Source organism: Sphingobium sp. (assembly GCF_032153725.1).
Taxonomy (GTDB): Bacteria; Pseudomonadota; Alphaproteobacteria; order Sphingomonadales; family Sphingomonadaceae; genus Sphingobium.
Genome location: NZ_JALDYQ010000036.1, coordinates 1 through 46,948 on the forward strand (window position 1 = coordinate 1; position 46,948 = coordinate 46,948).

At 61.4% G+C, this 46,948-nt stretch carries 35 protein-coding genes; 12 read left to right on the forward strand and 23 right to left on the reverse strand.

From position 1 onward, the window contains the following. Positions 1-1,033, forward strand: a 1,033-nt coding sequence (locus tag RUH75_RS12920) for a hypothetical protein (protein ID WP_313806527.1), incomplete at its 5' end; no start/stop codon positions are given. Between the two features lie 553 nt (positions 1,034-1,586). Here RUH75_RS12920 and RUH75_RS12925 read toward each other — a convergent pair. From RUH75_RS12925 to RUH75_RS12935, 3 genes are all read right to left on the reverse strand, one after another. Then, positions 1,587-2,285 (reverse strand): TetR/AcrR family transcriptional regulator, encoded by a 699-nt coding sequence (locus tag RUH75_RS12925; protein WP_313806529.1) that lies wholly within the window; start codon positions 2,283-2,285, stop codon positions 1,587-1,589. A gap of 70 nt (positions 2,286-2,355) precedes the next feature. After that, positions 2,356-3,798 (reverse strand): MFS transporter, encoded by a 1,443-nt coding sequence (locus RUH75_RS12930; protein WP_313806591.1) that lies wholly within the window; start codon positions 3,796-3,798, stop codon positions 2,356-2,358. A gap of 23 nt (positions 3,799-3,821) precedes the next feature. Further along, positions 3,822-6,107, reverse strand: a complete 2,286-nt coding sequence (locus RUH75_RS12935; RefSeq protein ID WP_313806531.1) for a TonB-dependent receptor — start codon at positions 6,105-6,107, stop codon at positions 3,822-3,824. A 189-nt stretch (positions 6,108-6,296) separates the two neighbouring features. Here RUH75_RS12935 and RUH75_RS12940 point away from each other — a divergent pair, with 189 nt between their 5' ends. Genes RUH75_RS12940 through RUH75_RS12960 form a run of 5 tightly spaced genes read left to right on the forward strand, consistent with a single transcriptional unit; the run spans position 6,297 to position 11,985 of the window. Continuing rightward, complete coding sequence (locus RUH75_RS12940; protein ID WP_313806533.1) at positions 6,297-7,841, forward strand: N,N-dimethylformamidase beta subunit family domain-containing protein; 1,545 nt, start codon at positions 6,297-6,299, stop codon at positions 7,839-7,841. A 1-nt stretch (position 7,842) separates the two neighbouring features. Beyond that, complete coding sequence (locus RUH75_RS12945; RefSeq protein ID WP_313806535.1) at positions 7,843-9,111, forward strand: aminotransferase class III-fold pyridoxal phosphate-dependent enzyme; 1,269 nt, start codon at positions 7,843-7,845, stop codon at positions 9,109-9,111. Between the two features lie 56 nt (positions 9,112-9,167). Further along, a complete protein-coding gene (locus tag RUH75_RS12950; protein ID WP_313806537.1) occupies positions 9,168-9,998 on the forward strand; it encodes a transketolase in 831 nt (276 codons plus the stop codon). Next, positions 9,995-10,993, forward strand: a complete 999-nt coding sequence (locus RUH75_RS12955) for a transketolase C-terminal domain-containing protein (RefSeq protein ID WP_313806539.1) — start codon at positions 9,995-9,997, stop codon at positions 10,991-10,993. The genes RUH75_RS12950 and RUH75_RS12955 overlap by 4 nt, the downstream gene beginning before the upstream one ends. Positions 10,994-11,025: 32 nt before the next feature. Next, positions 11,026-11,985, forward strand: a complete 960-nt coding sequence (locus tag RUH75_RS12960; RefSeq protein WP_313806541.1) for an alpha/beta hydrolase — start codon at positions 11,026-11,028, stop codon at positions 11,983-11,985. Between the two features lie 115 nt (positions 11,986-12,100). On the opposite strand, the gene RUH75_RS12965 is transcribed toward RUH75_RS12960, so the two are convergent. The 14 genes from RUH75_RS12965 to RUH75_RS13030 form a co-directional block, all read right to left on the reverse strand. Next, entirely contained in the window at positions 12,101-13,528 is a 1,428-nt protein-coding gene (locus RUH75_RS12965; protein WP_313806543.1) for an aldehyde dehydrogenase family protein, read from the reverse strand. 161 nt (positions 13,529-13,689) lie between these two features. Next, the gene (locus tag RUH75_RS12970) at positions 13,690-14,694 is read right to left on the reverse strand and encodes an NADPH:quinone oxidoreductase family protein (protein ID WP_313806545.1); all 1,005 of its coding nucleotides are present in this window, start codon (positions 14,692-14,694) and stop codon (positions 13,690-13,692) included. After that, a complete protein-coding gene (locus RUH75_RS12975) occupies positions 14,694-15,866 on the reverse strand; it encodes an acetyl-CoA C-acyltransferase (RefSeq protein ID WP_313806547.1) in 1,173 nt (390 codons plus the stop codon). Before RUH75_RS12975 ends, RUH75_RS12970 begins: the two co-directional genes overlap by 1 nt. A 23-nt stretch (positions 15,867-15,889) precedes the next feature. Beyond that, positions 15,890-16,342, reverse strand: a complete 453-nt coding sequence (locus RUH75_RS12980) for a MaoC family dehydratase (RefSeq protein WP_313806549.1) — start codon at positions 16,340-16,342, stop codon at positions 15,890-15,892. Continuing rightward, entirely contained in the window at positions 16,339-18,075 is a 1,737-nt protein-coding gene (locus tag RUH75_RS12985; protein WP_313806551.1) for an acyl-CoA dehydrogenase, read from the reverse strand. Before RUH75_RS12985 ends, RUH75_RS12980 begins: the two co-directional genes overlap by 4 nt. Beyond that, positions 18,075-19,187, reverse strand: coding sequence for an acyl-CoA dehydrogenase (locus RUH75_RS12990; RefSeq protein WP_313806553.1), 1,113 nt, complete (start codon positions 19,185-19,187; stop codon positions 18,075-18,077). The genes RUH75_RS12985 and RUH75_RS12990 overlap by 1 nt, the downstream gene beginning before the upstream one ends. Before the next feature lie 3 nt (positions 19,188-19,190). Next, the gene (locus RUH75_RS12995) at positions 19,191-20,387 is read right to left on the reverse strand and encodes an acyl-CoA dehydrogenase family protein (RefSeq protein ID WP_313806555.1); all 1,197 of its coding nucleotides are present in this window, start codon (positions 20,385-20,387) and stop codon (positions 19,191-19,193) included. Positions 20,388-20,486: 99 nt separating this feature from the next. Continuing rightward, complete coding sequence (locus RUH75_RS13000; RefSeq protein WP_313806557.1) at positions 20,487-22,172, reverse strand: long-chain-fatty-acid--CoA ligase; 1,686 nt, start codon at positions 22,170-22,172, stop codon at positions 20,487-20,489. A gap of 52 nt (positions 22,173-22,224) precedes the next feature. Continuing rightward, entirely contained in the window at positions 22,225-24,255 is a 2,031-nt protein-coding gene (locus RUH75_RS13005) for a 3-hydroxyacyl-CoA dehydrogenase NAD-binding domain-containing protein (RefSeq protein ID WP_313806559.1), read from the reverse strand. Positions 24,256-24,266: 11 nt separating this feature from the next. Beyond that, complete coding sequence (locus RUH75_RS13010; protein WP_313806561.1) at positions 24,267-25,067, reverse strand: SDR family NAD(P)-dependent oxidoreductase; 801 nt, start codon at positions 25,065-25,067, stop codon at positions 24,267-24,269. Then, a complete protein-coding gene (locus RUH75_RS13015) occupies positions 25,064-25,840 on the reverse strand; it encodes an SDR family oxidoreductase (protein WP_313806563.1) in 777 nt (258 codons plus the stop codon). The genes RUH75_RS13010 and RUH75_RS13015 overlap by 4 nt, the downstream gene beginning before the upstream one ends. A gap of 10 nt (positions 25,841-25,850) precedes the next feature. Beyond that, positions 25,851-26,873, reverse strand: coding sequence for a phosphotransferase family protein (locus RUH75_RS13020; RefSeq protein WP_313806565.1), 1,023 nt, complete (start codon positions 26,871-26,873; stop codon positions 25,851-25,853). Further along, positions 26,870-28,117: an acyl-CoA dehydrogenase family protein gene (locus RUH75_RS13025; RefSeq protein ID WP_313806567.1), complete on the reverse strand. Its 1,248-nt coding sequence runs from the start codon at positions 28,115-28,117 to the stop codon at positions 26,870-26,872. Before RUH75_RS13025 ends, RUH75_RS13020 begins: the two co-directional genes overlap by 4 nt. A gap of 112 nt (positions 28,118-28,229) precedes the next feature. Beyond that, the gene (locus tag RUH75_RS13030) at positions 28,230-28,469 is read right to left on the reverse strand and encodes a hypothetical protein (protein WP_313806569.1); all 240 of its coding nucleotides are present in this window, start codon (positions 28,467-28,469) and stop codon (positions 28,230-28,232) included. Here RUH75_RS13030 and RUH75_RS23675 point away from each other — a divergent pair. Then, positions 28,434-28,724: an FAD-dependent oxidoreductase gene (locus RUH75_RS23675; RefSeq protein ID WP_409592353.1), complete on the forward strand. Its 291-nt coding sequence runs from the start codon at positions 28,434-28,436 to the stop codon at positions 28,722-28,724. The genes RUH75_RS13030 and RUH75_RS23675 overlap by 36 nt on opposite strands. On the opposite strand, the gene RUH75_RS13035 is transcribed toward RUH75_RS23675, so the two are convergent. From RUH75_RS13035 to RUH75_RS13045, 3 genes are all read right to left on the reverse strand, one after another. Further along, the gene (locus RUH75_RS13035) at positions 28,688-29,923 is read right to left on the reverse strand and encodes a TetR/AcrR family transcriptional regulator (RefSeq protein ID WP_313806571.1); all 1,236 of its coding nucleotides are present in this window, start codon (positions 29,921-29,923) and stop codon (positions 28,688-28,690) included. The genes RUH75_RS23675 and RUH75_RS13035 overlap by 37 nt on opposite strands. A 174-nt stretch (positions 29,924-30,097) precedes the next feature. Further along, the gene (locus RUH75_RS13040) at positions 30,098-31,270 is read right to left on the reverse strand and encodes a glycoside hydrolase family 88 protein (RefSeq protein ID WP_313806573.1); all 1,173 of its coding nucleotides are present in this window, start codon (positions 31,268-31,270) and stop codon (positions 30,098-30,100) included. Further along, complete coding sequence (locus RUH75_RS13045) at positions 31,267-32,634, reverse strand: oligosaccharide MFS transporter (RefSeq protein ID WP_313806575.1); 1,368 nt, start codon at positions 32,632-32,634, stop codon at positions 31,267-31,269. The genes RUH75_RS13040 and RUH75_RS13045 overlap by 4 nt, the downstream gene beginning before the upstream one ends. 76 nt (positions 32,635-32,710) lie before the next feature. On the opposite strand from RUH75_RS13045, the gene RUH75_RS13050 reads away from it, so the two are divergent. The 3 genes from RUH75_RS13050 (at position 32,711) to RUH75_RS13060 (ending at position 36,971) form a co-directional block, all read left to right on the forward strand. Continuing rightward, positions 32,711-33,775 (forward strand): LacI family DNA-binding transcriptional regulator, encoded by a 1,065-nt coding sequence (locus tag RUH75_RS13050; protein ID WP_313806577.1) that lies wholly within the window; start codon positions 32,711-32,713, stop codon positions 33,773-33,775. 92 nt (positions 33,776-33,867) lie between these two features. After that, the gene (locus RUH75_RS13055) at positions 33,868-35,583 is read left to right on the forward strand and encodes a glycoside hydrolase 43 family protein (RefSeq protein ID WP_313806579.1); all 1,716 of its coding nucleotides are present in this window, start codon (positions 33,868-33,870) and stop codon (positions 35,581-35,583) included. Next, positions 35,580-36,971, forward strand: coding sequence for a glycosyl hydrolase family 28 protein (locus RUH75_RS13060; RefSeq protein ID WP_313806581.1), 1,392 nt, complete (start codon positions 35,580-35,582; stop codon positions 36,969-36,971). Before RUH75_RS13055 ends, RUH75_RS13060 begins: the two co-directional genes overlap by 4 nt. Positions 36,972-37,016: 45 nt before the next feature. On the opposite strand, the gene RUH75_RS13065 is transcribed toward RUH75_RS13060, so the two are convergent. The 3 genes from RUH75_RS13065 to RUH75_RS13075 form a co-directional block, all read right to left on the reverse strand. Then, on the reverse strand, positions 37,017-38,981 hold the full coding sequence (locus RUH75_RS13065) for a glycoside hydrolase family 97 protein (protein ID WP_313806582.1): 1,965 nt from the start codon (positions 38,979-38,981) through the stop codon (positions 37,017-37,019). Between the two features lie 117 nt (positions 38,982-39,098). Beyond that, the gene (locus RUH75_RS13070; protein WP_313806583.1) at positions 39,099-41,990 is read right to left on the reverse strand and encodes a TonB-dependent receptor; all 2,892 of its coding nucleotides are present in this window, start codon (positions 41,988-41,990) and stop codon (positions 39,099-39,101) included. A 189-nt stretch (positions 41,991-42,179) separates the two neighbouring features. Further along, positions 42,180-45,434 carry a glycoside hydrolase family 2 TIM barrel-domain containing protein gene (locus RUH75_RS13075; RefSeq protein WP_313806585.1) on the reverse strand — a complete coding sequence of 1,085 codons (3,255 nt, stop codon included), beginning with the start codon at positions 45,432-45,434 and terminating at the stop codon, positions 42,180-42,182. A 574-nt stretch (positions 45,435-46,008) separates the two neighbouring features. Between RUH75_RS13075 and RUH75_RS13080 the strand changes: the two genes are divergently transcribed. Both RUH75_RS13080 and RUH75_RS13085 read left to right on the forward strand, forming a co-directional pair. Then, complete coding sequence (locus tag RUH75_RS13080; RefSeq protein ID WP_313806587.1) at positions 46,009-46,665, forward strand: DUF6766 family protein; 657 nt, start codon at positions 46,009-46,011, stop codon at positions 46,663-46,665. Positions 46,666-46,747: 82 nt separating this feature from the next. Beyond that, positions 46,748-46,897: a lmo0937 family membrane protein gene (locus RUH75_RS13085; RefSeq protein WP_313806589.1), complete on the forward strand. Its 150-nt coding sequence runs from the start codon at positions 46,748-46,750 to the stop codon at positions 46,895-46,897. The last annotated feature ends 51 nt before the right edge of the window (positions 46,898-46,948 follow it).

Below are 46,948 nucleotides of genomic sequence, written 5' to 3' on the forward strand. Positions count from 1 at the left end.
GGCAGGAGGGGCCGCCTCGATCCTGTCGTTGGTGGTGTTTGGCGGTTTCGTCTCTGCACTCTGTTTCTTCATAGCTGGCGGAATGGCTTGGTCTCGATCCTTTCGGGAGCGGAGAGCGCAGGGCAAACCCACTGTGGGCAACAAGGCACGTTTGCTGCTTGGCGGCCTTATGACTGCTTTGGCCGTCATTATGCTCCCCAAGGGTGCGGATACGGCTTCCGAAAGTAAGGCGCGCGCCAGTGCGGAAGCCGCTGCCGCCATGCAATGCGATTTTGGATCGCATAAGACAGAGGCGGATTTTGCAGCAAATAGTGACGTTGAGTTGCGTTCGGCTCCCAAGGCGAACGCGGCGACCGTGCCGTGGAAGGTTGGTGATGAAACTGTTCCCTTCCCCATGGAGGAGGGGCACACCGTCCGCGAACATTGCCGGGTTGGAGACTGGTCGAAAATCCATACTCCCACGAGCAGCGATGTTCCGCGCCTTTATGGATGGGTTCCCTCGTCATCCCTGCGTAAGGTCAAAACGGCCGCCGATGGACGGCGCGTTTACACCGAGGCGGATTTCGACTGGCCGGAAGGCAGCGCGGGGCTGCGAGCGGCGGCTGTGAAAGTCATGAACCGGATCATGGAACAGCGCCGCGAATGTGAGGCTCTGGATCACCAATCCCTTGTTCTCAATAAGACCACCAAGGGGAAGGTTTTCTCCGTTCCCTGCTTTACCGCTGGAGAGATGCTGTCCTTCGATTTCGTAGCTGCTGATGCGACGAACGGACGTAGCTTTGCCAAGGTTGCTCCCATGGAAGAAACCGATGCCGTTGTAGCCTGTCGGAGCGCAGTCCTGAGCAATGCCACCCATCCGTCCACGGTGGATTTCCCACTGGGATATGACTTCCGCGCGGGAGGAGAGGGACGGACGCAGGTGTTGATGTCGGCGACCGCGAAGAACGCCTTCAACTTGGAATTGAAGTTCAAGGTTCACTGCGATTTCAACGGAACCGAACTGACCGATTTCGGGATGTCCGAAGCCCAGTGAAGAGAGTGTAGATCGTAAGGATAAATGCAGGGGTGGAACGACCAAGCCACTGATTTAATTGAAAACGTGGCTGCGCTTCCACCCTAATCCCTACACCCTTCACGCCAAAAAATTTTGCTCCTTGTTATGTAACACAGGGCTGATACACAGAGAGACGTAGCAAAGCTAAAAAATGGCGGATTTCCGTGGGTATTGGCTCGTTTATGCCTTCCCCCCTCGGCTCCACCAAGAAACCCCGCGATTCCGCGGGGTTTTTTTTGGGTTCGATTCCCCTGCGGACGTCTGCGGACGGATTTGAACAATGCCGAAATTAGGCTCATGGTTAGGGTCGATTTTTCAAAACCGGCTCACACTTCTTTAGGGCTGAGCTTATCACCCTGTCCAAATTTCCGGCACCACCTCACAAGCGCCCCTCACGCCGCCTCAACGTTCACCGCCACACCGAGAACCGCAAAATATTCCGACGCCCCGGGTCATACGGCCGATCGAGACACCATGCTTCGCAGCCCGATCGCGCAAAGTCGAGCTGATAATATCCAGCCAACAGGGTGCGTTAATCGGCAGTTCCCGCGCCGTCCTGCGGGACACCGCCGGCGGGCGAGGAAATCGAGGCCGGCCGATGATCATAGGTGCGGTGAATATCGTCGATATAGAGCGTCACGGCCCTGCATGTCGCTTCGACCAGGCGGTTCGCTTCTTCCTTCGGTTCCTCCAGCGCCATCTCGATCGCCATGTACGACATTTCAATGCTCATCTTGCTGCATATCTGAAGCTCATCGAACGGAATATTGGGATAGATGCGTGCAAGAGCGATCGCCTGATGCTGGGCGACGTTGTTCCTCGATGAGATGCGGACGTCCTTCAGCATCGGTATGGCGCGCAGCGCCCGGGTGATGGCGATGTTCCCGGGAAAGCTCCGCGTTATCTCGATGATGCGGTTCACGACCTCGACCGATTGCCTGACGCGGTCGTCAACAGTGCTTCCCGGGGCTCCACCCGCATCCATCGACGCGATCGCCGCTTCGTCCTGCGCCTTCATCAGGCGGTCGCCAAGCTCCCTCAGGATCGCATGCTTGTTGGGGAAGTAGCGATAGAGGGCAGGTGGGGAAAGTCCCGCCTCCTTGCAAACCAGATTGGTCGTCAGTTGCTCGAAGCCGATCGATTCAAGCAAACGTCCGGCCGTCTGGACGATCAGTTCGAACGTATCATAGCCCCGGTTCTGACTCGGGCGGGTTTTGGTGGACAGTTCCATATTCTTCATCGGGCCACCTTATCATGTGGAGGCAATGGCGCCGCAAGCTCGAAGGCGCGTTGGAGGATATTCATCTGGGCTTTGACACCTGTTCCGTGGTCCCGCCCCTGACGAGGAACAATCCCGCCCATCCGATCAGCAGCAGAATGGCGACCGGCACCAGTCCTGCCCGTTGCGAAGAATAGGCCGCTGTGAAGAAGCCCACGAGCATGGGGCCGATCCAGCCTGTCGTCGCTGCCGTAAACGCCGACAGGCCGAAGAACGCACCCACCTTGTCGGGCGGCGCCAGCCGGACAAGCAGCGTCCGCGCCGACGACCATGCGGCGATCTGGAAGAGGAACCCGACGAATGCGATCGTCAGATAGACGATTTCCGGGGCGGTGGCGAAGATAGGGCTGTCCCAAAGCGCCGGCACGTCGCCTTCGGAAAATCGCCAGAGGTAGAGTATCTGTGTCGCGGAGGTTCCGAGCATGCCGAGCAAGGTGATCAGCGTGCCCGCGATCTCGATCTGGAGCGCGCGTTTGGGACCCAGCGCCTTGTCCAGCCAACTGGCAAGTGCCCCGGCGCCCATCCCGGCGACGGTTCCGAACAGGCCATAGACCAGCATCTCGATCGTGCCCCACCGCATGACCCCTGCGGTGTAGACGCCGCCAATCGTGAGCAGCACCGTACCGGCATCCTGCGACACAGTGCGCACCACCATATAGGTCATGACATCGCGATGGCGGCGGGCCTCCCGGAACAGCCCGGCCAGGTTCGCCACCGCATCGCGAATGGTAGCCGCTCCGCGCGCCGTTGCCCGAGGCGTGTCGCGGGCGAACAGGAACAAGGGGATCGCGCCGATCGCGAAGGATAAAGCGACGATCGGCGCGACAATGCGCGATGGTTCGTGCGCCAGCGGATCGAGGCCGAGCAACGGGGCATCGGGAATGCCGAAGCCATGGACGCTGCCCGGCAAGGCAAAGGCCCACAACACCAGCGCGGTCAACAGGAAGGACGTTCCATTGCCGAGCGAAAGCGCCAGTCCCGATGCGGCCGATCGCTGGCTCGGCTGAACCGCTGCCGGCAGCATCGAGGCGAAGACCACTTCGGACATGGTATAGAGTACGCCGACGGCGACCAATATGGCCATGACGACCGATATCGGCAGCCCGGCATTGCCTGGTGCGGCAAACCATAAGCAGGCGATCAACGGCACGACCAACATCGTCAGCGCGGCCAGCAAGGGCTTTCGGGGTCCGATCATGTCCACCATCGCGCCCAGGATCGGCGCGATGACCGCGATCGCCAGTCCGCTGATCTTGCCGATCGTGGCCACGGCTGCCTGTCCGGCAACCGCATCGGACACGAGGACGGTCGCGAAATAGGGCATGAAGATGAAGCCGCCGACCAGGCCCAGATATGGGTCGCGGAAGCCCTGGTAAAGCGCCCAGCTCAATGCGCTTCTGGTCAGTTGGCCGGTCGCTCCGGCCCGATCGGCCGGAGCATAAGGTGGCACGGAGCGGACGCTCATTTCTTCCACGGTCGCTCCTCTGGTCAGAAATGGAAGCGGAGGAACGCGCCATAGGTTCGCGGCGGAGCGTAGCTCAGCAGATCGATCCCGAGACTGTCTATGGGACCAAGGCCGGCGAAATAGACCTTGTTGGTCAGGTTCTTCCCCCACGCGCCCAGTTCGACATTGCCGCCCGGCAGCGCATAGGCGATTTCTCCGTCGAGCAGGAACATGTTGCCGTCGCTGAGCCGTTCGCGCTGGGTGCTGTCGAAATAGACCTTGGTGCGGTACGACATGTCGAGCCGCGGAGTGATGGCGCTATCCCTGCCCAGATCGATCCGGTATCGAATGCCTCCGGTGATCGAAAGACGCGGGGCATGCGGCATGCGATTGCCGGTATAATCGTCCGACCCGATCGATATATATGTGCCGTAATTGGCGTGGATATAGGCAATACTACCGTTCAGGCTGAGGTTCCTGACCGGCGTGGCCGTGATTTCGAGTTCGCCGCCATATATTTTGGAGTCGGCCGCATTGTCGAGCACCTGGACCGTCAGGCCATTGCGCTCCACCAGCGAAAAGGCCTGGATGTTCCTGTAGTCGTAATAGAAGGCGGAGGCGTTGATCCGGAGATGCCGGTCGAACAGGTCCATTTTCGACCCGATCTCATAAGCGTTGACGGTTTCATTCTTGTACGGGGCGAGTTGCGACGGATCGTCGGCCGATCCTCCGAAGAAGCCGCCGCTCTTGTAGCCCCGGTTGAAGCTCGCATAGACGTTCAGATTATCGTCGAACTGGTACCGCAGTCCCAAACGGCCGGAAAAATCACCAAAGGTCTTGGCGTCGTCGACGATGAACTGGACGATCCCTTCCGCCTTGCGGACATAATGGAATTGCTTGGCATCGGCGGAATATCGCAACCCGGCGGTGGCGACGAGCTTGTCGGTCAGCTGGTAATCGACTTGCCCGAATGCCGCATAGCTGTCGGTCGTCTGGCGGGTCGGATTGGTGAAGACCGCAACGAAATTCGGGATGCTGGCGCCGGAAGGATTGGCAGGCGAGACGAAATATGGGCGATATATCCTGAGCAGGTCGGTCACATTATCGGTCGTGACAATCTCATGTTCGTAAAAGCCACCGAGCACCCAGGTCGCCCGGCCGCTGGTGCCCTGCAGGCGAAGCTCTTGCGAGAATTGCTTCTGGGCGCTGATGTAGTTGATCTCAACCATCTGCAACGGGCTGGCATCGGTGTTCTCAAGGTTGTTGCGCTTGACCTTGGAATAGGCCGTGACCGAGACAAGCTCGACATTGCCCAGCTTGCGATTGACAGTCCCCGACACGCCCCAGAGATCGATCCTGTCCTTGCCCTCGATGTTCGAATTGATGCTGAACGGGTTGGGATCGGTTTCCGCATAGCCGACCGCATCGGTGCACTGGCCGCTATAGTAATAGGCTGGCGCGCACAGGCCATCGGGTCCGGTCGCCGCCGCGCTCTGCGGGAACAGGGGACGCGATTTGGGCTGGCGCGCGCCGCCCCTGTTCCAGAACCGGTTCGCGCTCAGCGTGATGTCGGTTTCCGAATCCGGCGTGATCAGAAGTGTCAGGCGTCCGGCATAGCGGTTGGCATTGTTCACCCGGTCGCCGCCATCGCGATTGACCGTATATCCATCGTCGCGCGTCACCGTGCCAGCGACGCGGTAAGCGACGAGGCCGTCGATCAACGGTCCGCCGATACCCGCAGTCGCGGAAAGCTGATTGAAGCGGCCATAGTCGAACGAGAAGTCGGCCGTCCGATCGAATGTGGGCTGTTTGGAGGTGATGTTGATCGCGCCGCCCGTGGTGTTGCGGCCGAACAGGGTGCCCTGCGGGCCGCGAAGCACCTCGATCTGCTGGAGATCATAGAATCCGGACATCTGCGCCAGCAGCGAACCGATATAGACTCCGTCGACATACATTCCGACGCCGCTCGACGAGGTTGCGTTGAAGTCGCTCAGTCCGACTCCGCGGATGAATATCTTGGGGTTGGCCGCCGCGTCCGCATTGGTGATGCGCAGGCTGGGCGCGAGATTGTTGAGATCGGCGATGTTGCCGATGCGCCGCTGCTCGATGTCCTTGCTGGCAAAGGCCGTGAGCGCGATTGGCACATTCTGACTCTTTTCCTTGCGACGCTGGGCGGTCACCACGATGTCGCCCAGTCCGCCGGACGTTTCGCTCGCCGTGGGACTCGCCTCCAGGGCGGAATTGGCATCCGGCGGCGGTGCGGCCTGCGCGTGCGCTTGAGAGGAAACGGCGGTGAGGGCGATCGCTGCCCCGGTCAGAAATTTCGTCATATCATTCCCCTAATCTGTCAGTTGTTCAAACTCCCGGAACCGTTCCGTTTTTGTGGCTTTATATCGATAGCTAAAACTACTGATTGACGACGGATATCACTACTGTTAGGGCATGACAACCCAGATTATATGGGATTTATCTGTCATTCTGTTTAATAGTTATAAATACTGAATTTGCGGAGGGCACCGATGACCGCTTTCTATGCCGACCGTCTCAGCGCTCGGCCAGGCGATACGATCACCCTGTTCGGCTCGACATCGTCGGGACCGTGCCGATTGACCGTCGAGCGGGTCGGCCAGGCCCGTCACGCGGTCCTGGTGCTCCCGGATATCCGGATCGGCGATCATGCCACGCCCGACGAAGCGGACACCGCCGGCTGCGGATGGCCAGTGGCGGCCGGCTTCGATGTCGGCCGGGACTGGCCATCGGGCTATTATGATCTGGTCCTGACCGACGCGGCGGGCGCGGAATGGCATCATCCTCTCTGCGTGCGGCCGCCGGCCGGGAAACGTACCGCGAGGGCGCTGCTGGTGCTCGCGACCAACACCTATCACGCCTATAATTATTGGGGCGGCCGGTCGGCCTATTGCGACGTCGCCGGCCTGATGAGCGGCCGGAAGCCCATCGCCGAGGCGATGGCGGGCGCGATCGGCGTCCTGTCGACGCAACGTCCCTTCTCGCAACCGATCGTCGCCGGACCCGCGGATATGCCTCGCCTGGTCAATCTGCGCGCCCGCGGGTTCGAAGAGCAGCCCTGGGCCGGTGATCCGAGCTGGCGGCTATATGCGAGTTCGACGCCCTATGACGGGTCGGCGGGCTATCTCAACAAATGGGAGCACGCCTTCGTTGCCTGGGCCGAAGCCGAAGGGATCGCGCTCGACTACGCCACCGACCGGGATCTCGACATCGACCCCAATGCCCTCGACGGCTACTCCGCCGTGCTGCTTGTCGGGCACAGCGAATATTGGACCGGCGCTGAACGCGACGCGCTGGATGCCTTTGTCGATGCGGGCGGCAATCTCGCGATCTTTTCGGGCAATACCGGTTTCTGGAAAGTTCGGTTCGAGGACGACGGCAATAGGTTCGTCTGCCACAAATGGCGTGGTTTTGAAGCCGATCCGGCAGCGATCGCCGATCCGGCGCTTGGCACGCATCTCTGGTCGCACAAGGCGTTCGGCCGGCCCGAAGCTGCGCTCACCGGCCTGAGCTTCATCTTCGGCGGCTATCACCGCCTCGGCATGTGCGTATCGCGCGGGCAGGGCGGCTATACGATCTACGATGACCGGCATTGGGCACTGGCCGGAACCGATCTGTTCTACGGCGACATCATGACGGGTGACCTCCCGCTGCTCGGCTACGAAAATGACGGATGCCGGTTCATATTCGGCAGCGACGGGCTGCCGAAACCGGTGGCGGCGCTGGGCGTGCCGGAGACTCTCGAAATCATCGGGATCGCGCCCTGCGCGTTCGGGGAGTCGCCTGACAGCCCCTATCGGCCGATCATTCCCCCGGAGAAGCTGGATGTCATTGCCCGCGATGTCTTCGATGGCCGGGTACGGCCGGACGATCCGGGATTGCTCCGCGGACATGCCGTGATGGCATCGTTCAAACGCGGGCAGGGCGAAGTGTTCAATGGTGGCACCACGGAATGGGCGCATGCGCTGGCTGCCCGCGATCCGCATGTGACGCGGATAACCCAAAACGTGTTGCGCCGTTTCGGTGTGGAGGAATAAGATGACGACCAATTTGCCAAGCAACGACAGGGCGCTGCGCGAGCGTGCCGCAGCCGTGATCCCCGGGGGCATGTACGGCCACCTTTCGACAGTCCTCCTTCCCGATGATTATCCGCAATTCTTCGACCGCGGCGAAGGCGCCTACATATGGGATGCCGACGGCACCCGTTATCTCGACCTGATGTGTGCCTACGGGCCCAATCTCTTCGGCTATGCCGTCGAGAGCGTCGACGCCGCCGCGATTGCCGGAATCCGCCGGGGCGACCCACTGACCGGGCCGTCCGAATTGATGGTCGAACTCGCTGAGCAGATGGTCGGCATGGTTTCGCACGCCGATTGGGCGATGTTCTGCAAGAACGGGACCGACGCGACCACCATGGCGCTGATGACGGCGCGGGCGCAGACCAAGCGCAAGACCGTCGTGCTGGCAAAGGGAGCCTATCACGGCGCGGCGCCGTGGTGCACGCCCCGGCCAATGGGCACGACGGCGGAGGATCGCGCCAACCAGATATTCTGCACGTACAACGACATCGCCAGCCTTGAGGAGGCGGTGGCCAAAGCGGGCGACGATCTCGCTGCGATCTTCGCCGCGCCATTCAAGCACGACAGCTTCGTCGATCAGAGCCTGCCCGATCCCGCTTATGCGCGACGGGCGCGCGAGCTTTGCGATGAGGCTGGCGCGATGCTCGTGGTCGACGATGTTCGCGCCGGCCTTCGCATCGCGCGCGATTGCTCGTGGTCGGTCGTCGGCGTGAAGCCCGACCTGTCGACTTGGGGCAAGGCGATCGCCAACGGGCATCCGATCTCGGCGTTGCTTGGCGCAGACACCGCGCGGGAAGGAGCGCAATCGATCTATGTGACGGGGTCGTTCTGGTACGCCATGGCTCCGATGGCGGCCGCGCTGGAGACTCTCCGGCTGGTCCGCGAAACCAACTACCTCGAGAAGACCGAAAGGCTCGGGCAGCAACTCCGTGATGGCCTTCACGACAGCGCGGGCGCCCACGGGTTCAGCCTGCGCCAGACAGGTCCGGCGCAGATGCCGCTCATCATGTTCGACGAGGACCCCGACCTGCGTCTTGGCTTCGCCTGGGCAAGCGAGATGCTGAAGCGGGGAATCTACATGCACCCCTGGCACAATATGTTCCTGTGCGACGCGATGGATGAGGACGACATTTCCGCTGCGATCAACGCTGCTGACGGGGCATTCGCTGCCCTGAAACGTCAGCGTCCGACGCTGGGGCCGGTCACCAAGCTCGCAGCGTTCGCATAAGCAATAGCAACAATGAGGAACGACGATCCCATGCTGATTGTCGAGGGAGGATTCGAATGACCCGCAACGTCCCGAGCGTGCCGGAGTTGGAACAACGTGCGCAAAACCTTCGGCGGCACGTGGTGCGCATGATCCAGAAGGTGAAGGTTGGCTATCTGCTGCAAGGCCTTGGTGCGGCAGATTTGTTCGCGGCGCTCTATCTCGGCGAATTGCGGCTCGACGCGGACCAGCCGAATTGGTTCGATCGCGATCGCCTGCTTCTCTCCACCGCGCACAACACCGCGATCTTCTACGCGGCCTTCGTCGAGGCGGGCCTGATCCCGCCAGAGGCACTCGGCACCTATACCGACGACGGATCTCCGCTGGAGGTGAACGCATCTGAACGGCTCGGCACAATGGTGGAGGCGACTTGCGGATCGCTGGGGCAGGGCCTGTCCGTAGCGATCGGGATGGCCCTGACTCTGCGTCGTAGAGGATCGAACAGCCGGGTCTATGTGGTGCTCGGCGACGGCGAACTGCAGGAGGGGCAAGTCTGGGAGGCGGCATTGTCCGCCGGCGGCTTCGGTCTCGACAATCTCTGCATGATCATCGACCGGAACTATCTCCAGGTCGAAGGCCATACCGACCAGGTCGTGGCGATGGATCCGATCGGCGCGAAATTCGAAGCCTTTGGCTGGAACGCGATCGATATCGACGGGAATAATATGGCCGACATCGTGCAAGCCCTCGATTCGGCCCGTGCGACGAAGGGCGCTCCGACGGTGATCGTCGCGGAAATAGTCCCGGGCGCCGGCATCCCGTTCCTTGAAGGGCAGATGGCCCACGTGGCTTTCCTCTCGCCCGAAGATGGCGAGCGGGCATTGGCTATTCTGGAGGAAGCGGCATGAGCGAAGTACAAACCCTGTCTCACGGCCTTGGCGGCTTCGCCGACCTCCGCCACTGGCACGAAACCTTGAACGCGCGCTCTTATGGTCACGCGCTGCTGGCGGCCGCCAGGGCGGACGAGCGGATCGTCTGCCTGGGCGCGGATCTCAGCCAGCCGACCCAAACCCATCTGTTCCGCGACGCGCTGCCCGATCGCTTCTTCATGCTCGGCATCCAGGAAGCGAACATGGTCGGCGTCGCGGGCGGCATGGCGCGCACCGGCGATATTCCTTTCGCGCACAGCTTCTGCGTGTTCATCACCCGGCGTGTCTTCGATCAGATTGCGATGCAGGCCGCCTATCCGAAGCTGCCCGTCAAGCTGGTGGGCTTCATGCCGGGTCTTACGACCGAACTCGGCGTCTCCCATCAGGCGATTGACGATATCGCTCTGATGCGCAGCCTGCCGAACATGGCGGTGATCGAACCTGCCGGCCCGGCGCAGATCGGCGCGGCGGTCGCGGCTGCTCTCGACTATGACGGGCCGGTCTATCTGCGGTTGGAGACGAGTTGGGCCGAGCCGGACGAGAGCGAGCCGCTGATGCCGTTGACCCTCGGAAAAGGCCAGGTGCTGCGCGAAGGCGAGGATGTCGCGATCCTGGCGAGCGGCCTGATGGTTGCGCAGGCCCTCCAGGCAGCGAATATGCTAGCCGAAGGCGGTGTAAGCGCCAGCGTGGTGAACATGGCGTCGATCAAGCCGCTTGATCGCGATCTGGTCATCCGGCTGGCGCGCAGTCATAAGGCGATGCTGACGGCGGAGAACCATTCCATAGTCGGGGGCCTTGGCGCTGCGGTTGCCGAAACCCTGGCGATCGGCGGAATCGGGCTCAGCTTCGCGATGATCGGCATCCAGGACGTGTTTGCCGAAGGCGCGAGCCTCGACTATCTGCTCGACAAGCACAAAATGAATGCCTCGCACATTGCATCGAAGGCGCGCCAACTGCTGTGCGGGATGGGCTGACGGCGGATAGCCGACGGAGGGAGAGAGCGACGATGACGACACGCCACCTGGTCGATCCCGAAATCGCGCCGCTGATCGACCTGCTCCCGTGCCTCGACCTGGAATCCGCGTCGATTGCCCATATTCGCGCCGCGGCGGCGGAGAGCTATGCCTTCCTGCCACCGCCCGCGATCGCGCCCGAAGAGGTGCATATCCCGTCTATCCACGGCGGACCCGAGATATTGGTGCTGCTCTATCGACCAAAGATCGTGCGCCCCGACGCGGGCGCGATCCTGCATATTCACGGCGGCGGCATGGTGATGGGATCGGTGCGGGAGTTCCAGTCGGCGCCCGCCACGCTCGCGCAGGCCGCGGGGGTGCCGGTCGCGTCGGTCGACTATCGCCTTGCGCCTGAACATCCCTTTCCGGCGCCGCAGGAGGATTGCCATTCCGCGCTGACATGGCTTGCGGATCAGGCCGATGCGCTTGGTTTCGACGCGACGCGGATCGTGGTTGCGGGCGAGAGTGCGGGCGGGGGGCTTGCCGCGGCGCTCGCGATCATGGCGCGCGATCTTGGCGGCCCGGCGATCGCGGGACAGCTCCTGACCTATCCCATGCTCGACCATCGCACCGGCGGCGACGCCTGTCCCCATCGGAACCCGGCAACCGGCGAGTTCATCTGGACGCGCGCGAACAATCGCTTTGGCTGGCGATCGCTGCAAGGCGGTTACGCAATCGACGATGCGCGGCGCGGGTGGTTTTCGCCTAGCCTCGCCGAAGACCTGTCGGGCCTGCCGCCCGCCTATATCGCCACCGGCAGCCTCGACCTCTTCTTCGATGAGAATCTCGATTATGCGCGGCGGCTGAGCGCCGCAGGGGTTCCGGTTGATCTGCACAGCTATGCCGGGGCGATCCACGCCTTCAACGCCGTCCTCACCGCCGGGCTGTCGCAGCGTTTCAACGCCGGGTTGCTCGCCGCGGCGGCAGCGATGACGGCTCCGGCGAGCGGCTGAGGGCGATTAGACGTTGTGCGCAAAACCGGTTTCCACTTTTGCGCACGATGCCCTATTCCTTTGTTTTTCCGCGATTTCTTAACCGTTGGATGATGCCATCTGACTGGAAATCGCTCTAGGCGTCTCCGGTCAATTCGGCGATGATCTTGCGCGCGATGTCACCGTAGGGCGGCAGAATGCTGAGAGCGGGTGATTGTTCGTCGAAGTCGAGGACTGCGCGAGGATTGGAAAATTCTCTGAATCCTTCAATGCCGTGATGGCGGCCATAGCCACTCATGCCGCTGCCCCCAAAGCCCATATTCGCTTGAGCGCCGTGCAACAGCACGCAGTTGAAGCTCACGCCGCCGGATATGGTTTCGCGCAGGATTCTTTGCTTGAGCGCTTCATCGTCCGAGAACAGGTAGACGCCCAAAGGACGGTCCCGCGAGGCGATGAATGCGATGGCATCATCGATTGTGTCATAGGGCACAATCGGCAGGATGGGTCCGAAAATCTCTTCCTGCATGATTTGGCTGTCCAGCGGTGGATCAATCACCAGCGAAAGCGGCATGCGCCGGTCTTCGCCCCGCTCGCCGCCCAGAGTGATGACCTCCAGGCCCTGCGCGCAGGCATTCTCCACCATGGCATTGAGCCGTGCGACATGACGATGGTTGATGATGCCGGTGACGTTGCCGCTGCGGACGAAGTCGGCCGCTTCGCTGGCGAACCATGCCCTGGCGTGATCGACGAACGAACCGACTTCATTACGAGGAACAAGCACATAGTCCGTGTTGATGCAGATTTGTCCTCCCTTTGCGAGCTTCACCCGCAAGGTCGCTGCGACCGAGCCTGCGTTGATCGATCGGGGGGCGTAAATCGTGGGATTTTTGCCGCCGAGTTCAAGCGTCAGCGGGACCAGGTTTTTCGCAGCTTCTCCAGCGACTTCGCGACCGATAGCGGCATTGCCCGTGTACATGAGATGATCCCAGGGCAGTCTTGAAAAGGCACGGGATGTTTCCAGATCATAAGGAGAGACAGCAACAATGTCCTCGTCGATGGCCTCGCGCAGGATGTCCTTCATCAACTCTGCGCTTGCCGGGCTTTGATCAGACGGCTTGATGATCGCGCTGTTCCCGGCAGCGATGATCTCAGCAAGCGGACCCAGGCCGATTTCGAAGGGAAAATTCCATGCGATCATGTTGCCGATCACGCCTTTTGGCTGAGGCAGAACATAGGCCTTCGATTGCCCGTAAAGGAAGCTATTGAGCGGCCGGGCGTCGGCCATCGACCATTCCGCAAGCATGGATTTCGCATATTGCATGCGAGAAACGACGCTCATGATTTCGGTGAAATCGGCAAGCTCGGTCGGATGCGCGCTGAAATCGGCACGGAGAGCTTCGTGAATGCGCTTCCTGTTGCGCAAGATGGCGCCGCCTATCGCGTCCAGCCGCTCAGCACGTTGGTCGAGACTAGGCGTGGGATTCTTTGCGAAGGCACGCTTCTGATCATCGAACAGGTTTCGGAGGGTATCGATCGGACCATCAGCATATTGGTCAATGCTCATCGGTTTTGTCCCTTGGTGATCGGTGCAGGTTTATGTACTCGAAGATTTTTCCCGGGTACAAAGCATGTGGCAGGACTGTATAGATCAACGAAGCTTACAGTCGCTGCGATAGGATAATGGGCGCACTTTTGAAAAGAGCGCCTCTCGGTATTGAGATCGCTTCAAAATTCAGTGATCTGAACAACCACCTTGCCAATTGCCTCACGGCTGGCGAGCCGCGCAATTGCCGCGCCTCCGTCTGCCAGAGGATAGCGCCGGTCGATGCGTGGCCGGATCATTCCTTCCCTCCACCATGTCAGCAGTTGTTCGATATGATGACGATTACGCTCTGGCTCTCGTGCCATGAAGCCGCCCCAGAATACGCCGCGCACGTCGCAGGATTTGAGCAGGGCCAGGTTGAGCGGCAGGTGGGGAATGCCCGCCGGGAAGCCGACGACCAGATAGCGTCCTTCCCAGGCGATGCTGCGCAGGGCAGGTTCGGTATAATCGCCCCCGACGGGATCATATATGACATGGGCACCCTCTTTCCCCACGGCTTCCTTGAAGGCTTGCGCCAAGGCTTTTGCCCCATCCTTGTCGAACGGCCCGCTTCCGTAAAGCAAAGTTCGGTCGGCCCCAACCGCGCGGGCGGCCGCTGCCTTCTCTTCACTGGAAACGGCTGCGACGACCGTGGCGCCCATCGCCTTGCCGACCTCGATGGCCGAAAGGCCGATGCCGCCAGCCGCGCCCAGCACCAGTAAAGTTTCACCGGCCTGGAGCGCGGCCCGGTCGGCCAGTGCGTGGATTGTCGTGCCATAGGTGAAGACCAACGCCGCGCCCTCCACCGGGTCCAGCCCAGGCGGAAGGCGGAATGCCTGCCCGGCCTCTACGATCAATTGCTCGGCCAAGCCGCCATGGCTGCATATTGCGATCAGGCGGTCGCCAATATTCCACCCGTCCACGCCCGGGCCGATAGCTTCGACCTCCCCGGAGATCTCCGCGCCGGGGGCGAAGGGGCGGGGTGGCTTGAACTGATATTTGTCCTCGATGACGAGCACGTCGGGATAGTTGATCGCGCAGGCAAGCACCCGTACGCGCAGTTCGCCCGGTCCCGGCCCGGGCGTAGGGACTTCGGTCAGTTCCAGCGTTTCGGGGCCACCCGGCCGGATGGAGAGAAGCGCCTTCATCACAGGACCTCGAACAGTCCGGCCGCGCCCATGCCACCGCCGACGCACATCGTCACGACAACATGGCGGGCGCCGCGCCGCTTGCCCTCGATCAGCGCGTGGCCGACCATGCGGGCACCCGACATGCCATAAGGATGGCCGATGGAGATCGCGCCGCCGCTCACGTTGAGCCTGTCGTCCGGTATGCCGAGCCGATCCTGACAATAGAGGAGCTGTACGGCAAAAGCCTCGTTCAATTCCCAAAGACCGATATCGTCCATGCCGAGGCCGAAGCGCTTCAGCAGCCGCGGCACGGCAAAGACCGGGCCGATGCCCATTTCATCGGGTTCAGTGCCCGCCATGGCCATGCCGACATAACGGCCGAGCGGCGTCAGCCCGCGCCGCGCCGCGAGTTCCGCCTCCATCACGACACAGGCCGACGCGCCATCGGAAAGCTGCGAGGCGTTGCCGGCGGTGATGACGCCGCCCTCAACCACGGGCTTGAGGGAAGCAAGGCCCTCAGCGGTCGTTTCCGGCCGGTTGCCCTCATCCTTGGAGAGCGTCACCTTCCTGTGCGAGACTTCGCCCGTTGCCTTGTCGGCAACGGCCATCATGGAAGTGACGGGAACGATCTCCCGATCGAAAGCACCGGCCTCCTGCGCCGCTGCGGTGCGCTGCTGAGAGCGCAGCCCATAGGCATCCTGCCGCTCGCGCGAGATGCCATAGCGGGTTGCCACCACCTCGGCGGTTTGCAGCATCGGCATGTAAATATCAGGCACCATGGCGAGCAGATCGGCGTCCGGCTCCGTCCGTAGTTGAGAAGTCTGCACCAGCGAAATGGATTCGACCCCGCCTGCAACTACCACGTCCATGCGATCCACGATCACCTGCTTGGCGGCGGTGGCGATGGCCATGAGGCCCGAGGAGCATTGGCGGTCAATGGTCATCCCGGCAACCGTCACCGGCAGGCCGGCGCGCAGTGCAGCAGTCCGCCCGACAGTGTGCTGCACGCCCTGAGGCAGTGCCGCGCCGACGATGCAATCATCGATTTCGGCCGGATCGACGCCGGCGCGCTCGACAGCCGCGCGGATGGCGTGCGCAGCCAGCGTAGGGGCGGGCGTGGCATTGAATGCGCCGCGATAGGCGCGCCCAATGGGTGTGCGGGCGGTGGAAACGATGACGGCGTCACGCATGAGGATATCCTTTCGAAAGAATGTCAGATGATGAAGCGGGTGATCCAGGTCGCGATCAGCGCCGGCTTGGGCTGATCCTCGATTTCCACGACGATGTCCTGGATCTGCTGAAACTGGTCGGGTTCCTTCTCCTCGATGGCGACGAGGATGACGGCAGCGCGGGCCCGGCGGCCGGCCCGCACGGGATGGACGAAGCGGACCCTGTCGAACCCATAATTCACGCCCATGCGCACCGCTGGCATCACTGGCTGCGCTACAGAGGTCATGAGATGCGGCAGCAGCGAAAGCGTCAGAAAGCCGTGCGCGACGGTCCCGCCGAATGGCGTGGCGGCTGCGCGTACGGGGTCCACGTGAATAAACTGATGATCATATGTCGCGTCGGCGAAGCGGTCGATCATGGTTTGATCGACGGTCAGCCAATCCGAATAGCGGACCATGCCGATTTCCGAGCGCAATTCGTCTAGCAGACCGGTCATGCAAAGGCCCTTTCCGGGGTATTGCGAACCAGATCGCTGTGAGCCGCCACGATGGAAAGCCAGCCCAACGCCTGGGGCAGTTCCGTCTCGAAGAAGAAGCGGCATGCATAGACGGTGCCAATGCGCGGCTGCGGATCAGCCAGCGCCAAAGCGCTCATCGCTTGGTCCAGCCATAGCCAGGCTACGACGCCATGGCCAAAGGCACGCAGGAACAGCGTGGCGTCGTCGAACGCTTCGGCGCCACCCCTTGTGCGCAATGCGGCTATGACCGCCTCGATCCGGTCCCAAAAGGTCAGCAGAATGGTACCAAGACCATCCCACTCCGCGAAGGCCGAGGCACGAGCGGTGGTGGCAGCGATACGCTCACGCAGCAATGCAAGCGACCCACCGTCGGAGAACAGCAGCTTCCGGCCGAGCAGGTCGATAGCCTGGATGCCTGTGGTGCCTTCGTGGATCGGGTTCAGCCGGTTGTCGCGCCAGAGCTGTTCGACGGCAAAATCCCGCGTATAGCCATAGCCGCCGTGAACCTGAATCGCGATATCATTGGCCATGACACCGAACTCCGATGGCCAACTCTTGGCGATCGGGGTGAGGAGCGCAAGTAGCGCTTCAGCCTCCTCGTCGGCGCGGTCCACCAGATGTCCGCAATAAATGCATAGGGCCAGCGCTCCTTCCGCATAGGCTTTTTGCTGGAGCACCATGCGGCGGACATCGGGATGGGTCAGGATGGGCAGGGGTTCTCCGCCCCGGACGCCGATAGCGCGGCCTTGCGAGCGTTCCTGCGCATAGCGCAACGACAGGCGATAGCCGCGATAGGCGAGAGCCGCGGCACCCATGCCGACGTCGATCCTTGCTTCGTTCATCATCATGAACATCTGGACAAGGCCGTCGCGCTCCGCGCCCACGCGCCAGCCGATGGCACCGTCACTTTCCCCGAAGTTCAAGAGGCAGTTCGAAGTCCCCCGGAAGCCCATCTTGTGGTTGATGCCCGCCACCGCAATATCGTTCCGGGATCCATCCGGCAGGATTTTAGGGACGATGAAGAGCGAAATGCCTTTCGATCCCTCAGGCAGGCTGCCGTCGGATCGGGCGACCTTCGCCAGGACCAGATGGACGATATTATCGCTGGCATCCTGATCGCCGCCCGAAATCCACATCTTGTTACCCGTCAGCCGATAACGGGCGCCCAGCGCATCCTCGCCATCGAGAATGGCGCGCGTGCGCACATCCGCCAGACTGGAGCCTGCCTGAGGCTCCGAAAGGCACATGGTGCCGAACCAGCGTCCTTCAATTTCCGGCTGCGCGAACTGCTCGATCTGTGCTGGCGTGCCGAATGCCAAAATAAGACGGGCATTGGCTGCCGTCAGCTTGGGATAGGCGGATGTCGACACATTGGCGGCTGCAAAATTGCTCTGCATCGCGAGCGAAACCGCAAAAGGCAGGCCAAGTCCGCCTTGTTCTTCTGAGAAGTTCGCTCCGAACAGGCCCATTTCGCGATAAAGGTTGAGCGCGGTCTGGATCGCTGGAAGGATGTGGACCCCATCCGTTTCGAGGCGCGGTTCCGTGATATCGGCTTCCCGATAGTGAGGAAGGAACGCATCCGCAGCGAGGCGCTGTGCCATATCGATCATGGCAAGCCATGTTTCGCGCTCGTCCTGATGACCGATATCCAGCCAGTCGAAGAGCAGAAATGCAAGGAGGCCTGAATCGGGCAAGGCATAGATATCGGACATCAGCTGGCCTTCCCCAGCATGGTGAAACGGGTCAGATGATGATCCTCATCACCCAGTTGGTGGCCGATCATGGTCAGGCGCTTGGCATAGTGGGAAAGCGGCAGTTCCCAGGTCATGCCGATACCACCATGGAGCTGGATGGCTTCTTCGGTGACGAGGGTACCGACCCGGCCGACCGTATATTTTGCGGCAGAGGCAGCGCGCTCCCGGCGGATGCGGTCGGAATCGAGCGCATCTGCCACATTGATAGCGGCGGAGCGGGTTTGCTCGATTTCCAGTGCCATCGTCGCCATACGGTGCTGAAGTGCCTGAAATTTGCCGATCGGCATTCCGAATTGCTTGCGGGTGCGCAGGTAATCGAGCGTCGAGTCCTTGAGGACGTCCATCACGCCCACGGCTTCCCAGGCGAGCGCGACAATGCCGGAGGCGACCGCCTCCTCGATCAAGGGAAATCCATTTTCTGCGATCAACGTCGCTGGCGTGTTGCGCAATGCGAGTTCGCCGCCGCGGCCGCCGTCGATCATGGGATAGCCGCGCAATTCAAGGCCAGCGGCCGATCTTTCGACAAGGAATAGACCGATGCCCGCCTCATCCCCCGGCTCCCCCGCGATGCGCGCGGAAAGAAGAATGCGATCGGCCGCTTCGACCTGTGGCACCACCGCTTTGTTGCCGGAGAGAGTCCAGCTTGCCCCTGCGAGGACGGCATGGGTCGCCACGTCCGCAAGATCGTAGCGGCTCTGTGGTTCTTCATGGGCGAAGGCGAGAATTGCGCTGCCCGCAATAACTTCGGCCAGCAGCGCCTCTTGCCCGCCCGCTTTGGCAAGCACGCGGCCCGCCATCAGGACGCCCAGAAAAGGTTCGATGGCGAGTGCGCGGCCCAGCTGCTCGAACACCACCGCGATATCCCATCCGGTTCCGCCGAAACCGCCCGCGGCTTCGCCGAACAAAGCGCCGACAATGCCGAGTTCGGCCAAAGCCGACCACTGGTCGGGGGACCAGCCGGTTTGCGATCCGCTGATCTGGTGGCGTGTTTCGATCGGGTAGCGTTGTTGCAGATAACGGCCGAGCGTGTCGGCCAGCATCTGCCGGTCCTCATGATGATGAAAGTCCATGGCTTACAGCTCCAGGATCGCTTTGGTGATGATCTCGCGCTGCACTTCGTTGGAGCCGCCGAAGATCGAAAGCTTGCGGTTGTTGAGATATTCGACCGTTACTGCGGCGGCATAATCCGGCCCGATGGGCCGCCCATTGAAGCCTTCGTCCAATGCCTCTGTCACAAAGGGCTGGGCATAGGGACCGAGCGCGCGACGAGCGAGGCTGTCGATCTCCTGCCGGATTTCCGTGCCGCGTATTTTGAGCATGGCGCTCATGGCCAGCGGAGCCGCGCCGCCACCCGATGCGGTGAGTACGCGCAAATTGGTCGTTTTCATATTCTCAAGATCGATTTCCAGCCGGGCGAGCCGGGCGGCGAACAGCGGGTCCTCCGCAAGAGGTCTGCCCCCCTTGCGCTGGCTGTTTGCGATGCGCTGCAAATGGTCGAACGCCGCCATGGAGGTTCCCACGCCCGCGATATTCGTGCGCTCATAGGCCAGCAGATATTTGGCGTAGGTCCAGCCCTTATTCTCCTCACCGACCAAATTTTCCACCGGTACGCGGACATCGGTGAAAAAGACTTCGTTCACCTCATGCTCGCCATCAAGCAGAATGATCGGGCGGACCTCGACACCCGGTGACTTCATGTCGATCAGCAGGAAGGAGATGCCTTCCTGCTTCTTGCCTTCATTCGACGTGCGGACAAGGCAGAAGATCATGTCGGCATGTTGGCCGAGTGTCGTCCATGTCTTCTGACCATTGACGACATAATGGTCGCCGTCTCGTACCGCACTGGTCTTCAGGCTGGCGAGGTCCGACCCGGCGCCGGGCTCGGAATAACCCTGGCACCACCAATGCGTGCCATTCAGGATACGCGGCAGCCAATAGCTTTTCTGGGCTTCGGAGCCATATTTGATGAGCACCGGTCCCAACATCGACACGCCGAAGGGAAGGATGCGCGGCGCGTGGGCCAAGGCGGACTCGACATCGAAAATATAGGCTTGAGCGACGCTCCAGCCGGTGCCGCCATGGTCCTTGGGCCAGTGATTGGCCAGCCAGCCGCGAGCGTTCAGAATGGCGTGCCATTCCTCCATATCCTGCTTTGCAAGGCGCTTGCCGGTGCGTATCTTGTCCGCGATACGCACGGGCAGCTTGTCCCGCAAGAAGGCGCGAACCTCCTCGCGAAACTGCTCTTCTTCAGGGGTGAAGCAAAGATCCATCAGAAATGCCTTTCAAAAATGGCACGCCAATCGGGGAGCAGGCTGGTCCGGCCGATATGGACATGCGTGAAGCGCCGGTAAGCGGAGCGCGGCCGGAGATCATTTCTTTCCATGGGACAGGTCCCGTGGCTGGGCGGCCACCTCACAGGGTTCTGCGTACCGCTCTCGAAGCAATTTTTTGTCGATCTTGCCAACGCTTGTGCGCGGTAGCCGATCAACCAGCTCGAAGCGTTCGAGCCGGGCATAGCGCGTGATGGCGCCCGCAGCGATTGCTGCGGCAACCGGGACATTGAGCACCTCCAGCGTGGGGAGCGCTTCCGGTTCAGGAACAATCACCGCGAGCGGCCGTTCGCCCCATTTCGCGTCGGGCACCGCGATCACGGCCGCCTCGGCAACGCCTTGCGCCTGTCCCAGCAGGTCCTCAAGCTGAATGGAATCGATCCATTCGCCGCCGGTTTTGATGACGTCCTTCAGCCGGTCGCGGATGCGGATATAACCGCGTTCGTCGATGGTCGCGACATCTTGCGTATGCAGCCAGCCACCCCTCCAGAGCGCTTCCGATGCCGCGGCATCCCCGGTATAGCAGGGGGTGAGCCATGGCGCGCGGAGCACCAACTCGCCACGGGTCATGCCGTCGTGCGGCATGGGATTCATCGCCTCATCGACAATCCGGGCCTGGACCATCGGGACCGGCACGCCGGTCGCGGTCAAGGTTTCGAGCAGCTTTTCTTCATCCCCCTGTTCATCCAGGCGCGCGTGCGTGATGCAGATCGTGGGCGCCGTTTCCGACATCCCATAGCCCGCATGGACCTTCATGCCGCGCCTGCGGGCCTCTGCGCAGAGCGTTTTGCTCATCGCCGACCCTCCCACGGTGATCTTCCACCCGCCAAGGTCGATGCCGCTGGCGTCCGCAGCCTGGAAGATCATTTGGAGGATGGTCGGCACGCAATGCGAATAGGTCACGCCATGCGCGTCACGCATGGCGCACAGGATTTCCGGTTCGTAGCGTCCCGGGTAGACCTGTTTCACGCCGAGTAGGGTGGCCATATAGGGCACGCCCCACGCGTGGACGTGGAACATCGGCGTCATTGGCATGTAGACGTCGCCGAAGCCGAACCCGTCTGTCCAGTCGGACCCTCCAAACGGCCCTGTGGTCGCGAGCGTGTGCAGGACGATCTGGCGATGCGTGAAGCATACGCCTTTAGGAGTGCCCGTGGTGCCGGTGGTGTAAAAGGTGGTGGCGACGGCATTCTCGTCGAAATCCTGGAACGGATAGTCGGGCGAGGCGAGGGCCGAAAGCAATTCATATTCGCCGCAGGCATAGGAGGGCAATGCCTCCTCCGCACCGTCCATGATCGCGATCACTGCCTTCACGCCGATAAGCGAAGGCAGGATTTCTTCGATCATCGGGAAGAAATCCCGATGCACGACAAGAATCTCCGCCTTGGCATGCTGTAGCGTGTAGGCAAGCTGGGGCACGGGCATACGGACATTCGCTGTCTGCAGGACGGCGCCCATCATGGGTATCGCGAAATAGGCCTCGAGATAGCGATGGCTGTCCCAGTCCAGCATGGCGATCGTCATTCCCTGCCTGGCGCCACATTGTTCCAGCAGCGAGGCAAGCCGGCCGATGCGGCCTGCAAATTCCCGGTAGCTGTAGCGGTGCCGATCCCGATAGATGATTTCCTGCTCGGCCGATGTGATCAGGGCGGTTTCCAGAAGGTGGCGAATGATCAGTGGCGGGTGATAGGCCTCCGACGCCCTTTCCGCGAAGCGCAACGGCATAAACCTCTCCTTTTTGCTCTTTCGTCTCTTGCTCTCCGGCGACGCTACGATCTCACCGATCAAGCGGTCTTGCCGCCGCCTGACAGTCGGCGAGCAATGGCGCGATGGCGAAATCCTCGCCCAGCCGGTCGGCATGTCGCTTGAGCCCCTGGATAATCGTATCGAGTCCGATCTGATTGGCCCAGAACATCGGACCGCCCTTGTGACGCGGCCAGCCATAGCCATAGAGCCATACGACATCGATGTCGGACGCGCGCTGGGCAATGCCTTCCCCAAGGATTTCCGCGCCTTCGTTGACCATGGTATAGAGGGTGCGAACGGTAATTTCTTCATCGCTGATTTCGCGCGAGGTGATGCCCGCCTTTTGACGGAATTCATCGATGATCCCGGCGACCACGGGGGAAGGGGAGGGGCGTCGCTTCTCATCATAGTCATAGAAGCCGGCCTGCGTCTTCTGACCCCAACGGCCCTGCGCACAGAGCATGTCCTGAAGGCTTTCGATCCGGTTCGGATCGCGATGCCATCCGATGTCGACGCCGGCCAGGTCCGCCATCTGGAATGGCCCCATTGGCATGCCGAAGCGGGTGTGCACACGGTCGATCTGTTCGGGCGTGGCGCCTTCGAGCAGCAGCGCGTTGGCATTGCCCTGGCGCGGGATGAGCATGCGATTGCCGATGAAGCCGTAGCAAACGCCGGAAACGACGGGGATCTTGCCGATCCTGCGCGCGATATCCATGCCGGTAGCGAGAACGTCTGGCGCGGTTTTGGCGCCGCGCACGACCTCGACCAGCTTCATGACATTGGCCGGCGAGAAGAAATGCAGCCCGAGCACGTCCTGCGGTCGCCCCGTCGCCGCCCCGATCTCATCGATCGAGAGATAGGAGGTGTTGGACGCCAGCATCGCGCCAGGCTTGGCAATGCCATCCAGCCGCGCGAAAATCGCTTTCTTGACATCCATATTCTCGTAAACCGCCTCAATGATGAGGTCGCATTCCTTCAACGCATCGAAATCAAGCGTGGTAGTGAGAAGCGCCATGCTCCTCTCGACCTGCTCCGACGTCATCCGTCCCTTGGCGGCCGTGGCTTCGTAATTCTTGCGCATGAGCGCGGCCCCTCGGTCGAGAGCTTCCTGCGCCATTTCGACAATGGTGACCGGTATTCCGGCCGACAGGAAATTCATCGAAATGCCGCCGCCCATCGTTCCTGCGCCGATCACGCCGACACGGGCGATGGATCGCCGTTCGACATCCTTGGGCAGTCCATCGATCTTCGCTGCGGCACGCTCTGCGAAGAAGGCATGGCGCAGCGCCTTGGATTGATCGCCGGCGACCAGGTTTGCGAACAAGGCGCGCTCTTTTTCCTGCCCTTTGTCGAGCGGCATTTCCGTTGCGGTCCTTACCGCTTCCAGACAAGCTTGCGGCGCGTGGAGATCCTTGATTTTTCGAGCATTGGCCGCTGCGAAGCGCTCAAATGCCGCGGGGTCGGCCTGGATGTTCCGCTCGCCCGTGCGCCGGGGGGTGTCCAGCGTGTCCGCAAAGTCGATGGCTTCGGCCACCAGCGTAGCCTCGTCGGCAAGCCTGTCCACCAAACCGGTTTCTGCGGCCTTGGCAGCCGAGATCGGCGCGCCGGACACGATCATGTCGAGCGCCGCTTCGACGCCCACAAGGCGCGGCAAGCGCTGCGTACCGCCGGCGCCGGGCAGAAGGCCCAGCGATACCTCGGGCAAGCCCAGTTTCGCGCTCCGCGTGGCAATCCGGTAGTGGCAGCCCAGCGCGATCTCCAACCCTCCGCCCAGGGCAAGCCCATGGATCGCTGCGACAACCGGCTTGTTGCTCGCCTCGATCGCATCGACCAGTTCGGGCAGCGAGGGAGAGGCGAACGCTTTGCCGAATTCGGTGATGTCCGCACCGCCCGAGAACAGCTTGCCTGAACCGCGGATCACGATGGCCTTCACTCCATCATCCCGCTGCGCGGTGGAGATGGCCTGGTGCAGCCCTTTGCGAAGGTGTTCGCCGAGCGCGTTTACCGGCGGATTGGCCATGACGATCTCAAGGACGTCTCTGTGCTGTTTGGTTTCGATCATGGTGTCTCTTTTCAGAAGGTCGTTTCGCCGAGCTGACGCGGTTTGGCGAAAGGGTGAGAGGAAGAAAGGCCCGCATCGACGACAAGCGCGTGGCCGTTGACATAACTCGCATCATCCGAGGCCAGAAAGGCGATGGCGCGGGCAATCTCGATCGGATCGCCGCCGCGCCCGAGCGGATTTAGCTGGCCGATCATCTTTTCGCGGCCCTTGGCCCGCGCCTGATCATAGAGCATTTGGGTCATGCCCGTCTCGATCAGGCCAGGGCAGACGGCGTTGACCCGGATGCCCGTTCCCGTGAGTTGTTGGGCGGCGGTCTGCACCAGATTGATCACACCCGCCTTTGACGCTGAATAGGCCATGCCACCGGCGCCCGCGCGGAGCCCCGCCACCGAAGCCGTGCAGATGATCGAACCCGCGAGTCCGGCATCAAGCATGGCCTTCGCGCCATGCTTGATCGCCAGAAAGGGACCGACAAGGTTGACCCGCAGCAGTGCTTCCCAATCGTCCGCCGTCTGGTCGAACAATCCGGCCATGCCCCCGCTTACCCCAGCGTTGGCGCACAGAATGTTGAGGCCGCCATGGCGCTCGACGGCGGTGGCGATCATCCCGGCGACATCAGCTTCGCTTCCTGCATCGCCGCGCAGAGTAGTGATAGCCGCATGATCTTTCGCGGTTTCGGCGAGGCCATCATCATGGACATCGACAGCGAGAACCCGTGCGCCTTCAGCCGCAAAAAGGCGTGCGGTCGCGCGGCCGATCCCGGACCCCGCGCCAGTGACGAGAACGCTTTGGCCTGTGAAGCTGGCGGTCATAAACCACCCTTGGCCGTCTGTCCGCCGTCAAGGACGATCGTTTGTCCCGTGATGTAAGCGCCGGCTTTCGATGCCAGGAAGATTGCGGTGCCGGCAACCTCCTCGGGTTCACCGATACGGCCGAGCGGCGTAGCTCTTTGTAGGGCGGCCTCCGCTTCCGGGGCTTCCCACAAGGCGCGCGCGAACTCCGTGCGGATCACGCTGGGAGCGATCGCGTTCACGCGGATATTATGGGGGCCGAACTCATAAGAGAGGTTGCGGACGAGCTGGAGATCCGCCGCCTTCGAGATATTATAAGCGCCGATGGTGGTGGATCCGATCAGCCCACCCAGCGAGGAGATGACAATGATCGCTCCGTCCTTGCGTTCGATCATCTCGGGCGCGACCATATTGATCAACCAGTGGTTGGCGAGCACATTATTTTCGAAAATCTTGCGGAACTGCTCGTCGCTGATGCCCGCCATCGGTCCATAATAGGGATTGGAGGCTGCATTGCAGACGAGCAGGTCGATCTGACCGAAGCGCGCCCGCGTCTTCGCAACGAGAGTCTCAAGCGCTGTTTTGTCCGAAATGCTTGCGGAGATGGCGACCGCCCGTTCTTCACCGTAACGGTCGTTGATCGCGGCGGCGACTTCCTCGCAGGCTTGTTGTTTCCGGCTGGAGATGACAACCTTCGCGCCGGCTTCGGCATAGGCTTCGGCAATGGCGCGACCGATGCCGCGGGAAGAGCCGGTAATAATCGCGACCTTACCGGTCAGATCGAACAGGTGCATGTGTATCTCCTCAGTTCCTTGCGCCAGCCAATCGGGCTTGCATCCATGCTGCTTCGGTCAGCGGAATTAGCTTGGCGGCCATGGCCGCAGCACCAGAATTGGATGCGTTGCCATCGGCTATTCGTTTCTTGATGCCTTGGACGATGCCGGCCAGGCGGAATAGATTGTAGGCGAAATACCAGTGGAGGTCGGGCAGGCCATCGCGACCGGTTGCCGCGCAATATCGTGCCGTCGCCTCCTCAAGTGTCGGCAGACCTTCCGCACCGAGGTCAACCCCCAGAAGTCCAGCGCGTCCATCTGCCGCCATTGCCCAATTCATGGCGAGATAGGCGAAGTCTGCCAGGGGGTCGCCAATCGTGGTCAGTTCCCAGTCGAGGACCGCAAGGATTTTTGGCCTGTCCATGGCGTAGATGAGGTTGTCGATACGATAGTCGCCATGGATGATCGACGTGCGGCTTTGCTCTGGCAACGTCCGGGGCAGCCAATCGATCAGCTTTTCCATTTCGGGAATTTCGTCGGTCTGCGCAGAGCGATATTGTTTGGTCCATCGTTCGACCTGCCGCTGCACATAATTGCCGGAGCGACCGAAATCCGCCAGGCTAATGGCCACATGATCGAGACTGTGCAGGGTCGCCATCGTGTCGATCATGGACTCATAATAGGCCCGCCTTTCGGATGCCGGCACCTCCGGCAGGGTGCCGTCCCAAAAGGTGCGGCCTTCCACCATCTCCATCACATAGAAGACGGCCCCGATGACCTGTTCATCCTGGCATAGCGCGAGAGGGCGGGGAACGGGAAATCCTGTGGGATGGAGCGCGGAGAGCAGACGATATTCTCGATCGACGGCGTGCGCCGATGGCAGCAAGGCACCGAAGGGCTTGCGGCGCAGTACATAGCGTCCAGCAGTCGTTTCCAGTCGATAGGTCGGGTTGGACTGCCCGTCTGGAAATTTTTCAAGGGCCTGCAAGTCGCCGAAGCCCGGGATAGAGACTTCCAGCCAATGCGCGAGACGACCTTCCTCAAGATCGCTCATCGCGAGGACTTTCGAAAACGGCCGAATTCGGCGCGCGCGATGGCGCGAGCATGCACTTCATCGGGGCCATCGGCGAGACGGAGGGTACGAATATTGGCCCAGTCCGCTGCCAATGCGAAATCATCTGAAACGCCGCCGCCGCCATGCGCCTGTATCGCGTCGTCAATGATCTTGAGCGCCATCTGCGGGGCTTGCACCTTGATCATCGCGATTTCGTTTCGCGCGGCCTTGTTGCCGGCGCGATCCATCATGTCTGCCGCCTTGAGGCAGAGGAGGCGCGTCATCTCAATATCGATGCGGGCGCGGGCGACGCGTTCCTCCCAGACTGAATGGTCCGCGATGGTCTTTCCGAAAGCGGCGCGGGAGAGAAGGCGTCTGGTCATCGCATCCAGAGCTTCCTCCGCAGCGCCGATGGTGCGCATGCAATGATGGATGCGGCCGGGACCCAAGCGCCCCTGCGCGATTTCGAACCCGCGACCTTCGCCAAGCAGCAGATTTTCCGCCGGAACACGCACGTTGGTGAGTGTGATTTCGGCGTGGCCATGAGGGGCGTGATCGTAGCCATAAACCGACAGAACCCGCTCGATTTTTACGCCAGGGGTGTCGAGATCGACCAGGATCATGGCTTGCTGGCGGTGCGTTTCGGCGTTCGGATCGGTCTTGCCCATCACGATCGCCACTTTGCAGCGCGGATCGCCCGCACCGGATGACCACCATTTCCGTCCGTTTATAACATAATGGTCGCCATCGCGTTGAATCGAAGTCTGGATGTTTGTAGCATCTGACGAAGCGACGTCAGGTTCCGTCATCAGGAAAGCTGAACGAATATTTCCATCCATCAGAGGATTGAGCCAGCGATCCTTTTGCTGGCGAGTGCCATAACGGTGGAGGACTTCCATATTGCCTGTGTCGGGCGCCGAACAATTGAACACTTCCGATGCCCAATGGATGCGGCCCATCTCTTCGGCACATAGGGCATATTCAAGGTTGCTCAGTCGTTCGCCAGAGAAGACGAAGCCATCATCTGCCTCGCCGTGGGCTCCGGCCGGGGGCATGAACAAGTTCCAAAGACCAGCTGCCTTGGCCTTGACCTTGAGAGATTCGATTGTCTGAAGGGGAGCCCAACGTTCGCCGCTGGCAAGTTCGTTTGCGCACTCAGCGAGGCGAGGGCGGACTTCGTCCACCATGAAAGTTCGCACCCTGTCCTGGAATTGGCGCTCGCGTGCCGTGAGTGTGAAATCCATGCTCCGCTCCTCTGCTTCCGAATCGATGGCATACTGCGCTTTCGAATTCGGTATTTACATCGTTTTATCTCTTCAAATTGTCCATACCCAATATTAGGAAAATGGAAAAATTTCAAAAACCAATGGTTTTCAGCCCAAACTGGATATTCAAAAAGGGCAAACCGGCGGCAACAAGGTCGTGATCGAACGGCTTGACGGAATGGCGCGCTCTGTGCCGGAGGCCGCGCCATGGACCGCATCCTTCGTGAGTGCCGCGGACATGCCGAGCGATCCGAAGCAGGCATAAAGCATCCAGGCCGCCCTCCTGGCCCGAGCGTTGGGTGATGAGGCGCTGCAACCGATCCAATATCATGAGATCGATTGGGGTGCGGTCGATGCATGGAGCTTGTCATGCACTTCACCCTATCCGCCGGGTTTCCTGACGAAATGGGGTCAATATATCCAGCTGCTCATCGGTCGACTGATCTGGTCTGGGACCGAGACGTCCGATATAGGGGCCGGAGCCATGGATGGCGCCGTTCGTGCGGGGCATCGGTCTGCCCTCCAGGCGCTCGGTCGCTCAACCGTGCTTCAGTCGAACAGGCCGCTCGCAAGGGTTGAGGCATAGATTTCGATCGCCTTCTCCCGAGGAAGGCGTGCGGCCCAGTGGCGCAGGTCATAGGCGGTGTTGATGGCCGCCATGACCACCTGGCTTGCGATCATGGGATCGAGCGGTCGGACGGAGCCTTCGGCAATCCCGTCGACCAGGGTTCCGGCAATACGGAGTGCCATACGGTTGGACCGCTCAACGATATCCCTGCGGACATCGGCCGGGACCGCTTGCAGCGCGGTCGTACGTAGCAGGGGCCAGTTTCCACGAAATTGCACGTCAAGCAACATGGCAATGACCATTGACAGGCGGTCCCAATGGGTGCCCCTGGCCGTTTCGGCTATGCGTTGCGCCTGTGACACACGTCGATAGGAACGACGGAAACATTCGAGGACGAGGTCGTCCTTTGCGTCCAGATGGTGATAGAAGCTGCCCTTGGTGACCTGGAGTTCGGCCACGATCCGATCCACCGAAGCGCCACGATATCCTCGCTCGTTGATCAATCGCGTCGCCGCCCGAAGAAAGGCTTCCTGTCCGACCGACTGGTCGATCTCCGGCGTGTCGAGTGGGTTTGCGTGCAGCGGCTGCCATGAGGTTCCTGGCATTGCGATACCGTGCACGAGGACATCCAGGACCTTGCCCTTCAACCGGCTGAAGTCGCCTATCGAATAACGATTGATCCAAGCCGGCAGCCAGAAAATAACCTCTGTGAGCATATGGGCGCGGGCCGTTAGAATGACTTTGCGTTCTTCGTTGTCCGTTTTGCCGAAGAAATCGCGGATGAGGCGGAATATTTTCTGATAATGCATTTCCAGCGACTGGCGTGCGCCATCGTCGAGGGCGCGGATATCCGACAGGAGGGCAAGCCCTGGATCTTCCTTGCGGAGCACTCTTGCCCACATCTCGATGTGCAGCTCAAGGAACTTCGCAACGCGTGACTGCGGATCGCGCTCATGACCTGCTTCGATTGCCATGCCCTCGAGCCGGGAAAGACTGTGCTCGAACACGGCAGCCGCCAGATCATGCTTGAAACGGAAATAATAGGTGATGCTCGTCGTATTCAGTTCGACCGTCTGCGCCACTTCGGCCAACGTCATTCCGGCCAACCCGCGATCGTTGATGACCGCTGTCGCACCGTCCAATATTTTTTCCCGCTTGCGTTCGAACTTGCTTTTTTCGACGGCTACCGTGGCATCTCGGGTGGAACTGTTGTTCATTCGCCATCTATGGCGCGATCTTCGCCTTTGCGAAAGGCCAAGCGTTCATTAGCGTTACTATAATGACGAATGTTACGCAAAATATGTCGACTGATAAAAGGGTGGGACAGGTCAGATGCAGTGCCCGTTTGCACGTGTTCCGGTGATGGTGCAATTCGCCCCGACGGCTGTCTGTCAGGCCCAATAGGGCCGCCAAGGGTGACGCAGGCGCATGAGCGCTTCAAGGTAGAAATAGTCGCCCCAAATGCAGGCTTCATCTACACCAGCCTTGTTTGGCATATGATAGACCGCGTGGAGCAATAGCGCATTCGATCCTTCGACCGGCGCCAGATAGTGATCACCCAGCGCCTTCACGATTGCCACCGCCCAGGCTTCATATGTCTCGCGCATCGCGTCTGACAGAGGCAGCGCCTGTGACAGTTCGAGCAATCCGCAGGCCGCAATCGCGGCGGCCGAGCTGTCGCGCGGCGTCTCGCCCTCATCGGTGAAGATCAGGTCCCAGCAGCAGATGCCGTCGCTGGGCAGTCGATTGAGGAAATGGTTGGCGATCCTGGCCGCGACGTCGAGATAGGCGGAATCGGCCGTATGCCGCCACGCCAGCGCAAAGCCGTAAATGCCCCAGGCTTGCCCGCGCGCCCAACTGCTGTCGTCTGAATGGCCCTGATGGGTGCTGCCGTGCCGCGGCTTGCCGGTCCTGGTATCAACATAGAAGGTGTGGAAGGTCGATGCGTCCGGGCGCACCAGCAGCCGCGCGGCCTGCGTCAGATGTTGATCGGCTGCTGCTGCAAAATCCTTGTTGCCGGTTTCCCGCGTCGCCCAATAGAGCAGCGGCACGTTGAGATTGCAGTCGATGATCATCCGCCCGCGCTGCTTGGGGTCGTTCATGTCGCCCCAGGCTTGAATCACCTTCGCCACCGGATCGAAGCGCTTGAGCAGCAGGCGAGCTGCCTCCAGTCCTGAAGAGCGCGCCAGCGTGTCGCCGGTCAGCTGATGCCCTGCGCAGACCGACAGGGTATAGAGAAAGGCCAGATCATGATGATCGACATTGATCCGCCGGTCGATGCGCGTGGCGAATGATTGATTGTTGCGCTCGGCGACGGCGCGATAGCGTTCCTCGCCCGTCAACTGCCAGGCAAGCCAGAGCATCCCGGTCCAGAAGCCGTTGGTCCATTCGACATTGTCGATCGGAGCATAGATGCCGCTCTCGCTGGCGGGCGCGGGGAAATAATCACCGAACTGGGGAAGCATCCGGTCGACGCGGGCCAGCGCGGCGGCGATCCGCGCGTCCAGACCGGCATGGCCGGGCCGCTCCAATGGTCGTGCGGGCAAAGGTTCGTAAGCGATCATCGGGGCTTTTCCTCAAGGGGCTGAAGGCCGGCCGCGGCTGCGCCCGCGCCATCCGGATCGGCAGGCGCGCGCCGGTTCGGCACATATTCGGGGGGTGTGTGGGAAAGGGCGAAGAGCGACCATGTCCAGAACACGGCCGCAAAGCCGGCGATCAGGAAATAGCTGTGCTGGAAGCCGATCCGGTCATAGCTGATGCCGACCAGCGGCGAGAGGATCGCCAGCCCCAGCGAATGGCCGAAGCTGACCCCCACCATATAGACGGTCGAGGCGAAGCGTGCTTCGAAATGATAGGTGATGTAGCGGAAGATCGAAACGGCCAGGATGGGCAGTTCGATGGCATGGGCCATCTTGCAGATCGAAATGGTGATCGGCCCGATGGCCAGGCCGGACCCGGCGATCCGCACGATCATGATCATCGCCGCCAGCAACAGGCCGCGCGTCGCGCCGATGCGCCGGACGATCAGCGGGGCGACGAACATGCCGCCGGCCTCCACGAAGATCTGCGCGGAATTGAGATAGCCGAACATCGCATTGCCTTCTTCCGGCGTCGGGAAGAGGGAGGAAAAGTAAAAGGGGAATTGCTGGTCGTAGACGAGATAGAGGTTGGTCACGCCCAGGATCAGGATCATGAAGCGCCAGAATTGCGGTTGTGAAAGGAGCGAGAGCGAATCCCGCAGCGTCAGCCGGTCGGCTGCCGCCTGCGCTTCCGGATCGGGTTCAACCCGCGCCAGCCGGAGGAGGGGCAGGAGGAGCAGTCCCGCCGCGCTGGCGAGAAAGAAGTTGATCGCCGGATCGACATTGTAGAGCCGCCCGGAAAAGGCGGCGGCCGTGGCGAAGCCGATCGATCCCCAGAGGCGCACGCGGCTATATTCGAAATCATATTTGCGCCCGACCCGGTCGACATAGCTTTCCAGCGCATAGCTGCCCGCCATGAAGGTGAAGCCCAGATAAAGGCCGCCCACGACCGCGCCCAGGGGCAGGCTCCAGTGCAGCAGCGGCGCGTAGATGTAGAGAAAGAAGGGTCCGGCAAGGATGACCAGCAGCGCAATGCAGGTCGGAACGACCTTGCGAAAGCCCATGCGGTCGGAGAGGAAGCCATAGGCCGGCTGCGCCAGCATCGCGCCAACCGAGTTCACGGCAAAGATCGTGCCTGCCTGCGCGCCATTGAGGTGCAGCGATCGGGTGAGCCAGATCGACAGCAGTGAGATCGCCATGGCCTGGGCGAAAAAGAAGCAAAAGAGAAAGGCGCTGAGAGCGGTGTAATTGCGCTGTCGGAAAGAGCCCACGGCATCCTCGAAATCTGTTATCGATATCAAATATGCCCTCGGAAAACGGCCTTGGCAAGCGATTTGGTTGACACGCACGTTCCATCGGTTATCGATATCACAATAAACCGCGATCCTCGGGATCGCCCATCTTGGGTGAGGAGACTTGCTTCCTATGGAAGATGATACGGACCGCAGGGATGCCGAGACGAAAAGCGCGCATCGCCCGGTCGTGACGATTCACGACGTGGCGCGGCATGCGGGCGTCTCCTCCATGACCGTATCGCGCGTGATGACCGGGAAGCGTCATGTCAGCGAGGCAATGCGCGAGCGGGTCAATGCCGCGATCGCCGAACTGGAATATTCGCCCAATCTGACCGCGCGCAGCTTTTCCAGCGCGGTGCGTGTCGGCGCGATCTATTCCAATCCTTCCTCCTCGAACCTTGGAACCTTTCTGATGGGGGCTTTCCGCCAGAGCGGCGAAAGCGGATGTCAGTTCCTGATTGAACCGGGCAGCACGGAAAAAGAGGCGCTGAAATCGCTGCATCGATTGATTGAGGCGCGGATCGGTGGCGTCATCCTGCCGCCGCCGCTTTGTGATTCGGAAGCGCTGCTCGATCTGGCGATCAGTTCGGACGTCATCCCCTTGGCCTTTGCGACGGCTATTCCGCGCGAGGGCGTCTCTGCGATCATCGTGGATGATTATAAGGGCGCGCACGACATGACGCGCTATCTGATCGGCCTTGGGCATCGCGCCATCGGCTTTGTCCAGGGCGATCCGAAACATTCACCCTCCCAGCGGCGCGAACAGGGGTTTCGCGCGGCGATGGCCGGCGCTTCGCTGATGATCCGGGACGAATGGATCGCGCCCGGCCTGTTCACCTATCGATCGGGTCTGGAGGCCGCGCGCCAGCTGCTGGGATCGGATGAGCGGCCGACGGCGATCTTTGCCAGCAATGACGACATGGCGGCGGCTATCACAGCGGTCGCCCATGGCATGAACCTGAAAATTCCAGGCGATCTGACCATTGTCGGTTTCGACGATGCGCAGATCGCCTCGACCATCTGGCCGGAACTGACGACCATCAGGCAGCCGATCTCGGACATGGCTTCGCGCGCTGTCGCTTTGTTGAGCGAGCAGGTGCGTGAGGCGCGGACGGGCAGCAAGCCGGAAGTGCGCCATGTGCGCGAAATGCTGACATTGGTGAAGCGGGCATCGTCAGGGCCTGTGCCGGGTTGACGGGCGCGATTGTCGCGCGGGATCGGAATCGCCAGCTTCGGGCGGACCATTTCCGAACGATCATGGACGTTCCGTTGACGGGGATGAGGATGATGAGGCGGAGTTTGACAGGATCGGTGTGTTTGCTGTCGCTGCTGGCACTGACGGCACCGGCTCGGTCGGAGGATCGGAGCGATGGCCGCTGGTTTTCGGATCAGGGCGATGGGACATATCGCAATCCGGTGTTGATCGGTGACTATTCGGACCCCGATGTCACGCGCGTCGGGCAGGATTATTATCTGGTTTCCTCCTCCTTCACCGATGTGCCGGGCCTGCCCATTCTCCATTCGCGCGATCTGGTGAACTGGACGATCATCGGCCATGCGCTGAAACAGGTGCCGCCCGAAGCCCATTATGCGACGCCGCGCCGGGGCGGCGGCGTCTGGGCGCCCGCCATCCGCTATCGTGATGGCCGGTTCCTCATCTATTATCCTGACCCGGATCGCGGGATATTCCTGGTTTCCGCGATGGACCCGCGCGGTCCGTGGAGCGAGCCGGTGCTGGTCGACGCAACCCCCGGCGTCATCGATCCCGCGCCTTTCTGGGACGAAGACGGGACCGGCTGGCTGGCCTATGCCTATGCGAAGAGCCGGGCGGGCAAGGCGAACATCATCGCACTCAAGCGTCTGAACCCAGACGGAACGGCAACGCAGGGCACAGAGCAGGTCATCATTGACGGTGACAGGCAGCCGCGCGTCATGACCAGCCTTGGCGCGCGTCCCTGGCAGACGACCGAGGGGCCGAAGCTCTACAAGCGCGATGGCTATTATTATGTCTTCGTTCCCAGCGGCAGCGTGAAGGGCGGATGGCAGGGCGTGTTCCGCAGCCGCTCCATCGCGGGTCCCTATGAGGGGCGTGATGTGATGGATCAGGGGCGGACCGAAACCAACGGGCCCCATCAGGGCGCATGGGTGACGACGCCCGCTGGCGAGGACTGGTTCCTGCATTTTCAGGACCGCGACAGCTATGGCCGGGTCGTGCATCTGCAACCGATGCGCTGGGTGAAGGGCTGGCCCGTCATCGGCCAGGATGCCGACAGGGACGGGCGGGGCGAGCCGGTCCTGCGCCATGAAAAGCCCGATCTTCCCCGTCAACCGATCGCAGCCCCGGTGGCGGACGATGAATTTGACGCCGCGCCGTCGCTCGCCTGGCAGTTCGGCAGCAATAGCGCGCCGGACTGGATGTCGGTGCAGGGCGGATGGCTGAGGCTGAAATCGGTGAGCGGATCGGCCGATCATTATGAAAATGGGGCGATCTTTTCCCAGAAATTGCCGGCGCCCGGCTTCACGGCCACCACATTGATGCGTTTCGCTCCCTTGCGGGAAGGGGAAAGGGCGGGCCTGTCCGTCCATGGCGCGACCTTCGCCTGGATCGGGGTGGAGCAGGGGAAGGATGGTCCGCATATCGTCCAGGCGGCCAAGTCCGACCCGACGCCGGGCGCCTCCATTGGCGTGACGCAGGGCCCACCGTTGCGGATAGACAGGGTCTGGCTCCGCGTACAGGCCCGTCCCGTCATCATCACCGTGCCGCCGCCGGGTTTTTCGCCCTATTGGCCTTCCATGCTGCGGGAAACGCATATGCGGCTTGTCTTCAGCTACAGCCTGGATGGGACCGTCTTCACGCCGTTCGGGCAGCCGTTTGAAACCCGGCCCGGCCGGTGGGTGGGCACGCAGGTCGGGCTGTTCGCGCAGGCGGCTTTCGGAACACCCTCCGCCGTCGCGACGACGGTTGGCCATGCCGATTTCGACTGGTTCAGGATATCGCAATGAAGATTTTGACGTTCGGCATCAGCCTTGCTGCCCTGACAATCTGCGCGCAGGCCCATGCGCAGCCGATAATCTACCCCAATCCGCCCGGCAAGGCGCTGTATGACCATCATGATGACAGCTTCACCGTGCGCGTCCGGGCGCCTGGCGGCAAATGGCAGGATCTTTACGAATATCGCGTGAAGGTCGACCTCGACAACCCGCAGCAGGCTTCCATGGTGACATTCGGCATGGACGGCCCGGTGGAGGTCGCGGTGCAGAAGAATAATGGCGATGCGCGGCGGGTCGAAATCCGTCCGGGGTCCAAGGGGGTTGAGGCCAGGCTGGTTGGCAATGTCGCCTATTTCACGCTGGCCCGTCCGGCCAACCTCTCGATCGAATTTGACGGCGACAGGCTGCACAATCTGCATCTCTTCGCCAATCCGGTCGAACCGTCTGTTCCCGATCGGGCTGACCCGAACCTCATCTATTTCGGTCCCGGCATTCATGTGCTGCCGGAAGGACAGGTGAAATTCCCGGTCGGATCGAACAGCACCGTCTACATCGCTGGCGGCGCCATCGTGCAGGGCCAGATCGACATCAGCAACGCCAGCCATGTCCGGCTGATCGGCCATGGCCTGCTGGAAGGGGGGAAGGAGGGGATCACCGTTCTCCATTCCCGCGATGTCACGATCGACGGGCCGGTGGTGGTCAATCCCCAGCATTATACCGTGATGTGCGGCCAGTCTTCGGACGTCACGATCCGCAATCTCAAGACATTCAGCGCCGGAAGCTGGACCGATGGCCTTGACCTCATGAGTTGTTCGGACGTTAAGATCGACAATGTCTTCCTTCGCACGTCGGACGACGCCATCGCCATCTATGCTGATCGCTGGGATTATCATGGCGATGCGCGCAATTTTCAGGTGACCAATTCCACGCTCTGGGCGGATGTGGCGCATCCCGTCAATATCGGCCTGCACGGCAGCAGGGATGAGCCGCGCGTCATCGAGAATCTGAGCTTCCGCAATATCGACATACTCGGCCATGATGAGGATGACCGGGATTATCAGGGCGCGCTGGCGATCACCGACGGGGACAATAATCTGGTCCGGAACGTCCTGTTCGAGGATATCCGCATCGACCAGATCGAAGAAGGGATGCTGTTCAACTTCCGCGTCGTCTTCAACGGGAAATACAGCCTGGCGCCGGGGCGTGGGATTGAGGATGTGACCGTCCGCAATGTCCGGTTCAAGGGTGGCGAGATCAATCCCGCCATCATCGCAGGTTATAGCGCGGACCGTCCGGTCAAAAATGTGGCGATCGAGAATTTCCGCGTCGGTGATAATCCACTCCGCGTGCAGGACGTTGAGGTCGGAGCATTTGTGAAGGACTTCAGGTTTCGGCCCTGAATGGTTTCGACTGGCGAACCGTAATGCGCGGCGCCCCCTAAATATTCAGTCCGCCGGTTCGAACAGGATCGCTTGCCCGCCCGATCGCGCCATATCGATCGTCAGTTCGTCTTGCGCAGACAGGTTTCTGGTCGAGATGATGACCGGGGTTGAACGGGGCTGCGCACCAGCCGCGCCATCCGCGAATATGGTGGCGCGCCAGCCGCCATTGCCCAGAAAGCGGAGGGGGACGGTGATCCGGCGTGCATCCTCATTGGTCATGGCGCCCAGGAACCAGCGCCTTCCACGCCGTCGCGCCACCGCCACGAACTGGCCCGGCTGTCCGTCAATGGCATGGGTTTCATCCCAGCTAGTCGGGCATTCGTCGAACCAGCGAAGCGCCGGCCAGGCACCGGCCGCATATTTGGCTGGCGCATCATACCAGTAGAGGAAAGTAAGCGGGTTGTAATAAACCGCCGCCATGGCCAGTTGATGGGCATTGGTGGTCCTGTTCCTATAATGGTCGTAGCAGATCGTATAGTCGATCGGGCCTGATAGCGAGCGCGTGAAGGGCAGGGTCACGTTGTGGCGCGCTGTCGGAAACTGCTCATTGCCGCGAACGCCTTCCAGCGCGACATAATTGGGCAAAGTGCGTTCCAGACCGGCGGGCCGGAGATTGTCATGCAGGTTGACGAGAAGATGATTGTCGCCGCAGGTCTTCACCAGATCATAGATGAAGTCGACATCTTCCTGCCGGCCTTCCCAGATGAAGCCGAACTTGACCCCGGCAACGCCCCATCGCCGGTAGGTTGCGACGATATCCGGCAACTGGCGCATGGCAGGGACGCGATCGACATAGAGGATCGTGCCGATGTTCCTGCGGCGCGCCTCCGCCACGATGGCCGCCATGTCGAGCCCGTCGATCGGGCGGGTGGCATCGCTCGGATCGGTGCCGTCGCCATACCAGTGCGCATCGAACTCGATATAGTCGAGCTTGCGCTTTTCCGCGAAGGCAATGCCCTCCATGGCGCCCGCATGGGAATAGGGCTTGCGAATCCGGAAGGCGCGGCCGGGCCTGATCCAGCCCGTGTCGCCCAGCCGGTTGGGCGTGGCGAGCGTGGCGACCAGCCCTGCTTTCTCCAGCAGTTTCGCGGGCGTTTCGCTTGCCAGGATCAGCCGCCAGGGCGTGGTGAAGGGCGTTTCCACGGAAAAGAGAGGCGCGGCATGCGTCTCGCCCGGCCCCGAATAGCCCGTGGCGCGGCCGGGAAAGTGCATCAGCCGCGTGGTGACGCTTTGCTCCGTGTCGCCCGGCGCGAACATCGGGCGGGGATAATGAAGCCGGTCTGACTCGCTGAGCGACAGGGACAGGCCGTCGGGCGTGGTGGCCAGTAACGGGGTATCGGCCAGCGCGCCCTTGTCGGTGCTGTTGGTGAGTTCAGGATGCGGGACGGGGTTGATCCGGCCGGGCGCCGAGCGGGCAAATTCGCCCTCGTCGCGGCTGCTCCATATTTCGGTGCCGGTGGGGAAGCGGAAAGTCATGGCCTCCCCGCCCAGCTCCACCTTGCCTCCCGGCGCCGCGAGCAGCACGAAGCGGACAGCGACGCCATCATCATGCGCGAGCAGCCGAATGGCGAAGCGGATGCGCGACCGGCGATCCTCGAACCGCGCCTCGACCTGATGGGCCCGGCCGTCATAGGTCGCCGCGATGCCGTAAGGGGGCGTCCAGCTGTCATCGATGGTGCTGGTGGTCTGGTCCAGATAGCGGGCATGAGGGCCGAGCAGCCGGCCATTGCCCAGAACCAGCGCCAGGGGGGATGGTTCGATGATCGTCCGCCCGTCAAGCATCGCGGACCAGAGCGGATAGTCGACGGATCGCTGCGGCAATAAAATCCGCGCGACCAGCCTGCCATTGGGAGAAGCGATGGACAGGCTTGCCCGGTCGGGCGTGGATTGCGCGTTCAGCGACATGCTGACACCGCCGATGGCCGATGCACTCATCCCGCTCAGCACGGTCCGACGGGTCGCCCTCAAGCCCATTCGCTGCCTTCCCCTGTTTCATTCATGCTGAACTGAGCGGGAGCCGTTGTCATGGGGGGAATAGGAGAGGAAGCGTCCGTGCAGAAACGCTTCCTCTCCATCCGGACAGCCTTAGCTGCCGAAGCTGTAACGCAGCGTGGCGCCGAAATTGCGGCCGTTCACGAAATGCTGCCGTTCGATGCCGGTGGTCAGGCCGGGTTCGCCAACGAAACGATCGGCTGCCTGGTTCGTCAGGTTTGACGCTGTCAGCGACAGCGAGAAATTATGCGGCAGCTTGAAGTTCAACGAGGCATCGAGCAGGCCGAAGGAGCGGATATAGCGACCGTCGATCGGATTGTTCGCCACGCCGAAGAGAACAGCCTTGGAGCGCCAGGTGTAAACAACGCGTGCCGAGATGGTCTTGTCCTCATAAAGTCCCGCGACCGAATAGGCGAATTTGGACGTCAGCGGCTGCATCGTGATCGTGCGCTGGCCGTTCAGGGTCAGGGGGTTCTTCGTCGACACATAGGTGAACGACCCGACCACGCCGAAATGATGGAGGAAATCGGGCATGAAATCATAGTCGAAGAAGGTCTGGGCCGCGAGTTCGACGCCCTTTGCCGTTCCCTTTTCCGCATTGACGGTCTGCGTCAGGAAATATTGGCTCCCGGTGCAGTTCGTGTTCGAAACCGGCGTGGGTGCGCCCGTGACGGTCTGGCAGGAGGAGATGCCGCTGAAGAAGCCGTCGATCTTCTTGTAGAACAGGCCGGCGGACACATAATTGACCGGCGAGAAATAATGTTCGAACGAAAGGTCGAAGCTGTCGGCCTTTTGTGGGCGCAGGTCCGGATTGCCGATGGACCCGGTGCCGACATTGCTATCAATCACCAAAGTGGGATTGAGCGCGCCAAGGTCGGGCCGGGTGATGCCCTTGCCATAGCCGAAGCGGACGAGGGTGTCCGGGGTGACATAGCCGGTCAGATTGAAACTGGGCAGGACATCGGTGTAGGAGGATGAGCTGCCGTTCGGAATGATGTTCGTCGTGCCCGGCTGGGTGATCATGGCGCGGACGAAGGTGTCGGTCTTGACGACGCGCACCCCGGCATTGCCCTTGATCCGGTCGTCGAGGAAACCGAAGTCGGCGACCGCATAGCCGGCATAGGTTTTCTCGCTGAAATAGCGGCGGTTGAGGATATTCTCGGTGAGCGAGTCCTCGGCCTGGATGCCCGCCAGCGGGAAGCGGTTTTTCACATTATCGCCCAGCAGGGCATCAGGCGAGAAGACGAGATAGCCGCCGCGATAGCCGGCATCGCCGTTCATGAAGTTTGTCGGCGACGCTTCCACCAGATCGGCCATGGAGGTCACGGAAATGGCGTTGGAGCGATCGGCGGCCAGCGCCAGCCCGTTCGTCGTCAGGTTCTTTCCGGCGAAGTTGTAATTACTATAATGGTCCTTCTGCGTCGCATAGCGGCCGCCCACCCTGATGTCCTTGAGGAAGGCGCCGTCGAAGGAATATTTCAGGTCCAGCGCGGCGGCGATGCCGCTGTCATCCCAGACCTGGTTGGTGCCATTGGCATAGTTGTTGAACACCCAGCTGCTGGGCGATGCAAGGTCCGGGCCGGTGATCGTGACCTGCTCCGGCGTGCCCAGATCGCGGGTGATGTCCCACGTCTTGCCCGCCGCCGCCGCCAGCGTCACGGAACGATTGTCCTGATATTGATCGGCCTTGACATAGGACAGGTCCAACTTCGCTTCGAGCTGGTCCGTCGCCTGCCATTTGACGCCACCGGCAATCACGAAGGTCTTGAACCGACGATGTTCGTCGCCGCCGGTGGTGCTGAAGGTCGAATTCAGGAAGGTGCCGCCGGTGATATGCTGGCCGGAAAGCAGGTCGTTCGTTCCGCCATTGGAATTCCGGTTGGCCAGCATCTCGTCAATCGTGAAGGCCGTCGTGGAGAGGCTCCGCGCGTACCGGCTGTCCGTCGCGTTGAGGAAGCGGTAGTGCTGATTATAGAGATAATCGTTGTAATTGCCCTCTGCATAAAATTCGAGGTCGGGATTGGGCTTCCACTGGACCGCTGCGCTCAACCCCTTGCGGGTGCGCTTATAATCTTCCTGCGAGATATTGTTCTGCACGCCGACGGAGGACAGCAGGGCCGCCCGGTTGGCTTGCGCGACGGTCGTCGGGTTCACGTCCGCCAGATAGGTGACGTCGGACCGGCCGACAAAGGCCGGATTGAGGTTCAGGCCGGTGCCGACATTGGCGGCATATTCGGCGCTGTCCCCGCGAATGGCGCGGCGGAAATTGCTGCCGCCGATCGCGGGCGTGTTGTCGCCGCGGTTGAAGCTCTGCGAATAGCTGCCGGCGATCAGCACGCCCAGCTCGCCGCCATTGCCCAGGTCCCAGCGCTTGGACAACATCCCGAAATATTCGGGGGTCAGCTTCTTGCCGAGATCATTATAGCGGCCACCGACGGCAGCTGACACTGCCATGTCCTTGAAGTCGAACGGCTTGCGCGTGCGGATGTTGACGAGGCCGCCGATCGCGCCCTCGATATGATCCGCCGACGGGTTCTTGAAGACGTCGAGCCCGGCAACCATGCCGGGGCTGGCGCCTTCAACGTTGAATTCGCGGCTGCCGGCTGTGAAATAGGCGCGGCCATCGACGCGGGAGCCGGTCTGGCCGGTAAGGCCGCGAATGGTGAGGCCCGATCCATTGCCGACGGGGGAGGAAGCCTCGCCGCCGAAGCGATAGGCCTGAACGCCCGGAACACGGGTCAGCGTTTCCGCCACATTGGGATCGGGCAGCTTGCCGATATCGTCCGCCGTGATCGAGTCCACGATTTCCATCGTGTTCTTCTTGATCTGGGCGCTGTTCTGCATGCTGGCGCGCAGGCCGGTGACCACGATGTCCGCAACGGAAGGTTCGCCGCTTTCCGGCGGCGCAGCTACCGTCTGGGCGGCAACGGGCATGACTGCGCTCGTCGCCAGCAGGACGGCAGTGAAATGGGCAATCTTCTTCATATCCCCTCCATCAGCTTGTGATTTGTGTTCAGACCGGGACGAATCACATCCGGGTTGATCATCTGTTATCGATAGCAGTCTGATATCGATATCAGTAAAACTTTGCAACAGATTTTCGGAGCTGGCCGACAAAATCCTTCAGGCCTTGCAGGTCAGCCCGCCAAAACCGCGGACCTCATGCAGACCTCGTCAGGGAACGGCCTTCCGGTCGGGGCCGATCAGATCGCCCTGGCTGTTCGCGCCCTTGCTGTCCGTGCCGAAATCGGTCGGGCTGATCGTGAAGCTGTAGCTGAGGGGCGCCAGGGCGATCCGATATTGGCCATGGGATCGGGCCGCGTTGTCCCAGGCAGTATCGCCGCCGACGCCGACCTGTGCGGCGTCGATCAGCACCGACACCTGCTGGCGTGGCTGGATATCGGAACTGCGCCATGTGCCCGGCGCGCGGCGATCCAGATCCTCATAGGGAAAGGCAAGGACATTGGCGGACAGGGGCTGGGCGCCCTCGATGCGGAAGGCCGATCCGCCCTGATCGGCGATGCTCAGCCAGCGCAGGTCGGTCTTGTTGCCCGTCTCCATCGGCCGCATATAGTCGTGATTCTGGTCCGCGATCCGCCCTTCCCACAAGGCGAGGGGCGCCCCCGTCTTCCGGTCGGCATAGCTTTCCTGGGAACCGCGACCATACCAGGCAAGTCGGCTATAGTCGCTGGGCGCCTGGAAATAGAGTCCGATGCGCAGCGGATCGGGCAGCGTGTCGCGCAGAGGGATGAACTGGCCGGTGACGGTGACGGTCCCGCTCGCCGCCATATGGTAGACGGATGTGAAGCGGGCCGCGCCCGTCCCCAGCGCATAGGTGACGCGCAGCTCCGCATCACCGTCAGGGGTCTTCTGCGCTGCCACCGCTTCCACCCGGCGCGTGCGGCTCATGACCTCCCATTCATGGTGGGTCCGGGGAACGTCCGCGCCAAGATCATTGTCGGTGACCGGACGGGTGAAATTGGGCGACCCACCTTGCAGCAGCACATGTCCGTCAAAGCTCAGATGATCGACAAGGCCGCTATCGGCGTCGATCGACAATTCGCTCCGCCCCGCTCGCAATATGCGCTGTCGTCCGGCAGAGGCGATCGTGACGCGTGCGCCGGTTTCGGGCGGTCTGACCGCGGGCTTGTCGAGCAGAAACTCTTCCCACGCCATGACCGTTCCCGCCTCGACCAGCGGTGTCGTTCCAGCCTTGGCGCGGGCAAGCAGGATGAGCGCATGTTCCCTGCCGTTGCCGATCACGCCGCTGGCGATCGGCACCTTCACCATGCCGGTCCCCCGTGCGGGGATGGCGGCAGCGGGCAGCGCCCCTTCGGCCAGCGGAACGCCATTCTCCAGCAGGCGCCAGGACAGGTCGAAGCCCGACAGGTCGTTGAAATCCTGCCGGTTGGTCAGCATGATCGCGCCGCTGGCGGGATCGGTCGCGGTGAAGCTGATCGGCTGGTAGACCTTGCGCATCTCGAAGAAATGCGGATTGGGCCGCCGGTCGGCATGGATCAGTCCATCCCCGAATTCGATGTCCCCGCCCGGATTGGGGCCATAGTCGCCGCCCATCTTCCAGTAGAAACGGCCCTTTTCATCGCGGCCGTTCATGCCCTGATCGACCCAGTCCCAGATGAATCCGCCCTGCAAGCGCCTGGGATATTTGTAGATGAGGTCCCAATAATCCTGAAGATTGCCGCCGCTATTGCCCTGCATGTGCGAATATTCGCACTGGATCATCGGCTGCTTGTGCGTGGGGTCCTTGGCATAATCCTCCATGCGCCAGAGACTGTCGTACATGGGCGCATAGATATCGACATAGGGGTTGACCTCATGCCCCTTGTCCAGCGTGCCATGGCCCAGATAGCTGATGAGGCGGGTCGGATCGATCCGGCGCGCGGCCGCGGCTGCGGCGGCGAAATTGGGACCGGTGCCGGCCTCATTGCCCAGCGACCAGATGATGACGGATGGGTGGTTCCTGTCGCGTTGGACCATGTTGACGACGCGCGCGACATGGGCGTCCTTCCAGGCGGGGTCATAGCCGATCTGGTACATCTGCCGCACGGCATCGCGATCGCCGGGCAGGCTGTCACCCGCCTGCATATAGCCATGGCTCTCGATATTCGCCTCGTCCAGCACATAGAGGCCATATTCATCGGCCAGATCATACCAAAGCTCGGCATTGGGATAGTGGGACGTGCGCACCGCGTTCACATTGTTGCGCTTCATCATCTCGATATCGCGCCGCATGCTGGCTTCGGACATGACATGGAAGGTTTCGGGATCATGCTCGTGGCGGTTGACGCCGTGAATGATGATCGGCCGGCCGTTGACCATGACCTGACCGTCCTTGATCTCCACGGTGCGAAAGCCGATGCGCCGGGCGGTCGATTGCAGAAGCGTGCCGTCCGCGGCCACCAGTTCGGTGACGAGCGTGTAGAGATTGGGCGTCTCGGCCGTCCAGTGCCGGGGCGAGGGCAGGGTGGCGCTGAGCGAGGCGGAGCGTCCGGCCTTGCCCGCTGGCACGCGCTGCTCGCCGTTCCAGATCGTCTGGCCGCCGTCCATCAGCACCGCGCGGAAGGTCGCCGCTTCGCCGGGCGCGATTGCGGCGTCCACGGCCAGCCTGCCGTCCTGATATCTGTCGTCCAGCGTCGCCCGGATGGCTGTGTCCGTCAGCCGCAGAGACGGTTCGCTGATCAGATAGATGCTGCGCTCTATGCCGCTGACCCGCCAGAAATCCTGATCCTCCAGATAGCTGCCGTCGGACCAGCGGAAGATCTGGATCGACACATTATTCCTGCCCGGACGGGCATAGGGCGCAATGTCGAATTCGGACGGGAGCTTTGAATCCTCCGCATAGCCGACCTGCTTGCCGTTCACCCAGATATAATAAGCGGACCCGGCCGCGCCGACATGCAGGATGACCGGCCCCTGCGCCGCCCAGCTGGCGGGCAGGGTGAAGTCGCGGCGGTAGGAGCCGACGCTGTTGATGTCGTGCGGGATCAGCGGGCGGTTCGCGGGAAAAGGATAGGTGATGTTGTTATATTTCGGCTGGCCATAGCCTTTCGCCTGCCACATCGACGGGACGGCTATGGTCTTCCAGGCCGAAACATCGAAGTCGTCGCGCCAGAAATTGAGAGGCCGCGCATCCGCCGATTCCGAGAAGGAAAAATGCCAGTCGCCATCAAGCGGCAGATAGCGGGACGAATCCTGCATCCTCCCGGCCAGCGCCTTCGCCCTGTCCTCGAAAGGAAAGCCGCTGGCGCGCGCGGGCAATCTGTTGATCGCGTTGACGGCGGGATTTTCCCAGTCGGGTCGATCAGGCGATATCTGCGGTGGGATGGGGGGCGTGATCTGCGATGTCTGGGCCGAGAGGGACGAGCCGAGAAGCGCGCTGGTCGACAGGAACAGATGGAGTTTTTTCATATCATGCATCCGTTGAGCCGCATGCCGGCGTTTCCATGAGGTGATTGGCTAGGCAGGCAGAAACACGCGCCATGCCAGAGCGCATTGATGAGAATCTGTGATATCGATATCATAGGTATCGATATTATATTTGTCAGACAAGAAAAAAGGTAGAGGGAGTCGGGGAGACTTGGCCCGCCCCGAAACCTGCCCAAGGATGACGGTTTGGTCCTCGGCCGAACGGCTGATAATTATCCTATATCAAGGATCGGGTCGTGGAGAAGAAAGTCTGGGTGAGCGAAGTATCGGATACTAATCCATGTCAATATGATAATAATCGACTCGGATCGGTAATTATGACCTATTCCCGCATGCAGGCATTTTCCTGCGTGCGACCCAGACTCGAGTCCCCGTCTTTCTTCGCGAGGGCGGGACTCCTTTGCCTATAAGCCGTTAGTGTGGAAATGCCGCCATTGCATTGGCATCCCGCATATTCGCCGTCGTTCCCGTTTGCCTGCCGCGCCATCCGCCGTCTGGGGCGGAGCCATCACCTCAACCCAACGTTTTCCAGCAATATGGCTGGTGGGAGAGGGCGATGCGCCTGTTTCGCGACAATGGATTGACGATCGTCCTGATGCTGTTGTTCGCCGGCAGCATATTGGGGCAATGGATCGCAGGCTGGCATGTCCAGATGGAAGATGCCCGGCGGCATGGCGCGACCGTTCTTTCGCTCGCCGCCTATTCCATCAGCCCCGAATTTCTCTCCAGCGTGTTCGAGAATTGGGAAAGCGAATTTCTCCAGATGTCGGCCTATGTCCTCCTCACCGCATTCCTGATCCAACGGGGCTCGGCTGAATCGAAGGACCCCGACAGTCCGGTCCGGGACAGCGATCTGGATTTGCAGGCGAGCAAGCCCGGGGCTCCGCGCATATTGCGCTGGGGGCCGATATGGCGCGCGATCTATGCCCGGTCTTTGGGCCTCGCGCTGGCGACCCTCTTCCTGCTTTCCTTCACGGTCCATTGGACACAAAGCGCCCGTGTCGCAGCTGAAGAAGCAATCGCCCATGGAGAACCGCCGCTCGACACGCTCGCCTATCTGGGCGATCCGCAACTATGGTTCGAATCCTTCCAGAACTGGCAGAGCGAATTTCTCTCGACAGCTGTGCTCGTGGTGCTTTCCATATTCCTTCGTCAAAAAGAGTCGCCAGAATCCAAAGCGGTTGCAGCGCCCCACAGCCAGACGGGCGAATGAAATGAAGGGAGTGATTTTCAAGGTCGGGAACCAGCGCCACGACTGAATCATTTACCTAACGCAATCTTTCTGGAGATGGAAAATGTTGTGGACCCTCCTTCTTGTTCTGCTCGTGCTCTGGGCACTTGGCGCGTTCATCGTGCCCGTCGGCGGTAGCCTCATCCATCTGCTGCTCGTGCTGGCTCTGATCGTTCTCGTTTATCAGCTGGTCACTGGCCGTCGTGTTTCCTAGGCTCAGGACTCACAGATCAAAGCCAGAATATGACGGTGGCAGCGAGGGCGA

Excerpts from the sequence above, each read along its gene's own strand:
- RUH75_RS12925 (WP_313806529.1), bottom strand. The coding sequence starts at position 2,285 with ATGGAACTGTCCACCAAAACCCGCCCGAGTCAGAACCGGGGCTATGAT.
- RUH75_RS12930 (WP_313806591.1), bottom strand. The coding sequence starts at position 3,798 with ATGAGCGTCCGCTCCGTGCCACCTTATGCTCCGGCCGATCGGGCCGGA.
- RUH75_RS12935 (WP_313806531.1), bottom strand. The coding sequence starts at position 6,107 with ATGACGAAATTTCTGACCGGGGCAGCGATCGCCCTCACCGCCGTTTCC.
- RUH75_RS12940 (WP_313806533.1), top strand. The coding sequence starts at position 6,297 with ATGACCGCTTTCTATGCCGACCGTCTCAGCGCTCGGCCAGGCGATACG.
- RUH75_RS12945 (WP_313806535.1), top strand. The coding sequence starts at position 7,843 with ATGACGACCAATTTGCCAAGCAACGACAGGGCGCTGCGCGAGCGTGCC.
- RUH75_RS12950 (WP_313806537.1), top strand. The coding sequence starts at position 9,168 with ATGACCCGCAACGTCCCGAGCGTGCCGGAGTTGGAACAACGTGCGCAA.
- RUH75_RS12955 (WP_313806539.1), top strand. The coding sequence starts at position 9,995 with ATGAGCGAAGTACAAACCCTGTCTCACGGCCTTGGCGGCTTCGCCGAC.
- RUH75_RS12960 (WP_313806541.1), top strand. The coding sequence starts at position 11,026 with ATGACGACACGCCACCTGGTCGATCCCGAAATCGCGCCGCTGATCGAC.
- RUH75_RS12965 (WP_313806543.1), bottom strand. The coding sequence starts at position 13,528 with ATGAGCATTGACCAATATGCTGATGGTCCGATCGATACCCTCCGAAAC.
- RUH75_RS12970 (WP_313806545.1), bottom strand. The coding sequence starts at position 14,694 with ATGAAGGCGCTTCTCTCCATCCGGCCGGGTGGCCCCGAAACGCTGGAA.
- RUH75_RS12975 (WP_313806547.1), bottom strand. The coding sequence starts at position 15,866 with ATGCGTGACGCCGTCATCGTTTCCACCGCCCGCACACCCATTGGGCGC.
- RUH75_RS12980 (WP_313806549.1), bottom strand. The coding sequence starts at position 16,342 with ATGACCGGTCTGCTAGACGAATTGCGCTCGGAAATCGGCATGGTCCGC.
- RUH75_RS12985 (WP_313806551.1), bottom strand. The coding sequence starts at position 18,075 with ATGTCCGATATCTATGCCTTGCCCGATTCAGGCCTCCTTGCATTTCTG.
- RUH75_RS12990 (WP_313806553.1), bottom strand. The coding sequence starts at position 19,187 with ATGGACTTTCATCATCATGAGGACCGGCAGATGCTGGCCGACACGCTC.
- RUH75_RS12995 (WP_313806555.1), bottom strand. The coding sequence starts at position 20,387 with ATGGATCTTTGCTTCACCCCTGAAGAAGAGCAGTTTCGCGAGGAGGTT.
- RUH75_RS13000 (WP_313806557.1), bottom strand. The coding sequence starts at position 22,172 with ATGCCGTTGCGCTTCGCGGAAAGGGCGTCGGAGGCCTATCACCCGCCA.
- RUH75_RS13005 (WP_313806559.1), bottom strand. The coding sequence starts at position 24,255 with ATGATCGAAACCAAACAGCACAGAGACGTCCTTGAGATCGTCATGGCC.
- RUH75_RS13010 (WP_313806561.1), bottom strand. The coding sequence starts at position 25,067 with ATGACCGCCAGCTTCACAGGCCAAAGCGTTCTCGTCACTGGCGCGGGG.
- RUH75_RS13015 (WP_313806563.1), bottom strand. The coding sequence starts at position 25,840 with ATGCACCTGTTCGATCTGACCGGTAAGGTCGCGATTATTACCGGCTCT.
- RUH75_RS13020 (WP_313806565.1), bottom strand. The coding sequence starts at position 26,873 with ATGAGCGATCTTGAGGAAGGTCGTCTCGCGCATTGGCTGGAAGTCTCT.
- RUH75_RS13025 (WP_313806567.1), bottom strand. The coding sequence starts at position 28,117 with ATGGATTTCACACTCACGGCACGCGAGCGCCAATTCCAGGACAGGGTG.
- RUH75_RS13030 (WP_313806569.1), bottom strand. The coding sequence starts at position 28,469 with ATGATATTGGATCGGTTGCAGCGCCTCATCACCCAACGCTCGGGCCAG.
- RUH75_RS13035 (WP_313806571.1), bottom strand. The coding sequence starts at position 29,923 with ATGAACAACAGTTCCACCCGAGATGCCACGGTAGCCGTCGAAAAAAGC.
- RUH75_RS13040 (WP_313806573.1), bottom strand. The coding sequence starts at position 31,270 with ATGATCGCTTACGAACCTTTGCCCGCACGACCATTGGAGCGGCCCGGC.
- RUH75_RS13050 (WP_313806577.1), top strand. The coding sequence starts at position 32,711 with ATGGAAGATGATACGGACCGCAGGGATGCCGAGACGAAAAGCGCGCAT.
- RUH75_RS13055 (WP_313806579.1), top strand. The coding sequence starts at position 33,868 with ATGAGGCGGAGTTTGACAGGATCGGTGTGTTTGCTGTCGCTGCTGGCA.
- RUH75_RS13060 (WP_313806581.1), top strand. The coding sequence starts at position 35,580 with ATGAAGATTTTGACGTTCGGCATCAGCCTTGCTGCCCTGACAATCTGC.
- RUH75_RS13070 (WP_313806583.1), bottom strand. The coding sequence starts at position 41,990 with ATGAAGAAGATTGCCCATTTCACTGCCGTCCTGCTGGCGACGAGCGCA.
- RUH75_RS13075 (WP_313806585.1), bottom strand. The coding sequence starts at position 45,434 with ATGAAAAAACTCCATCTGTTCCTGTCGACCAGCGCGCTTCTCGGCTCG.
- RUH75_RS13080 (WP_313806587.1), top strand. The coding sequence starts at position 46,009 with ATGCGCCTGTTTCGCGACAATGGATTGACGATCGTCCTGATGCTGTTG.
- RUH75_RS13085 (WP_313806589.1), top strand. The coding sequence starts at position 46,748 with ATGTTGTGGACCCTCCTTCTTGTTCTGCTCGTGCTCTGGGCACTTGGC.